Below are 57162 nucleotides of genomic sequence, written 5' to 3'. Positions count from 1 at the left end.
CTGGGCGGCAGCTTCGTGCTCGAGTCTGCGCCCGGCCAGGGCACCGCCGTCGCGGTCACCTTCCCCACCGGGCCGGGGCCCGCATGATCCGGGTGCTGCTCGCCGACGACCACCCCGTCGTGCGCGCCGGCCTGCGCGCGCTGCTCGGCGCCGAGCCCGACCTGGTGGTCGAGTTGGAGGCCGGTACCGCTGACGAGGCCGTCGCACTGGCGGCGTCTGGCCGGGTCGACGTGGTGCTGATGGACCTGCAGTTCGGCGGGGCACTGCCTGGGCCGGATCTGCCCGGCGCCGACCCGCACAGTGCAAGCCCGTACGGCGTTCGCATGCAGGGCGCCGAAGCCACCCGCCGCGTGCGCTCGGTGCCAGGAGCCCCGCACGTGCTCATCCTCACCAACTACGACACGGATGCCGACATCCTCGGCGCCATCGAGGCCGGAGCCAGCGGCTACCTGCTCAAGGATGCGCCGCCCGCCGAACTCATCGCCGCCGTGCGGGCCGCAGCCGCCGGCCAGAGCGCGCTGGCCCCCGTGATCGTACGGAAGCTCGCCGATCGCTCCCGGATCCCGCAGGGCCGGCTCTCCCCCCGCGAGGTGGAGGTGCTCGGTCTCGTCGCGGCCGGTCGCTCCAATCGGCAGATCGGCCAGGACCTGTTCCTCAGCGAGGCGACCGTGAAGTCCCACCTGGTGCACATCTTCGGCAAGCTCGGCGTCAGTTCCCGCACCTCCGCCGTCGCCAGCGCCAGGGCCTCAGGCACCATCAGGGGGTCCTGACGTGCCGGAGCCGGTGCCCGCCGACGTACCGGAGCCGGTGCCGGTTCTGCTGGTGCACGGGATCCGCACCTCGGCCAGCATGTGGCGGCACCAGCGCGAGTGGCTGGCCGGGGCGGGCCACCCGGTGCTGGCCGTCGACCTGCCAGGGCACGGGTCCAGGCTCGGCGACGAATTCAGCGTGACAGGGGCCCTCGCCGCGATCGACGCCGGCGTCGACGCCCTGGGCGGCCGGGTGCTGCTCGTGGGACTGTCTCTGGGCGGGTATTACGCCATGGCCTACGCGGCCAGCCATCCGGCCCGGGTCATCGGCCTCGTCGCCGTCGGGTCGTCGTTCGAGCCCGGCGGTGCCGGGTTGGCGGCGTACCGTCTGCTCGCCCGGCTGATTCACCGTCTCCCTGACCGGGGGCTCGCGCTGCACACCTTCCTGGTCCGCCGCATGCTCCCGGCCGCCGGGGCGGCCGATGTCCTGGCCGGCGGGGTCGCGCTGGACGTCATGGAGGCGGGCCTGCGGTCGACGGGAACGCTCACTCCCCTGGCCGACCTGCGCGCTTACGACGGCCAGGTCTGGCTGGTCAACGGGGCCTGGGATCACTTCCGCCTGCACCAGGGCCGATTCCTTCGCGCCGCCCCGAACGCCACTCTGATCACCGTTCCTGGTGCCGGTCACCTGGTGAGCCTGCACCGGCCGCACGCTTTCGATACAGTGCTCAGGCGGGTACTCGCCCGGGTGAGCGCGGACTCCCGGCCAGGTCGGTCCGATTCGGTCACCGATCAGCGCCGATAACTGGTATCGTTGCCTGTTGGCTTGCGTGTTGGGTCCCACCCCACACGATTTTCGCCGCACGGTGCCCTCTATCGCCGGGCGGCCCATCCGAACAAGAACCTAACGAAAGCGTATAAACGTGGCAAACATCAAGTCGCAGATCAAGCGGATCCTCACCAACAAGAAGTCGCAGGAGCGCAACAAGGCGGTCAAGAGCGAGTTCAAGACCGCCATCCGGGCCACGCGCCTCGCCGTCACCGCCGGTGACAAGGACAAGGCTGTCGCCAGCCTCGCCGTTGCTTCCAAGAAGCTCGACAAGGCCGTCAGCAAGGGCGTTATCCACAAGAACCAGGCCGCGAACAAGAAGTCCGCGATCGCCAAGTCGGTCAACGCTCTCTAAAGCGCGAACCTCGGTTCTCCCGCAGGGTTCCACCCCGCGTCGCTTCACAGACACACCCCCGCCCACTGGGCGGGGGTTTTCTGCGTCCGGGGTGTGTCAGGGCGGGTCGCCCAGAGTCAGAGCGGGTCGTCCAGAGTCAGAGCGGGTCGCCCCACCCTTTCCGAACCACCTGGCCGACGCTAGGGTGTCGGCGTGACGAGCGAATACGAGCACCCGGATGCAGCGCCCGGTCTGGTCTTGCGACCGAGTGGGCGCAGGAGGGCCGCCGCCCTCGCCGGCGCCTTCGGGATTGCCGCAGCCGTGATCGCTGTCGGACTCTGGTTCGCTCCGTCCGTACGGGCCTATTCCGGCGTCGAACCCTGGGTCGTCATCGGGGTGCTCGCCTTCGTCTTCGTTCTCGGCGGGGCCGCCCTGCTCGCCGCCGCGACGGTGTCCGCCCCCGCCCCCACCGTCACGCACGGCACGCGCCCGCCCGAACCACAGGCCTTCCCGGACGGGTCGTTCCCCGACGGGTCGTTCCCTGATGGGTCGTTCCCTGCCGGCACCCTGCCGAACGAGGCGCCCTCGCGCGTCGCACCAGACCAGGGCCGGCCGGGCGGCACCGCACCAGAGGCCCCCACCGGGCGCCTGCTCACCCTGCTGGGCGCCCTGCTCGGCACCGTGGGACTCGCGGTGGGTGCGCTGTCTCTCGCCCTGGCCGTTCTCCTGCCGACGCCCACGGAGTCGATCATGGTGCAGTTCACCGACCTGGTGGGTCGGGTACAGCTGGAATACTGCCCGACACTGCCGGCGTCCTTCGCCGGGACCGCTTCGCACGACGACCTGGCCGGGGCCGCGACCATTCTGCCCGTGAAGGTCAGCGCGGAGACCTGTGGAAACTCTGACTACACCGACGGCGTCTGGATCTATCTGAACCGCACCGCCGTCACGGTCTCTGACCGCCCCTGACCAGCCCTCGTCTGGCCATCGATGTGGCCGGGCGGACAGGTCGCTATTCGCCGCGCTTGGCGATGACCGTCACGAGCCGCTCGAGCGCGAAGACCGGGTCACGGCCAGCGCCCTTCACGGCAGCATCCGTCTCGGCAAGCATCACGATGCACCGGGCCAGCCCGTCATCCGACCAGCCACGCAGGTCTCGCTGGGCGCGTTCGACCTGCCACGGGGCCAGGCTGTAGGTCGCGGCCAACTGGGCCGACCCACCGCGCGCTCCGAATAGCTTGGCCATGGTGCGGATCTTGCTCGCGAATGCGGCGACGATGGGGACGGGATCGGCGCCGGAGGCCAGCGCGTGCCGGAGGGTCACCAGGGCTTCTCCTAGCCGTCCGGCGATCGCGGAATCGGCGACCTTGAAGGCGTTGGTCTCCACCCGGCCGCCGTAGTAGCGGTCCACGGTGGTTTCGGTGACTTCGGCGCCGGTGTCGGCGATCAGCTGCTGGCAGGCGGCAGAGAGCTCCGCCAGATCGTCGGAGAATGCGGCGACGAGGGCCCGGAGAGCGCTCGGGGTGACACGCTTGCCGGCCGTGCGGAATTCGGCAGTGGCGAAGTCGTGCTTGTCGGCGTCCTTCTTCAGTTCCGCACAGACCACTTCGATGGCTCCACCGACACCGCTGCGAATGGTGTCCAGCAGCTTCTTGCCACGCACTCCCCCGCCGTGCCGCAGGATGACATAGGTATCGTCTGCGGGGTTCTGCAAGTACTCGATGGCCTCGGTGAGGAAGGTGTCGCTGCACTTCTCGACCGAGCTGACCCTGATCATCCTGGGCTCACCGAAGAGCGAAGGGCTCGCCAGGGTGAGCAGCTCGCCAGGTGCGTAACTGTCGGCCTGGATATCGCTGATCTCGAGGCTGGGATCTTCCAGTTTCAGAAAGTCCCGGAGAGTGCGGATTGCCCGGTCGGCAAGGAAATCCTCGGTGCCGGAGACGAGCACAACCGGAGCAGGTCGCACCTGGTGCCAGGCCAGCTGCGGGATCTTCGCCGTCGAGGCCTTCGCGGCCGGTTTACCGGTTCGACCCGATGCTGTTGTTCGTGCCGCCACGGGGCTCCCTTCGCTACCGCTCCAGCCTAACCGGCAGGGCCGACCCTCTCGGTCCAGACCCTCAACGAGCCGCCAGCCGGGGCGATCACGGCCAGACCATCCTGGTCGGTGCGGACCGTTGCCGTGCTCGCCGAGTCCAGCAGGTCAAGGACAGAACGGGTGGGGTGGCCGTAGCCGTTGTCCTCCCCCACGGAGACCAGTCCCACGCGGGCTCTGAGCTCGGCGTACAGAGCAGCACTCTGATCGCCCGATCCGTGGTGGGCGACCTTCACCACGTCGACCCGGCCGATCTCACCGGCCGCGAGCAGGGCGTTCTGCGCCTCCTCACCGAGATCACCGAGGAACACTGAGCTGATGCCGCGACCCTCGAACCGGATGGTGACGCTCCCGTCGTTGCCGGTCGTGAAGACGTCGGCGGCGCCGATCGGCCAGAGCACCTGCCACGCCAGCGCTCCCAGCGTGCCGTGCTGCCCGCGCGCGGCCTCCGTGACCCGCGCGCCTGACCGGGCCAGCAGGGAGCCCAGCCTGGCGTCAGCGCCGGTGTCCGGCGGGCCGACCAGGGCCGTGTCCACCCGACCGATCACGGCGTCCAGTCCCCCGACATGATCGAAGTCGTAGTGGGTGAGAACAAGCAGGTCGACCCGGTCGATGCCCAGTTCGGCCAGGCAGGCGGTCAGCAGGGTGGGGTCGGGCCCCGCGTCGATGAGCGCGACCTGGTCGCCGTCACGCACCACGACGGCGTCGCCCTGGCCGATGTCGCAGGCGGCGATCTGCCAGTCCGCGGGGAAGACGGTGGCCCTCCCCAGGCCGGTGCCGAGCGAGGCGCCCACCGTGCACCCGACCGCCAGGCAGAGCAGCGCCCCGCTACCGAGCCGGGCCACGGCCTGGCCTTGTCCCGGCCGTGGCGCCGCAAGCAGCACGACGACCGCGACCGTGCATCCCAGGGTGAGCAGTACGCCCAACCCACCGCCCAGCCAGGGCAGGCTGCTGGCCGGCAAACCTGCCGTGGTCTGGGCCACAGCGGCGATCCACGTCGCCGGCAGCCAGGCCAGCCAGACCAGCGGCGCCGCCAGGGCGGGCAGCCACGGCAACAGCAGGCAGGCGGCCAGTCCAACGATGGTGGCGACGGGAGCCGCGGCCGCCGCGAGCAGATTCGCGGGCACACCGTACGCCGGCAGGGTGGGGCTGAGCAGCACGAGAACCGGCTGGCACGCCAGTTGGGCGGCGACCGGGATGGCCAGTACCGCGGCAACCGGTGCGGGCACCCAGTGCCGGAGCCGGCGCGCCAGGGGTACCGTGAGCACGAGCAGGCCGAGGGTGGCCAGCACCGAGAGCGCAAAGCCGTAGTTGCGCGCGAGCCAGGGATCGCTCACCAGCAGGACCAGCACGGCCAGGGCCAGCGCGGGCAGGCCACGGCCCGGTCGCCCCACCGATCCGGCGATCAGTACGATCGTGGCCATGGTGGCGGCGCGGATCACGCTGGGTTCCGGCGTCACCAGAACCACGAATCCCGCCAGCACCACGAGCCCGCAGGCGACCCGCCACCGCCGGCTCAGGCCAGACGCCGAGGAGACTGCCAGAACCAGCGCGAGCACGATCGCACAGTTCGCGCCCGAGACCGCGGTGAGATGACTCAACGAGCTCGCTTTCATGGCGGATTCGAGGTCCTCGTCCACGGCGGCGGTGTCCCCGATCGCGAGGCCGGGGAGCAGGTCCGCTCCGGGGCCTGGCAGGTCGCCGGCGGCGGCGGCGAAACCGGCGCGCAGCCGGTTCGCCCAGTCCAGGAACCAGGGAGCGGGGCGAACCAGTTCGGGCTCGCCCCGACCGAAGAACAATGCCGAAGCGGCATCCCCGGGTTCGGTGGCCACAAGAGTGCCCGTCAGGCGTAGCTCATCGCCGATGGCCGGGGTCCGTTCGGCGGCTGCGATGAACATCACCACGGGCACCGATACCTCCTGCCCCTTCCCCCTGGCGGTGGCCGCCGCCTCCAGTCTCGTCAGGGTGACCCGGAAGCGCAGTTGGTCTGCACCACCGAAGCCAGCACCGCTTCGCACGACAGGTGACGAAGCGACCGTGACGTGTGCAGTGGCTCGAGCGCGCTCGTCGATGACCGCGCGCACCGTGTCGGGGAGCCGGTGCGGGCCCTGCACCGCGACGGTCGTGGCCACCAGGCCGGCCGCGGCGCAGCACACGGCCAGGGTCCCGAGCAACGGCCCGGTGCTGCGCGTCGTGCGAGCCGGTTGCAGGCGAGCACGCGCACGGGGTGACCCCGGCCGGCCGAGACGCCGGCCGCGGGAACCTGGCGACCGGATGTAGCCCCAACGGAGCGACCGGAGAATCAGGACGAGCGCGGCCGCCCAGAGCACAGCGGCAACGCCGCCCGCGATCGTCGGCACCGCCACCAGCAGTCCGGCGGAGATCCAGCAGGCCGCCGCGGGCCAGACCAGACGCAGGTCCAGCCCAGACGGGGCGGTGCCAGGCGGCGCACGGCGGGACCTGCCTCGCCGCCCGTCTGCGCGGCCTGCACGGCCTGCACCGCGACCGCCGCCCGCCCTGCCGCGTCCGAGATCAGACACTGATCAGGTCCTGGAGGGCGGCGAAGGTCTTGTCGCCGATCCCGGTGACGTTGCGGAGGTCCTCGATGCTGTCGAACCGGCCCTCGGCCGCGCGGTAGTCCAGGATCCGCTGCGCCATGACCGGTCCGATCCGCGGCAGCGTGTCGAGGTCGGCGACCGTCGCGGTATTCAGGTTCACCGTCGTGCCGGCCCCGGCTCCCTGCGGCGTTCCTGCGGCGCCGGGAGAACCGGTCGCAGCTCCAGCGGCTCCGGCAGGCGCACCGGGGGCCACCTCACCCTGGGCGGGGACGTAGAGCTGTTCACCGTCCGTGACCGGGCGGGCGAGGTTGACCCCCGCCTGATCGGCAGTGGGTAGCAGCCCGCCGGCCGCGGCAACGACATCGACAACTCTGGCGCCGGCGCTGACCTCGAAGAGCCCCGGATGCGCCACGGCACCCAGGACGTGCACAAAAACGGCGGAGTCCTCGGCACCGGTGGTGCCGCCGGGCGCCGCGTCACCCGCTTCAGAGAACAGCGCCGATTCGTTCCCGGCGACCGGATCTGGATCCGGTTCGGTGGCGCCGGACCCGCCCGCCTCACCCGACCCACCCACATCATCTGCGCCGGGGGTGGCGGGAACCTCGACACTGTGGCCGACCTGGGCGATGGCCGTCACGGCGACAGCCACCCCCAGGGCGGTGAGGAGCAGCACCACCGCCGCACCGACACCGAGGCGCAACCGCGTGCGAACGGTTCCGGCCGGCCCTGGCTGTGAGCCGCTGGAGGTCGTGCGGGAGGACGGGGCGAGGCTGCTGTACGGATCGAACACCATGCCGGCAGGCTAGGACGGGTTCGTGCCCATCTCGATGCCGAGACCGGAACCTGTGCACAACCGCAACCGGCCCCACCTGTGGAGGTGGGGCCGGTGACTCGCACGGCCGCGCGGAGCGGCCGTCCGGCTAGGCCGCGGGCTTGGTGACGATGCTCACCATGCGGGGGGCGCGCACGATGACCTTGACGATCTCGCGGTCACCGACGGAGCGGATCGCGGCCGCGGACGCCCGGGCGAGGCTCTCCAGGTCGTCGTTGCTGATCTTCGGTGACACCTCGAGACGGTCGCGCACCTTGCCGTCGACCTGCACGACCGCGGTCACCGACTCGGCGACGAGCAGGCTGCGGTCGGGCTTGCGCCACAGTGCCAGGGCGACGCACGGCTCGTAGCCGAGGCGTTCCCACATGTCCTCCGCCGTGTACGGAGAGAACAGGTTCAGCGCCATGGCGGTGACCTCTGCCGCCTCGCGTACTGCGGCATCGGACGGGCCGGCACCGGTGTCGATCACCTTGCGGGTGGCGTTGACGAGTTCCATCATCCGCGCCACGACGACGTTGAACTTGAACGACTCGATCAGCGACGGGGCGTCGGCGAGGAAGCGGTGGGTGACGCGGCGCAGCGCCACGTCTCCGGTCTTCCATTCCACGTCGGGCGCGCTGGTGACGTCGCGGGCGACCCGCCAGGCGCGGGCCAGGAATTTCGCCGACCCGACCGGGGACACGTCGGCCCAGTCGATGTCGTCTTCCGGCGGCCCGGCGAATGCCATGGTGAGGCGCACGGCGTCGACACCGTACTTGTCGACCTCCTCGGTGAAGTAGACGAGGTTGCCCTTGCTCTTGCTCATCTTGGCGCCGTCGAGGATGACCATGCCCTGGTTCAGCAGAGCGGTGAACGGTTCGGTGAAGGTGACGAAGCCCAGGTCGAAGAGCACCTTGGTGATGAATCGGGCATACAGCAGGTGCAGGATGGCGTGCTCGACACCGCCGACGTACTGGTCGACTGGTGCCCACTTGTCGGCTTCCTTGGGGTCGAAGGCCTTGGTGTCATCGGTGGGGTTCAGGAACCGCAGGAAGTACCAGGAACTGTCCACGAAGGTGTCCATGGTGTCGGCGTCACGCTTGGCCGGGGTGCCGTCGATGGGGTTGACCACGTTGACCCAGTCGGTGGCGCCGCCGAGTGGCGAGGTCCCCTTGGGCTTGAGGTCGAGGCCGTCGGTCGGCGGCAGCAGCACGGGCAGCTGGTCCTCCGGCACCGGGATCTCGGTGCCGTCCTCACCGTGGATGATCGGGATCGGGGTGCCCCAGTAGCGCTGCCGGGAGATCAGCCAGTCGCGCAGGCGGTAGTTCTTGGTGGCCCGCCCGGTTCCGTCGGCGACGAGCTGGTCGATCATCCGTTTGATGGCGTTGGCCTTGGTGAGGCCGTTGAGCGCGCCGGAGTTGATCAGGCGGCCCGCACCCGTGAGGGCGATGCCGGTGGCGACCGGGTCGATGGTATCCGAATCCAGTGCGGGCAGTTCCTCCGAGCCGTCCAGCATGCCGGGGGTGATCACCGGGATGACCCCGGTGACCGGGGCCAGGGTGTCGACGACGACACGCACAGGCAGGTCGAAACGCAGGGCGAAGTCGAGGTCACGCTGGTCGTGCGCCGGCACGGCCATGACCGCACCGTGGCCGTAGTCCGCCAGGACGTAGTCAGCCGCCCAGATGGGCAGGCGTTCACCGTTGGCGGGGTTGATGGCGTACCGCTCGAGGAAGACTCCGGTCTTCTCCCTGTCGGTGGCCTGGCGTTCGATCTCGGTGCTGTTCTGCACCTGCACCAGGTACGCCGCGAAGCGTTCCCGCACCTCAGGGGAGGCGTCGGCGACGAGCTCGGCGGCCAGGTCGGCGTCGGGGGCGACGACCATGAAGGTGGCGCCGAAGAGGGTGTCGGGGCGGGTGGTGAAGACGCTGACCGGCGCGTCACGGCCCTCGATGACGAAGTCGACGTCGGCGCCGATGGAGCGACCGATCCAGTTGCGCTGCATGTTGAGCACCTTGGCCGGCCAGGTGCCCTCGAGCTGGTTGAGGTCGTCGAGGAGGCGGTCGGCGTAGTCGGTGATCTTGAAGTACCACTGGGTGAGCTTCTTCTTCACGACAACGGCGCCGCTGCGCTCGCTGGTGCCGTCCGCGAGCACCTGCTCGTTGGCGAGAACGGTCTGGTCCACCGGGTCCCAGTTGACCCAGCTGTCCTTGCGGTAGGCCAGGCCCTTCTTGTACAGCTGCAGGAACAGCCACTGGTTCCACTTGTAGTACTCGGGGTCGCTGGTGTGCAGTTCGCGGGACCAGTCGAAGGAGGCCGCGTAGAGCTTCATGCTCTTCTTCTGCTGCGCGATGTTGTCGTAGGTCCAGCCGCGCGGGTCGATGCCGCGCTTGATGGCGGCGTTCTCGGCGGGCAGCCCGAACGAGTCCCAGCCGATGGGGTGCAGCACGTTGAAGCCCTGCTGCCGCCAGTAGCGGGCGACGATGTCGCCGAGCGCGTACACCTCGGCGTGGCCCATGTGCAGGTCGCCAGAGGGGTACGGGAACATGTCGAGCACGTACTTGCGCGGTCGGGTGTCGTCGGGGTCGCTGGTGCGGAACGGTTCGAGTTCCTCCCAGATCGGCGCCCATTTCGCCTGGATGGCGGCGAAGTCGTAGCCGTCTTCGTCTTCGGGACCGTTGGACATGGTGTCGTGCTCGTGTGCCACGGGGCTCTCATTCATTGTGGTGAGGTGGCGTCTCTGCACCCGGATCCAGCCCGGTGGCGACGCCCAAGGTCCTAGGTTACTAAACCCTGGCTGCCCGCCAGGTCCGGCGTCGCCCCGGTAGCCCGGGCCGCGGCGAGAACCGCCCCGATCAGAGCGTCCGCCTTGATCCGGGTCTCCTCGATTTCCTCCGCAGGCACGGACAGGGCGGTGATGCCGCCGCCGGTGCCGATCGACGCTCCGTCGGGTCCGAGCACGATGCTGCGGATGACCATGGCCAGGTCGAGCGCCCCGTCATCGCCCAAGTAACCGAACGCCCCGGCATAGACGCCGCGTTCACCGCCCTCGAGGGCGCGCAGGATGCCCATGGCGCTCGCCTTGGGCGCCCCGGTCATCGAGCCGGCCGGAAATGCGGCCTGGACGGCGTCGACAGCGGTGAGCCCAGGCGCCAGGCGTGCCTCGACGGTGCTGACCAGCTGGTGCACGTGCGGGTAGCTCTCGGTCTGGAGCAGGCCCGTGACGGCGACGGTGCCGAGCGCGGCGATGCGGCCGAGGTCGTTGCGCATCAGGTCGACGATCATCAGGTTCTCCGCGCGTTCCTTCTCGCTGGCGAGCAATTCGGCGCGGAGCATCCGGTCTCGGTCGGGGTCGCTGGAGCGTGGCCTGGTTCCCTTGATGGGCCGGGTGCGCACTCGGCCGGCCGGGCTGACCGCGAGAAACTCCTCCGGCGAGGCGCTGAGCAACGCATGCTCGCCGAACCGGAGGAGCCCGCCGTGGTGGGTGGCGCTGGTGGCGCGCAGGTGCCGGTAGACCTCGTCGGCGTCGAAGCGTCCGGAGATGGTGACCTCGTTGGTCAGACACAGCTGATACGCGTCGCCGGCCGCGATGCGTTCCTGGCAGAGCTCGATCAGGCGGGCGTAACGGTCGGCATCGTGCCGCCAGCGCACCTCGGCCCCGGTATGGACGAGCGTCGCGGAGACGTCCTGGCTCAGGACGGGAGCTGGTGCGGCGGTCGAGGTGGCGTGAAGCAGCCCCGCCAGCCGCCGAGAAGTATCGGCGATCCAGGTCTCCAGGTCGGCGACGCCGGCAGCGGGGTCGGCGCCAGGCTCCGGCGCATCCTGGCGGGCCAGGATGGTCACCGTTCGGGCGGAATGATCGAAGACGATGGCGCGGTCCACGCGCAGGAGCGCCGCATCGGGCGTTCCCGTGCGGAGCGAGGGAGCACCGGGTACCGCCCCGACGGGATCGGTTGGATCGGTGGTGGCACTGCTGCCGAACGTGCCTGCGCTGCCTGACGTGGCCGGCGCCACCGGCTGGGCGACGTCGTAGCCGAGCCAGCCGACCCAGCCCAGTCGGAAGCCGACGCTGTCGTCGCCGTCTGTCATCGGCGGGTGGACGAGCTCGGCGCGGAGCAGGTCGAAGACGCTCTGGCTGGTCGTGTGTGGCAGATCGTCCGGGTCGAGCGGTCGTGAGCGGGTCACCGTGCCCAGACCCGCGTCCGCGGTGATCACCGTCGAGTTCGTGTGCGCTCCAGCGAGGTAGCTCAGCCCCGTCGTCGCGTCGGCACCGGCGTCGAGCCAGACGGCGTAGCGTGATCCGGCATACAGTTCGGCGTACGCGGCGGCGGGGTCGACCCAGCCCGGGAGCGGGATTCGGCGCAGCGCCGGACGAGGGCGGTCCGGGACGCCGTGGTCCAGAAAGCTGGGAGTCGACGGCACGTGTCAAGCCTAGGGGCGCTATCGACTTCGGGATATCGCGCTGCGGCCTAGGCTGGCGACGTGAACGACGTACTCAACTGGATCCTGGACGCCGTTGGCTCCGTCGACCCCATCCTGCGCACGGTTCTCGCTGGTGTGGGGATGCTACTGGAAACGTCGGTCTTGATCGGGCTGATCGTTCCCGGCGATACCATTGTGATCGTCTCGAGCACGGTGCTCGAGGGGCCGGTGGAGTACGTCGCCCTGATCGTCGCGGTGATCCTGGGAGCGCTGGCCGGCGAAAGCATCGGCTTCTACCTGGGCCGCCGGTTCGGGCCCTGGATTCGACGCAGCTGGTTGGGCCGGCGCATCGGTGAGAAGCACTGGGACGGCGCCGAGCGCTACCTGGCCAGACGGGGTGGGATCGCCGTGTTCCTCTCCAGGTTCCTGCCCGTGCTGCACTCCGTCATCCCGCTCACCGTGGGTATGAGTGCCATGCGGTATCGCACCTTCCTGGCCTGGACAGTGCCGGCGTGTGTTCTCTGGACCGTGACCTACGTGTCGGTGGGAGCCGCGGCGGCCGAGGGCTACCGCAGTATCTCCGATCAATTGCACTTCGCCGGCTACCTCTTCGTCGGGGCGATCGCCGCGTTCGGATTGGTGGTCGTGCTCGTCAAGCGCTGGCTGAAACGCCGGGAAGCCCGATTCATGGAACGAGAGCTTCCTCCGGAGTAGGGTCGGCCTGCAGTCCGGATCCGGCCGTGAGCGTGTAGGTGCGGGTGATCAGCTCGGTCGGCACCGGGGTGTGCGAGATGAGCAGCACGGCGCGCCCCGCGTCTGCCGACGCCGACAGGATGTCACGCACGAGGGTGTCGCCGAGACCGGTGTCGACGTTCGCTGTCGGTTCATCCACGATGAGCACCGGGAAGTCAGCGAGCAGAGCCCTGGCCAGGGCGATGCGCTGGGCCTGGCCACCGGAGACGAGTGCGCCGCGCTCGCCCACCCGCGCGTCCAGGCCGCCGCGGCTGTTCATCCAGTCCGTCAGACCGACCCGGGCGAGAACGTTCAGCAGGTCGTCGTCGGTGGCCGTGTCCCTGGCGAAGAGCAGGTTCTGGCGCACGGTGTCGTCGAAGAGCCAGGGTCGCTGCTCGCACAGGCCGACAACCTGACGAACGTCCGACGGTGCCAGCTCCCTGGCTTCGACGCCATTGATGCGGTACGAGCCGGTGTAGTCCAGGAACCGGACGAGGGTCTGGGCGAGGGTGGTCTTGCCGGCCCCGCTGGCCCCGGCCAGGTGCACACGGTCACCGGCGGTGAGGCGCATGGTCACCCCGGACAGCGCGGCCCGGTCTGCCCCCGGCCAGCGCGCGCCCAACCCGGTCAGCTCGAGAACCGCGCCGGCCGCCGGCAGCACCGCGGACACGGGCGCCGACGTGTCGACCAGGGCGTTGCCGGTCGCCAGTTCGGTCGGGATCTCGGCGGGAATCTGCTCCGGCACCACGGACTGCACCCGCTCGGCGCTTGAACGCACCCGGCGCCAGGCGCTGATGGCCGGTGGGATCATGGCGAAAACCTCGAACACGGCCATCGGGATCAGAACCACCACGGCCAGGGCCGGTCCGGAGAACCCGCCGGAGCCCAATGCCGGGATCGCGGTGGTCAGAGCGAGCACCGTTGCGGCACCGGCGCAGAGCGAGATCACGGCGGCCTGTACTCCGGCACCGGTGGAGGTGCGCAGCGCGGCCAGACGTAGCTTCTCCTCCACAACCCTGAGGTTGTCCAGCCGGGACTCCAGCGCGCCGAAGGCCGTGAGCACGTCCAGGTTCTCGACCACCTCCAGTACCTCGTCGGCCAGGGCACCGCGAAGCGGTGCCAGGGCTCGTTCGGAGCGGGCCGACAGCAGACCGGTCAGTAGCGTGCCCACGACCGCGGCCACCACGAGGCACAGGGCGAGGGTGAGCCCGGCCGCCGGCAATACCAGCCAGACCCCGACCACGCTGAGGATCGCGACGATGCCGGAGGTGAGCAGGGGCTGAACGACGCGCAGAGGGAAGTCCTGCAGCTCGTCGACGTCCCGCACCAGCCGGGTCAGCAGGTCGCCCCTGCGGGTGCCGGAGAGACCGGCGGGGGCCAGGGGCACCAGGCGGGCGAAGATGCCCAGGCGCAGGGCGCCGAGCTGGCGGAAGGCCGCGTCGTGGCTGAGGAGCCTCTCCAGGTAGCGGAATGCCGCGCGGGACAGCGCGAAGGCGCGCACACCGACGACGGCCAGCCCCAGGAAGAGGATCGGTGGCATTTCCGCGGCCCTGGTGATGAGCCAGGCCGAGCAGGCCAGGAGGGCCACGGCGCTGGCAGCGCTCACCGTTCCCGCCACGAGGCCCGGCAGGCTGCGGCGGGCGGGCGGCTGGGCGAGCCCGAGTACCGATCGCACCATCGCCGACGGCAGCCAGCTGTCGCGGTGGGGGCGGCCGGACGCGCGGGGATCAGACATGGGCGACCTCGTTCAGGTGGACGACGTGGTCTGCGGCGGCGACGAAGGCCGGTCGGTGGCTGACCACGATGACGATCCTGCCCTGACCGGCCAGGGAGGCGAGGCCGTCGATGAGGGCGTTCTCCGCGTCGGTGTCGAGGGCCGAACTCGGCTCGTCGAGCACGAGGACCCGGCAGTCCAGGGCGAGGCAGCGGTAGATGGCGCGGGCGGCGGCGACACGCTGGGCCTGGCCGCCGGACAGCCCGGCACCGTTGACGCCGAGCCGAAGCGTGGGCTCCAGGTCTGCGGCGCCGGCCAGACGCAGGGCCGTGACCACCAGGGAATCATCGGTGACGCTGGAGCCCAGGGCGACATTGCCGGCGATGCTGCCGGAGAACAGGCCGGCGCGTTGTCCTGACCAGGCCAGCCAGTCCCGGCGGTCGTCGGTCGGCACGGTCACGCCGTCGAGGCGGATGGTGCCGTCGAACGGCACAAATGCTTGCAGGGCCCCGATCAGGGTGGACTTGCCCACGCCGCTCGGTCCACGCAGCACGCTGAGCCGCCCGGCGGTGAAGGTGGCGCTGAGCCGATCGATGACGGTGCTGTCGCCGCGGCGGATGGTCACGCCCTCGAAGCTGAGGGCGCCGCCGCCGGGCCGGTCGGCTCTGGGCAGGTCAACCGCGGGCTGGCCGACAACAGGCTGGCCGACAACGGGCAGTGCGGATGCCGTGCGGACTCCCCCGACCCGGTCGCCCGACGCATCCAGGCGGGACGGTTCGTCGGCATCGAGGATGGCGAACACTTCCTCGGCGGCGGCCAGCCCGTCGGCCGCCGCGTGGAAGTGCACGCCGACCTGGCGCACCGGCAGGAACGCCTCGGGGGCCAGGAGAAGAACGAACAGGCCGACGCCCAGAAGCAGCGAACCGTCCACGAGCCGCAGCCCGATCGACACCGCGATCAGGGCGACGGAGAGACTGCCGGCGAGTTCGAGCACGAACCCGCTGAGGAAGGACACCCGCAGCACCTTCATCGTGCGGCCCCGGTACTCCTCCGTCAGGCTGCCCAGACGCTCGGTCTGGCGCCGTTCCCTGCCGTAGATCTTCAGTGTCGCCAAGCCCCCGACCACGTCGAGGAATCCGGCTGACAGCCGCTGCAGCGCATCCCACTGCGCGCGCTGCACACCCTGGGTGGCCTGCCCGATCAGGATCATGAAGACCGGGATGAGCGGCAGCACGATGATCACCGTGATCCCGCTCGCCGGATCCTGCCAGAGCATCACCAGCACCAGGATCGGCGTGGCGATTGCCGTCAACAGAAGCTGAGGCAGGTAGCGGGAGAAGTAGTTGTCGAGCGCGTCCAGCCCGCTCGTCACCGTGGTCGCGATCCGGGCATCCTGCTGGCCCGCCAGCCAGTTCGGGCCGCGCTCGGCCAGCCGGTGCATCACCGCGGTGCGCAGCTGGCTCTTCACGGCGGCGGCGCCGCGGTGGGCGGCGACGTCGAGCATCCAGACCAGCACGGCGCGTACCACGACCACCCCGGCCAATGCGGCGACGGTTCCGCGCAGCGACTCGAGCGAGTCGCCCCGCACGGCCAGCGTGATGCTCTGGCTCAGGAACCAGGAGAACGCGACGACGGTGAGCGTCTGAGCCAGTCCAAGGACCGCACCGGCCACGAGGAACCAGCGCGCCGCGGAGGCGTGCTTGAGGAGCCGTGGATCGAGAGGACGCATGTACGTTTAGTGTACGGCGGCTCAGTGCGCCGCGGCTTCGATGTGCGTGCGGCCGATTCGCTTGCGGAACACCCAATACGTCCAGCCCTGGTAGCCCAGGATCACGGGAGCGGCGATCAACGCCGTCCAACTCATGACCTGCAGGGTGTACGGGGTGGATGAGGCGTTCTCGATGGTGAGGCTGTTGGCCACGTTGTTGCTGGCCGGCATCACGTCGGGGAACAGCGACGCGAACAGGGTCAGAACGGCGAAACCGATGGTCACGGCCATGAGGCCGAACGCCGTGCGCTCCCTGCCGGCCAGGTTCATCAGGTACGCGGCGATGAGGGCCACGGCAGCGACGGCGGCCAGGATGCCGGAGGCGAACGTGCCGTAGGCCAGGGTGGTCCAGACCAGGAACGAGGCCGCGACGACGATGGTGACCAGCCCAGACTTGATCGCCAGGGCGCGCGCCCGCACCCTGATCTCACCCTCGGTCTTGGCGGAGACGAAGATCACGCCGTGGGTGAAGAACAACAGCAGGGTGGTGAGCCCGGCCAGCAGAGCGTAGGGGTTCAGCAGGTCGAAGAAGCTGCCGATGTAGTTGAAGTCGGCGTCCAACGGCACACCGCGAACGACGTTGCCGAAGGCCACGCCCCAGAGCAGGGCCGGCACAGCCGAACCCACCACGATCATGGTGTCGAAGGACTTCTTCCACTTCAGTTCAGGGCGCTGGTGCCGGTATTCGAACGACACACCGCGGGCGATGAGGGCCAGCAGGATGAGCAGCAATGCCAGGTAGAAGCCGCTGAACATCGTGGCGTACCACTCCGGGAAGGCCGCGAAGAGCGAGGCCCCTGCCACGATGACCCAGGTCTCGTTGAGGTCCCAGACCGGGCCGATGGTGTTGATCAGGACGCGCCGGTCGGTGTCGTCCTTGCCCAGGAATGGCAGGGACATGCCGACACCGAAGTCGAAGCCGTCCAGGACGAAGTAGCCGATGAACATGACGGCGATGATCCAGAACCACAGGGTGTTGAGTTCCATGGGTGGGCTCCTAGTAGACCGTGGTCGTGTGCTTGATTTCGCCGGACACCGGGTCGGGCACCGTCGCGGGGTCTGGCCCCTTCTGAACGGCCTTGAGAATGAGGCGGAACTCGACCACCGCGAGGGCGCCGTAGAGCAGCGTGAAGGCGATCAGGGAGATCAGGATTTCCAGCCCGCTGACATTCGGTGAGACACCGTCTGCGGTCTTGAGCAGGCCGAAGACCAGCCAGGGTTGCCGGCCCATCTCGGTGAAGACCCAACCCACACTCATGGCCAGCAGCGACATCGGGAAGGACCAGATTGCGATCTTCCACATCCAGGCCTGGGGGCGACGGCCCTTGCGGGTGAACCAGAGGCCGGCGACGGCGACCATGATGTGCGCGATGCCCAGGCCGATCATCCAGCGGAACGACCAGTAGGTGACCCAGATGATGGGCGCGTAGTCGCCGGGTCCGTAGAGCTGCACGTACTGCTCCTGGAGGTTGTTGATGCCCTCCACTGTGCCGTCGAAGGTGTGCGTGGACAGGAACGACAGCAGATACGGGATACGAATGGAGAAGAGCTCGCTGACGCCGTCCGGTGTGCCGAGCGTGAAGATCGAGAAGGATGCGTTGGCGCCGGTCGCGGTGTGGTACATCGCCTCGGCCGCGGCCATCTTCATCGGCTGGGCCTCGACCATGGCCAGGCTGAGCTGGTCGCCCATCAGGGTGGTGAGGGCACCGGCGATGACCATCATCCAGAGGCCGAACTTGAGGGCGGGACGCATGGTCTCGAGGTTCTGGTTGCGGGCCAGGTGCCAGGCGGCCACCGAGATGATCAGGCCGGCGGAGACCATGAAGCAGGCGAAGATCGTGTGCGGGAACGCCGAGAGGGCGATCGGGTTGGTGAGCAGCTCGCCGATGCTGGTCAGTTCGGCCCTGCCCTTCTCCTCGTTGATCCGATAGGCCACCGGGTTCTGCATGAAGGCGTTGGCCGCGATGATGAAGTAGGCCGAGGCGATGCTGCCGACGGCGGTGAGCCAGATCGTGGCCAGGTGCAGCCTCTTGGGCAGCTTGTCCCAGCCGAAGATCCACAGGCCGATGAAGGTGGCTTCGAGGAAGAACGCCGTGATGCCCTCGAACGCCAGGGGCGCGCCGAAGACGTCCCCGACGAATCGGGAGTAATCCGACCAGTTCATACCGAACTGGAACTCCTGCACGATCCCGGTCACAACACCCATGGCGAAGTTGATCAGGAAGATCTTGCCGAAGAAGTGGGTGAGCTGCAGGTAGTGGGCCTTGTTGGTGCGGTACCAGGCGGTCTGGAAGATCGCCACCGTCGTGACGAGGCCGATCGTGAGGGGGACGAACAGGAAGTGGTAAATCGTCGTCAAACCGAACTGCCAGCGTGACAGGAGTAACGGATCTAGCCACTCGTTCATGTGTCCTCCGGGAGTGAGTTCTACGTGTCGTAGAAGACTACTATTCTACGCACGGTAGAAAAAGACGAATCGCTTGATAAAGTTTTCCGTATGGGAAGTTTGGGCGTTTTGGAGAGACTGTTGATGGACCTGCTCTGGTCCGCAGATCGTCCTCTGACCGCAAACGAACTCCGCGATGCCCTGGTAGACCCTCAATCGACGGCCGCAAAACCTCTCGCAACGACGACGGTCCTCACCGTCTTGTCCCGGCTGGAGAACAAGGGCTTCGTCACCAGGGACCGCGAGATCCGGCCGCACGGCTACAGCGCGGTCAGCTCAAGGGCCCAGCACACCGCAGAACTCATGCACGAGGTCCTGGGCACAACGAGCGACCGCACGGCCACACTGGCGCGCTTCATCGGCAACGTCAGCCCGCAGGAGGCCGAGACCCTGCGCGCACTCCTGGCCAGCATCGGCCCGTCCTCGGAATGACGACGGCGTCCACTCGCCGCGCGAGCCCTGTTCTGCGGGCGGAGTAGCGCCGTATGCTCAGCACCGCACTGGCCCTGATGATCCTGGCCGTCCTTCTGGCCTGGCCCATTCCCATCCTGCTCGCCGGCGCCGCCTGGCCACCGCGCGCGCCCGGGCTGGCCCTGGCGTTGTGGCAGTCGATCGCCCTGGCCGGTGGCGTCTCGATGATCGGTTCCCTGCTGGTCTTCGGTCTCATTCCGTTCGGCGCCACGCCGGTGGCCGCCGTGGCCGCCCTCACCGGTCACGTCGCCGCGGGCACGCTCCCGGCCGGAGCCACGCTGACCGGGGTGATGGCGCTCTGCCTGGCGCTGATCCTCACCGCGCACCTGCTTCTGAACCTCAGCGCGACGTTCATCCGGGCTGAACGTCAGCGCCGCCGCCACCACACCCTGATCGGGCTGCTCAGCGACCCGTTGCCGTTCGACACCGAGGGCACCAGGGTGATCGACCACGCCGCCCCGATCGCCTACTGCCTGCCGGGCGGCACCCGGTCGGCAACGGTGCTGTCCAGGGGGCTGCTGAGCCTGCTGGATGCCGACCAGCTGCGCGGCGTGGTGGCGCACGAGCGTGCGCACCTGCGCCAGCAGCATCACCTGGTGCTCCTGGCGTTCAAGTCCTGGCACAGTGCCCTGCGCTGGTTCCCGATCGCCAACCGGGCCGAGAACGCCGTTGCGCTCCTGGTCGAGATGATGGCGGACGACCAGGCCAGGCTCGAGATCGATGACCGGACCCTGGCCCAGGCGATCGCCCTGGTGGGCACGGCGCACCTGGACGAGGTCGCGGGCACCCAGTCCCCTGCGGCGGTGGCCGGCGGCCTGGACTACACGTCCTCTGCCGACCTGGTGGGCCCTCGGGTGAGTCGGCTGCTGGGCGACATCCCAGGGCTCGGACCGATCGGGCGCACCGCGGTGCTCTCGGCCACCGCCGTCCTATTCCTCCTCCCCCTCGCTCTGCTGGTCACGACGCGGTAGCCGCGTTCGACCAGGCGAACCGAGGCGCGGACACACGAATGGCCCCGTCTGCTGACGGGGCCATTCGGCCGAGCCGGAGAACCGACTCTGAAACCGCTGCGCAGGGAACCTAGATCAGGCCCTGCTCCGTGAGCCAGTCGGTCGCGATGGTGTCTGCGGCGGCCTGGTCGTTCACACTCTGCGCGTTCAGCGCCACGAGGGTGTCGGCGCCCAGGGCGGCGCTGACCTCGTTGAGGATCTCGGCGGCCGAGTCGTCGACCTTGTCGGAGACCACCGGCACGACGTTGTCTGGCAGGAACAGGCCGTCGGGGTCCTCGAGGGCGATGAGGTCGTTCGAGGCGATGTTGGGGTCAGCGGTGTAGATGTTCGCCAACTGGATCTTGTTGTCCACCAGCGCCTTGACCGTCAGCGGTCCGCCGCTGTCCTCGACCGGGGTGAAGCCGGCGATCTCGATGCCGTAGGTCTCCTTGAGCGCGGTCGGCCCGTACGGACGGGTTTCCAGTTCGGAGTTGCCACCGACGGTGATCGGTTCGGTCACCTCGGTGAGCGAGGCGATGTCGGTGAGGCCGTAGGTGTCGGCGAAGGCCTGGGTGACGGTCCAGGAGTTCTGATCGCTGGCCTCTGCCCGGTCCAACACGCTCAGTTCGGCGGGCAGGGCGGCCTCGAGGGCCGAGTAGACCTCGTCTGCGGTGCCACCGGGTGCGTCGGCATCCAGTGCCTGCAGCAGGCTGCCGGTGTACTCGGGGAAGACGTCGATGGAGCCAGACTCTATCTCGGGCAGGTAGGCCTCGCGCTGGCCGATCCGGAACTGGCGCTCGACCGTGAAGCCGCCGTTCTCCAGGGCCTGGGCGTAGATTTCCGCGATGATCTCGTTGGAGTAGTAGTCCTGGGATCCGACGACGAGAGTTTCGGATCCTTCCGCACTGGTTCCCTCGTCCAGCGGATCTCCGGACGCGCACCCTGCAAGGGCTACGACAGCCCCAACCGCGACCGCGCTGACAAGCGCGAGCCGGCCTCGTGTGTGTGTGAACATGCTGTTGTCCTTCCTCAGGTACCGATGATTCGGTAGATGTGTCACCGGGCGGCCGCGGGGCTGCCGGTGCGAGTCGTTGGGGTGCTGGCGAGACGTCCTGAGACGCCCCGCGGTACAACAAACCGCTGGATCAGCGCGAAGATTCCCTCCAGCGCCAAAGCCAGCAGGATCACGAGTATCGACCCGCCCAGCATCTCCGCATAGTCACGAGTCTTCAACCCTGAAAACAGGTAACGGCCCAGGCCGATGTCGGCCACATAGGCCGCGAGGGTCGCCGTGGCGACCACCTGGAGGGTGGCAGACCGCAGGCCGCCGATCAGCAGCGGCAGGCCAAGGGGAACCTCGACCTTGCGCACGATCTGCAGCTCGCTCATCCCCACCGCGCGGGCGGCGTCGACGGTGCGCCGGTCGATGGCTTCGAATCCGGTGTATGCACCGGCCAGGATGGGCGGGATCGCGAGCACGGTGAGCGCCACGTACGGGGCGACGACGCCGATGCCCACCCAGAGGGCGACGAGCGTGAGCAGGCCGAGCGTGGGGATGGCGCGGAGCCCGCCAGACGTCGTCACCGCGAGGCCGCGGCCCCGGCCGGTGTGGCCGATCAGGTAGCCCAGTGGGATCGCGATCACCGAGGCGATGACCACGGTGACCAGGGAGAAGACGAGGTGCTGTCCGATCCGGAGTGGAATCGCGTTCAGACCGACGTAGTTGGCGGGGTCGAGGATCCAGTCGATGGCGCTGGCGAACAGGTTCATGCGGCGCTCACCTCCACGGGCACACTCGGCTTGGCGGTCGTCACTCGTCGCGTCCAGGGCATCAGCATCCGGCCCGCGAGCACGAGTGCGCCGTCGAACAGGAGTGCCAGGGCCACGGTGGCGACGAGCCCGGCGACGATCTCGGCTTGGATGCCGCGCTGGAAGCCGTCGGTGAACAGTGAACCCAGGCTCTGCACCCCGATCACCGCGCCGACGGTGACCAGGCTCACGGTGCTCACCGCCACCACCCGCATGCCGGCCAGGAGCACCGGTCCGGCCAGCGGAAGCTCCACCTGCCAGAACCGCGACCAGGTGGAATACCCCATCGCTGAGGCGGACTGGCGCACGTCGGCATCCACCGAATCGAGGCCGTCGGACACGACCCGCACCATCAACGCGATGCCGTACAGGGTGAGGGCGATGATCACGTTCAGCGGGGAGAGCAGGCTGGTGCCGATCACGGCGGGGAGCACGAAGATCAGCGGCAGCGACGGGACGGCGTAGAGGAGACCGGCGCCGGTGAGGATGATGCCGCGGCTCACCCGGTAACGGCGGGCCAGCCAGCCGAGGGGAACCGCGATCACGAAGCAGAGCAGGATCGGCGGCAGGCTGAGCACCACGTGGTCAAGGGTTCGAGCCCAGATCAGGCCGAGGTTGGCCAGCACCCAGGTCATCGGGCGCTCTCTGGCCCGGCGGGGGCAGCCGGGCGGCGACTGGGGTCGAGGACGCCGGCGAGGCGCCCGTCGCTGTCGACCACGACGTCCTCGTCGCCGTGGCGCTCGAGGTGCAGGGCCCTGCGCCCCCGGTCCGCGCCCACGAAGCTGGCAACGAAGTCGTCTGCGGGGTTGGCCAGCAGCTCGGCCGGCGAGCCGACCTGGGCGATCAGGCCGCCCTCCCGCAGGATGACGATCTGATCGCCGAGGAGGAAGGCCTCCTCGATGTCGTGGGTGACGAAGACGACGGTCTTGTCGAGTTCGTCCTGCAGACGCACCAGCTCCTGCTGCAGCTCGGCACGCACGATCGGGTCGACGGCGCCGAACGGTTCGTCCATGAGCAGGATGTTCGGGTTCACGGCCAGTCCCCTGGCCACGCCCACGCGCTGCTGCTGGCCGCCGGAGAGCTGGCTGGGGTACCGGGTGGCCAGGCTGCGGTCCAGGCCCACGGTGTCCAGCAGGGCCAGCGCATCCTGCCTGGCCTGACGCTTGGGGGTGCCGCGCAGCAGCGGCACTGTCGCGACGTTGTCGACCACGGTGCGATGCGGCAGAAGCCCGGAGTTCTGCATGACGTAGCCGATGCCGCGGCGCAGTTTCACCGGCGGCAAGGTGGCGATGTCCTCGCCGTCGATCTCGATCGATCCGCTGGTGGGATCGACCATGCGATTGATCATGCGCAGCAGCGTGGTCTTGCCCGACCCCGATGAGCCCACCAGCACCGTGGTCTGGTGCGAGGGCAGCACGAGGCTGAAGTCCGCGACGGCGAGAGTGCCGTCGGGGAATCGTTTGCTCACGGAATGGAACTCGATCATGGCTGGCTCAATCCTCGAAGCGGGCGATACACCCACTCACCCCAGGGCGGCAAGTGCGGATGACCAGCCAATCACTGTTCGGAGCCAGAACCAAAGCGGATTGCCGCTCCGGGTGGAAAAAAATCAGCCCGCGTCAGGACCGTAGAACCCGGTGAGGTAGTCGTGCATGATGCGCCGGCACTCGGCGATGAAACGCTCGTCGCCCTGGCTGTTCCAGGTGAACGCCCGGGACAGCAGCGAATCTGCCATCTCCACCGCGACCTCCAGACGGAAGATCAGGTCGTCTCCGCCGGAGAGCCCGAATTCCTCTGACAGGACGGCGGCGATCTGGTTGGCGAAGAATCCAGAGTCCTGTTCGCCCGGCGTGCTGGTCTGGGCGCGTTCCCGGTCGGCGAAGTGCAGGATGCGGAATCCAGGCTCGGCGCGGTAGAGCTCGACGAAGGCGGTGATGCCGCAATCCACCGCTTCCCACCAGGACTCCGGCTTGGCGGCCTTGAGATTGTCGGCGACCCGCTGGCGGAAGCGCAGCACCGCTCGTTCGCGCAGGCCCTCCAGCACGGCGACCCGGTCGGGGTAGTACCGGTAGACGGTGCCGATGGATGCGCCCGCGCGTTCGGCGACCATGGCGGTGGTGATCCGGTCGAACCCGACCTCGTCAACGACCTCGGCAGCCGCATCGAGCAGCGCGCTCAAGCGCGCGGCGCTTCGCTGCTGAATGGGCTCGGTTCGAACCTGCCGTCCTTGTGCGAGCGAGTCTTCACCGAATAGGTCGATCAGAGCCACGTGTCCTCCTTGAACATACGTCACAATCCTACGGGCCCGCAGTCTCCGCCACGCGCAGGAACGCGCCCCCCAAACGGAGCGCGAAGGCCAGACCCGGGAGGGTCGCGACAGGCCGACCGGACGGCGGCGCGCGGGCGGGTACCGCCCGCGCGCATGAGAGACTGGGGTGTGTCTAAGTTCCCCGCCACGGCCGCAGCTCCGCTGAACCCTGCACGCATGATTCATCGCGCCGCCCGGATCGAGGACTGGCTGCACGACAAACGGGAGAAGTTCGCCCGCCGGCGCGGCCATCTGCCCGTCGTCATCCCATACACCGGCTACGGCACCCCCGAGCGGGTGCGCGTACTCTGCCGGGTTCTGCTGGCCAAGCCGGTGAAGGTGGGCGGGCGCACCAAACGGCGCGTCGCAGCACGTGAGGCCGGCATCCGTGGCTGGCGCAGTTTCACCAGCGTGCCCGTGAACGATGTCACCGTGACGATCGAGATCGGTGGCACCGCCCACCGCGTCCAGGCCGACCGCGGTGGTGTGGTCGACACCGTCATGCAGGTCAACCTAGAGCCTGGCTGGCACACCGCTCGCCTGCACACCGAGGCGTCCGCGTCGGTGGAGGCGCCCGTGTTCGTTGTCGCGCCCGATGTTCGGCGCGGCATCATCTCCGATGTCGACGACACCGTCATGGTCACCACGCTCCCCCGGCCGATGCTCGCGGCCTGGAACACCTTCGTTCTGGACGAGCATGCCCGCGTGCCCACGCCCGGCATGGCCGTGCTACTCGACCGGCTCGCCGACGCCACACCGGGGTCGCCGGTGATCTACCTGTCCACGGGGGCCTGGAATGTGGCACCGACGCTCAGTCGGTTCCTGTCGCGCAACCTGTACCCGGCCGGCGCTCTCCTGCTCACCGACTGGGGCCCCACCCACGATCGTCTGTTCCGGAGCGGCCGCGAGCACAAGCACGACAACCTGCGCCGTCTTGCCCAGGAGTTCCCGGAGATGAAGTGGATCCTGATCGGGGACGACGGCCAGCACGATGAGGCCATTTACAGCGACTTCCAACAGGAGTTCCCGGATTCTGTCGCGGCCGTCGCCATCCGCCGGCTCTCGCCCAGCGAGGCTGTTCTGGCCGGACGCCGGCCGAAGGACGCGGCGGACACCAAACGCGATTCCCTCTGGGTGTACGGCCCTGACGGTGCGAGTCTCGCCGAACAGTTGGCGGATCTGGGTCTGATCGTTGACCCCGGTCTGCCCGGCAGCGTCGACCCGGCCTGATCGCGCCCGACCGGGTCCGGGTCCGACCGGGTCCGCGCCGCGTCAGCGGCGCGCGAGGAGCGTGTCGAGTCCGCGGTTGATCTGCCGCGCCCAGAGCGGGCCGCGATAGAGGAACCCGGTGTAGCCCTGCACCAGCGTGGCCCCTGCGGCAAGACGCTCGGCGACCTGCTCGGCGGTTTCGACGCCGCCGACGGAGATGACGCACAGCTCGGCCGGCACGCTCTGGCGAATGAGGCGCAGCACGGCCAGCGAACGGACGTTCAGCGGGGCGCCGGAGAGACCGCCGGCCCCGGCCGCGGCGACAACGGCGGGGTCGGTGGCGAGGCCGTCGCGACTGATGGTCGTGTTCGTGGCGATGATGCCGTCCAGGCCGAGCTCCACCACCAGCCCCGCGATCCGGGTGACCTCGTCGTCGGAGAGGTCGGGGGCGATCTTGACCAGCAGCGGCGTGGCTCCCGCGGTGTCCTTGACGGCACGAAGCAGCGGCGCGAGCTGGTCGAGTTCCTGCAGTCCGCGCAGGCCGGGCGTATTGGGAGAACTCACGTTCACCACGAGGTAGTCGGCGATCGGGGCGAGGGCCGCGGCACTCACCAGGTAATCGGCCGTGGCATCCTCGACGGCAGTGACCCGGCTCTTGCCGATGTTGATGCCGAGGACCGGGCGCCCGCGGGTGGCGCGCACCCGGGTCAGCCGCTCGACGGCCGCGAGAGCGCCGGAGTTGTTGAAGCCCATCCGGTTGATCACCGCACGGTCAGGGATCAGGCGGAACAGGCGTGGCTTCGGGTTTCCCGGCTGTGCGACGGCGGTGAGAGTGCCCACCTCGACGTGCCCGAAGCCCAGGCGGCCCAGACCGATGACGGCGTGTCCGTCCTTATCGAATCCGGCGGCCACACCGAACGGGGAATCGAAGTGCAGCCCGAGGGCATCAACACCGATCGCTGTGCGTGGTCTGGTGAACCTGTGCAGGGCGGGACCCAGGCCGAGCCGAGGCAGCCACCGGATGACCTCGAAGGCCAGGTGGTGGGCCTGCTCGGGATCGATCCGGGTGAGGACGAGCTTGAAAAGGGTGGGGTACACGCGTGCCTACAGATCGGGGTCCACGTCGGCATCCGCTGCTGCGGCGTGCTCGGTGCGGAGCTGGGAGATAGCACTCTCGAAGTCCTCGAGGGAATCGAAAGCCTGGTACACGCTGGCGAAGCGCAGGTACGCCACCTCATCGAGGTCACGGAGGGGCGCGAGGATGGCCAGGCCGATGTCGTTGGCCTCGATCTGTGACGCGCCGGTCTGCCGGATGGTCTCCTCGACCTTCTGCGCCAGCATGGCCAGATCGGAGTCGGTGACCGGGCGGCCCTGGCAGGCCTTGCGCACGCCGGACACGATCTTCTCGCGGCTGAACGGTTCTACGACCCCGCTGCGCTTGATGATGTTCAGGCTGGCGGTCTCCGTGGTGCTGAACCGGCGACCGCATTCGGGACACTGCCGGCGGCGACGGATCGACAGCCCGTCGTCGCTGGTGCGGGAGTCGATGACACGGGAGTCGGGGTGACGGCAGAACGGGCAGTACATAGTGCTGTGAGCCTACCGTTCCACGGTGGTGGCAAAGCGTGCGCTCACCGCGTCACCGTGCGCGGGCAGCGCCTCGGCGTCTGAGAGCGACAGGATGTGGTCGGCCACGTCGGCCAGACCCCCTCGGCTGTAGCGCACCACCTGCTGGGGGCGGAGGAACGTGTAGGCGCCGAGCGCGGCGGAGAAGCGGGCCTGTCCGCCGGTGGGCAGCACGTGGTTGGACCCGGCGGCGTAGTCGCCGAGGCTCACCGGCGAGTACGGGCCCAGGAAGATGGCGCCGGCGTTGTCGATCAGCGCGAGTACGGCGTCGACGTCGTCGGTCTGGATCTCGAGGTGCTCAGGGCCGAAGGCGTTGCTGAACGCGGCGGCCTGGGCGAGGTCGTCGACGAGCACGATCGCCGACTGGCTGCCGCCGAGCGAGGCGGCGACCCGTTCCGAGTGGGTGGTCGTGGTGACCAGGGTGTCCAGGAGCGCCTCGACGGCCGCGGCGAGCTCGGCGGAGTCCGTGACGAGTACCGCGGCGGCGAGTTCATCGTGTTCGGCCTGGCTCACCAGGTCGGCGGCGACGAAGGCGGGGTCGGCAGCGGCATCCGCGATCACCAGGATGTCGGTGGGGCCCGCCTCGGAGTCGATCCCGGTGACACCGCGCACGAGCCGCTTGGCCGCGGCCACATAGACGTTGCCAGGGCCGGTGACGAGTTGCACGGGGTCGAGGCCGAGGCCCGGTACGCCGTAGGCGAAGGCGCCCACGGCGCCTGCACCGCCCATGGCGTAGATCTCGTCGACACCGAGCAGGCCGGCCACGGCGAGGATGGTGGGGTGCACCCGGCCGCCGAAGTGGCTCTGCGGCGGCGAGGCGAGGGCGATCGAGGTGACGCCGGCCACCTGGGCGGGAACCACGTTCATCACCACACTGGACGGGTAGACGGCCTTTCCGCCCGGAACGTAGAGGCCGACGCGCTGCACGGGGCGCCAGCGCTGCACGATCTCGGCGCCGTCGGCGATGGTCGTGGTGACCAGCGGCGGTACCTGGGCGGCGCTGGCCAGGCGCACCCGACGGATGGTTTCCTCGATCGCCGTGCGCACGCTGGGGTCGAGGGCGGCTAGGGCTTCCTCGACGTGGGCCGCCGGAACCCGCACGTGCCCTGGGCGCACCCGGTCGAGGCGCTCGGCCTGGTCGAGCAGGGCCAGTTCGCCGCGTGCGCGCACGTCGTCGATCAGCTCGGCCGCGACGTCGCTGGCGACGGTAACGCTGGTGAGCGCCCGGGGCACTGAGGCCAAAAGATCGGCCGGAGCAGGCCGCGTTCCTCGAAGGTCAATCGTCTGGATCATGTCGCTCCAGCTTATCCAAGAACCGCACCGGCCACGGGAATAGGCTGGTGGGTGAAACGATTGGCTCCACTATGACCGAACGCACCACCGGGCAGGCCGGGATCCCCCAGGCCACCACACTCGACACCGATCCGCACGCTCCGGCCGACCTGGCTGCTTTCAAGAATGCGTTCCGTCGGCACGCGGCGGGCGTGTCCGTCGTGACAGCGCTGGACGCCCAGGGAACGCCGGTGGGTTTCACCGCCACCTCCCTCGCCTCGATGTCGGCGGTGCCTCCCCTGGCCACGTTCAACATGGCGAAGTCGGCCAGTTCCTGGCCCGCCGTGAACGAAACCGAGAGGGTGGTCATCCACCTGCTCGGTCTGCGCAATCGGGCCTTGGCTGAGCGGCTCGCCGGCCCGAACACCCAGCGCTTCATCGGCGACCACTGGCGGGTGGGACCTCACGGCCTGCCCGTACTCAACGACGTGACGTCGTGGATGGTCGGGCGCATCGTGGAACGGGTCAGCGTGCACAACTCGGCTGTCGTCGTGGTGCAGATCGAGGGCGGCGGTCTCGGTGCCGACGACGAGGCTCTCATCTACCACGAGCGCAGGTACCGGGCGCTGGGCGACACGCTCTAACCGGTCCCTCCGCGCGCTCGACGCGCCGTTACCGCCTTTCCATGCCGGGTGAGCCGGCGGCAGCCCGGGCGGCGGCCTTCCGAAGCTGGCGTTCCGCTTCGGTGGCGGCGGCTTCTGCCGGTGTCGGGGCGGTCCCGCCCAGGTGGGCCGGCTGCCACCAGCGGCCGGCACCGGCCACCGGGTAGCGCTTCTGCAGGCCGTCCACGAGCGTCTGCAGGGTGCCGTGCAGGGCCAGCGTGACGGCCTGCGGGTCGTCGTCCGCCTCGACCCGGATCGGGGTTCCCACCGCGAACGTCACCGGAGTGCCATAGGCCTCCCGCACCGACGGCTTGTGGTTCTTGGTGAGCAGCCGGTGTCCACCCCAGACGGCGATCGGCACAATGGGCACGTTCGCCTCCTGGGCCATCCGGGCCGCGCCGGTCTTCAGGTCGCGCACCGTGAAGGATGCGTTCACGCCGCCCTCCGGAAACACCCCGACGAGTTCGCCGGCGCTGAGTGCTCGAACGGCATCGGCGTAGGCCTGGGCGCCAGCGGTCATGTCCACATTGATGTGCCGCATTCCGCGCAGCAGAAAGCCGACGAGGGGCTTGTCGAACGCCCCCTTCTTCGCCATGAAACGGATGTGGCGCTTGTTCTTCCGCCACGTCATCCACTCGACGAGGGCGAAGTCCGCGTAACCGAAGTGAGTGATCGCGAGGACCGCTCCCCCGGCATCCGGCAGGTTCGCCAGACCCGTCACGGACGGCCGAAGACGGAACAGGCCGAAGACGGTTCGGCCGGCCGTGATGGCCGTGCTGTAGATCGGTTCCCTGGTGCGCGTTCTCATGGCTCTAGCGTATGGCCCCAGGCTGTCAACCGGCTGGCCACATGCGGGCAGCACGGTGCTGTTTTTTCACCGGTCGCGGGCCAAGTCGGCGCGCACCCGGTCGGATCGTCGCGCTATCGTGTGCGCATCCACGCGAGCTGGTTCAAGGAGGGACATGGCTGCGGCGCTGACGACGGCCTGGGGCGATTTCGCCGTGGCCATGGCCGGTGCGGCTGCGGCCCTGGCCGGGCTCGTGATGGTCGCCATCTCGGTGAACATCAAGGAGATTCTGGCGTATCGCGGCCTCACGGCGCGCGCCGCGTCCGCGATCGGATCTCTCGTGCTGGTGGTGGTGATGGCGGCCCTCATCCTTGTGCCCGGCCAGTCCGCACCCCTTCTCGGCGCCGAGGTGTTGGTGGCCGTCGTGCCGGTCATCGTGCTGCACGTCCTCTCACTGCACCGTCGGACGCATCAAAGTGACAGCGCCGGGCATTCCCTCGCTCTCTACGTGCCGCTCGCCACGCTGCAGCTGGCGCCCGTTGTGGTGGGCGCTCTGCTCCTGCTGCTCACCGGGGACGGCACCGGCCTGTACTGGCTGGCCGCCGGGATGGTGGTCACCGTGGTCGGTTCCATGCTCGACGCCTGGGTCTTGATGGTCGAAATCCTGCGCTGAGTTCTCTCTGCGGCCCGACTCAGAACTTGATTTTCCCTGGGTGCGTTCTGGGTCTGGCCGGGCGGGCCTCAGTGTCGGTGGTAGCTGAGATGATCTCAGTATGAGTAGCCCAGACCAGGCACCACCGCCAGTTCCGGACGATGACGACTACTCTCCGGAACCCGCCCCACCCGGATCCACCCCCGCCCCCGACCACCCGCCAGGGCCCGATCGAGCCGATCCCGACTGGGTGCGCACGGAGCTGGTGCGGCGCACCGAGCTGATCGCGGCCGAGCACCGCGCCATCGCCCAAGCCCAGGCCCGACAGGCCGAACGGCTGGCGGAACTGCAGCTCTGGAGCGAGGAGCCGCAGGTGGCGTCGCGGCTGCAGGGCAGCCCGGAGAGCGTCCGGTTGGCCGACCGGGACGCCGCCACGCTCACCGAGGACCAGGCGCGCGCAATTGCGTTCGGGCGGTGGGAGGACCGGGAGGTGGCGAGGCGCACGATCGTGAGTGAGACGGCGTGCCTGTTGAACCTGCACGAACGCACCGTCGAGCGGCTGCTGGACGAGTCGCTCTGGTTGTACTCCACCACGGCCACGTTCGAAGCCCTCTCGGCCGGGGAGATCAGTTACCCGCATGCCAAGGCGTTGATCGATCAGCTGCGCACCCTGCCCGAGGAGGACCAGGCCGCGTTCGAAGAGGCGGTGTTGCCGCACGCGAAGACGTTGCCGGTGGGCCGGTTCAGCAACCGGGCGCACCGGTTGCGGGAGAAGCAGCACCCGGAATCGATCGTGATTCGCACCAAGAATGCCCTCGCCGAGCGGCACACCCGGTGGGAACCGGCCGCCGACGGGATGGGCTGGTTGCACTGGTACGGCACCGCCCACGACACCAAATCCGCCTTCGACCGCATCGACACCACTGCCAAGGCTCTGCAGCAGCACGGCGACACCGGCGCGGGAACGGGCGCGGGCGCGGGCTCGGGCTCGGCACCGGGGTCGGCGGCAGAGCGGGCCGAAGCCGAACAGCAGCGCAGGCGTGGTCTCGCTCAGCTTCGGGCGGACATCACCCGGGCCCTGCTGCTCGACGGTGTCACGCCGGACGGTCTTGGCGCGGGCATCCGCGGCACGGTGATGATCACGGTGCCGGTGCTGACCCTGCTGGGCCAGAGCGATGAACCCGCCACCCTCGAGGGGTACGGGCCGATCTCCCCCGAGACCGCCCGGGACATCGCCGCCGGCGCGCCCAGCTTCACCCGGCTGCTCACCCACCCTGAAACCGGGGTCGTGCTCTCACTGGGCAAAACCCAGTACAAGAACACCAAGGCCATGAAGAAATGGCTACGCATGCGCGACGAAACCTGCCGGTTCCCCGGCTGCAACCGCCCCGCGGTGAAATCAGATGTGGATCACACCGACGACTGGGCGAACGGCGGCAGCACCGACTGCGACAACCTCGCCCACCTCTGCGAAGCCCACCACCGGCTCAAACACCTCTCCCAGTGGCAGGTCGTTCAGGAACCGGGCGGTGTTTTGCACTGGACCTCACCGGGCAAGCGCAGCTACCGCACCGACCCGGCCAATCCGGTCGCACCACCCAGACCCCGGCCACCGGTGGTGACACCCAAGAAACGCAGACGACCCGCCGCGGCGAGCTACCTGATGCCCGAACACCAACCCACGCGTCGCCCGTCACCACCGGTACCCGAGAACCCGCCGTTCTGACCGGCAACTGACGCGGCGGTGATCAGGTGAGGCAGGGTGATCAGGTGAGGCAGTAGGGACCGAGCAGGCTTTTCAGTTCGCCGAAGAGGTCTGCAGTGACGGTCACCCGGCTCGGCAGTTCGAAGACGCGCGCGGTGTCGCCCTTGATGAGCTTCAGCCGCACCTCGGAGGTTCCGCCGTGCCGTTTGAGCACCTCGCCCAGTTGTGTGACGGTGTCGGTCGTGGCCCGAGCTTCGAACAACGTGATCGACAGCGTGCCGTGGTCGGATGCCTGACCGAGCTCCGGCGCGAAGATGCTGTACGCGTGCAGGTTCATACCGTCGTCGCGCATGCTCACCCGGCCGCGCACCACGACAACGGAGTCGCTGACGAGGTCGAGGGAGAACTCCTGGTACGCCTTGCCCATGAACATGACGTCGATCTCACCGCCGAAGTCCTCGACCGAGATGATGCCGTACTGGTTTCCCGATTTCTTGGCGATGCGGTGTTGAACGTTGGTGATCAGGCCGGCAACCGTGACGGTATCGGCGTCCTGGGTGTGCTCCGAACTGATCAGGTCGGTGATCGTGGTGCTGGCGTGCTTGGCCAGGGGAATTTCCAGACCGGCCAACGGATGGTCGGAGACATAGAGGCCGAGCATGTCCCGCTCCAGAGCCAGCTTCTCCTTCTTGCTCCACTCCGGCCGGTCCGGCACCTGCTCCGTTTCCTGCGGGTCGTCGAACAGGCTGTCGAAGTCGAATCCGACCATGCCGTGCGATTCGTCGCGTTTGATCTTGACGGCCGAATCGACCGCACCCTCATGGATCTCGAACATGGCCCGACGGGTGGCACCCAGCGAATCGAACGCTCCCGACTTGATCAACGACTCGACGGTGCGCTTGTTGGTGACCTGCAGCGGCACCTTGCGGAGGAAGTCGTGGAACGACTCGAAGTCGCCCTTCTCGGTGCGGGCGGCTCGGATCGACTCGACCACGTTGAAGCCGACGTTGCGCACGGCGCCCAGGCCGAAGCGGATGTCGGTGCCCACGGCGGCGAAGAACCCGATCGACTCGTTCACATCCGGCGGCAGCACCTGGATGCCCATGCGCCGGCATTCGTTCAGGTACAGGGCGAGCTTGTCGCGGGCATCGCCGACGCTGGTCAGCAGCGCGGCCATGTACTCGGCCGGGTAGTGCGCCTTGAGGTACGCCGTCCAGTACGACAGCACGCCGTAGGCGGCCGAGTGGGCCTTGTTGAAGGCGTAGTCGGAGAACGGTAGAAGGATGTTCCACACGGTGGTAACAGCTTCCATCGAGTATCCGCGGGCCACCATTCCGCCGGAGAAGCCCTCGAACTGCTTGTCCAGTTCGGACTTCTTCTTCTTGCCCATCGCGCGCCGCAGCAGGTCGGCCTCACCGAGGGTGAACCCGGCCAGCTTCTGGGCGATCGACATCACCTGCTCCTGGTACACGATCAGACCGTAGGTGCCACCGATGATGTCCTTCAGGGGCTCCTCGAGCTCCTTGTGGATCGGGACGATCTCCTGCTGGCCGGTCTTGCGCAGGGCGTAGTTGGTGTGCGAGTTCGCGCCCATGGGGCCGGGCCGGTACAGCGCGATGACGGCCGAGATGTCTTCGAAGTTGTCGGGCTTCATGCTGCGCAGCAGCGCGCGCATGGGGCCGCCGTCGAGCTGGAACACGCCGAGGGTGTCGCCGCGGGCGAGCAGCTCGTAGGCCAGCGGGTCGTCCAGGCCCAGATCCTCGAGCACCGGTCGGTGTCCACGGTTCGCCTCGATGTTGTCAAGGGTGTCATCGATGATGGTGAGGTTGCGCAGCCCCAGGAAGTCCATCTTGATCAGGCCGAGGCTCTCGCAGGCCGGGTAGTCGAATTGGGTGACGATCTGACCGTCGGCCTCGCGGCGCATGATCGGGATGATGTCGATCAAAGGGTCGGACGACATGATCACGCCGGCCGCGTGCACGCCCCACTGCCGTTTGAGGTTCTCGATGCCGAGCGCGGTGTCGAAGACCGTGCGGGCCTCGGCATCCGTCTCGATGACCGCGCGGAAGTCGCCGGCCTCACGGTAGCGGGGGTGATCCTTGTCGAACATGCCGGTGAGGGGCATGTCCTTGCCCATGATGGGCTGCGGCATGGCCTTGGTGAGCTTGTCGCCCATACCGAACGGGAAGCCGAGTACCCGGCTGGAGTCCTTGAGCGCCTGCTTGGCCTTGATGGTGCCGTAGGTGACGATCTGGGCGACGCGCTCGGAGCCGTACTTCTCGGTGACGTAGTGGATGACCTCGCCGCGGCGACGATCATCGAAGTCGACGTCGAAGTCGGGCATGGAGACGCGGTCGGGGTTGAGGAACCGCTCGAAGATCAGGCCGTGCACCAGGGGGTCCAGGTCGGTGATTCCCATGGCGTACGCGACCATCGAACCGGCACCGGAACCGCGACCGGGTCCGACCCGGATGCCGTTGTCCTTGGACCAGTTGATGAAGTCGGCGACGACCAGGAAGTAGCCGGGGAAGCCCATCTGGGTGATGACACCGACCTCGTAGTCGGCCTGCTTGCGCACGGCGTCGGAGATGCCGTTCGGGTACCGGCGGATCAGGCCCAGCTCGGTCTCCTTGATGAACCAGCTCTCTTCGTTCTCTCCCTCCGGGGTAGGGAACCGGGGCATGTAGTTGGCCGAGGTGTTGAACTTGACGTCGCAGCGCTCGGCGATGAGCAGTGTGTTGTCGCAGGCCTCGGGGTTGTCACGGAACAGGTGCCGCATCTCGGCGGCGGTCTTGAGGTAGAACTCATTCGAGTCGAACTTGAACCGGTTAGGGTCATCCAGGGTGGAGGCGGACTGCACGCAGAGCAGCGCGGCGTGCGCCGTGGCATCGTGGGCGTGGGTGTAGTGCAGGTCGTTGGTCGCCACCAGCGGCAGATCGAGTTCCTTGGCCAGCTTCAGAAGGTCGGTCATGGTGCGGCGCTCGATGTCGATGCCGTGGTCCATGATCTCGCAGAAGAAGTTGTCTTTGCCGAAGATGTCCCGCAACTCCCCCGCGGCCTGCCTCGCCTCGTCGTACTGACCGAGCCGGAGCCGGGTCTGCACCTCACCACCGACACATCCGGTCGTACCGATCAGACCCTTGGAGTAGGTGCTGAGCAGCTCGCGGTCCATTCGCGGCTTGAAGTAGTAGCCCTCGAGCGAGGCCAGCGACGACAACCGGAACAGGTTGTGCATGCCCTCGGTGTTCTCGGAGAGCAGCGTCATGTGCGTGTACGCACCGCTACCGCCGACGTCGTCGCGGTTCTGAGCGTTGGTTCCCCACTTGACCCGGGTCTTGTCCCTGCGGTCGGTGCCCGGCGTGATGTACGCCTCGGTGCCGATGATGGGCTTGATGCCCGCATCGGTCGCGGTCTTCCAGAAGTCGAACGCTCCGAAGACGTTGCCGTGGTCGGTCACCGCGATCGCGGGCATCTTCTGCTCTGCGGCGGCCGCGATCAGCGGTTTGACCCGCGCGGCACCGTCGAGCATGGAGTACTCGCTGTGCACGTGAAGGTGGACGAACGAATCATTCTGCGGCGACACGACTGCTCCAGCTGCTCTGGGGTGTTGGATTGAAGAAGATACTAATCGCCGCGGAGGATCCGCAGCGCGTTGGCCAGGTCGTCCGGGTATTCGGCGTTGAAGGTCACCCACTCGCCAGAGGACGGGTGCTCGAACGACAGCTGCTTGGCCACCAGCCACTGCCGGGTGAGGCCCAACCTGGCGGTGATCTTCGCCTCTGCACCGTACATGGCGTCGCCGACACACGGATGCCGCTGGGCGGCCATGTGAACCCGGATCTGGTGGGTGCGACCGGTTTCGAGGTGCACCTCGAGCAGGGACGCGGAGGGGAACGCCTCCAGGGTCTCGTAGTGGGTGATGGAATCCTTGCCGCCGGCGATGACGGCGAATTTCCAGTCCGACCGCGGGTGGCGACCGATGGGCGCGTCGATGGTTCCACTGGAGGGGTCCGGGTGGCCCTGCACGATGGCGTGGTAGATCTTGTCGACCTCGCGGTCGTGGAAGGCCCGCTTGAGGTGGGTGTACGCGTGCTCGGACTTGGCGACGACCATCAGGCCGCTCGTCCCCACGTCGAGGCGGTGCACGATCCCGGCGCGTTCGGACACCCCGGTCGTGGCGATACGGTACCCGGCGGCCGCGAGGGCACCCAGCACCGTGGGTCCCGTCCAGCCCACGCTCGGGTGCGCGGCGACCCCAGAGGGCTTGTTGACGACCACGATGTCGTCGTCGTCGTGCACGATGGTGAGGTCGGGAACGGCGATCGGAACGATCACCAGGTCCATCTTGGGCTGCCAGCTGACATCGAGCCAGGCACCGGCACGGAGCTTGTCCGACTTGCCGACGGTGACCCCGTCCTGGGTGACCCCGTCGGCCTCGGCGATCTCGGCCGCGAAGCTGCGGGAGAAACCGAACAGCTTGGCGATGCCCGCGTCGACGCGGACACCGTCCAGGCCGTCGGGCAGGGGAAGGGATCGGTTTTCCATGATGCCGTTCAGTTGGGGGTGGAGTCAGTGAGGGGTGGAGAGAGTGGGCTCTGGATGGTTCCGGCCGCGACCGGCTCTGCGTCGGCTTCCGGGGGTGTCGCCTGCGCGGATGCGCGCCGACCGTCGAGGCCGATGTCCAGCAGGGTGAGCACCATGAACAGTGCCATGCTCACCACGATGCAGACGTCGGCGATGTTGTAGATCGCCGGAAGCATCCACGGCGTGCTGATGAAGTCGACCACATGCCCGAGCCCGATGGACGGCTCGCGGAAGAGTCGGTCGGCGAGATTGCCGAGTACGCCGCCCAGCAAGAGGCCGAAGACGATGGCCCAGGACACCGAGCGGATGCGGCGGGCGAACCACAGGACGAACACGACGACACCGGCCGAGACGAGGGTGAACACCCAGGTGAGGCCGGTGGCGAATGAAAAAGCAGCGCCCGGGTTCCGAATGAAGTGCAGGTGCAGCACATCAGTCAGAACCCGAGCGATTTGGCCCTCTGTCATCGAGTTGACGACGAGAGCCTTGCTGATCTGGTCTAGCGCAAACCCGCCGATGGCCACGAGGGCCAGGACGACGAGGGCGCGGGAGTTGATCGTCGCGCTGGTACTACGCGCCAAAGCCCTGGAAGCTCGCCTTCGGCGAGTTTCCCGAGTCCTTGCCCGCGCCGGCACCGACAGGTGACGCGGAGTCGAGGTCGCGCAGCTGACCCTCGATGTAGCTCTTCAGCTTCTGGCGGTATTCACGCTCGAAGGTGCGCAGCTCTTCGATCTTGTTCTCGAGAACCGAACGCTCCTTCTCGAGGATGTTGATCTGGGCGCGCTGCTTGGCTTCGGATTCCGCGATGACGCGGGCGGCCGTGGCGTGACCCTCGGCGATCAGGGCATCGCGCTTCTCGGCGCCTTCCTTGACGTGCTCCTCGTGCAGGCGGCGGGCCAGCTGCAGCAGGTTGGTGGTGCCGGCGGTCTCGTCGATCGGCTCGGCGACAGGCGCTGCGGCGACGGGCGCTGCTGCAACGGGCTCAGGCACGACAGCGGCCACGGGCTCGGCGACGGGCTCGGGCGTGTTGACCGGCTCGGCAACCTTGGTCGGTGCCGCGCTGACCGGAGCGGAGGCAGGTACGCCTTCTCCGCCGGAGAGACGAGCCTTGAGCTCCTCGTTCTCCTGGGTCAGACGTCGCAGCTCGACAACGACCTCGTCGAGGAAGTCGTCAACCTCGTCCTGGTCATATCCCTCACGGAACTTGGTCGACTGAAACCGCTTGTTGACTACATCTTCCGGAGTTAGCGCCATGGCTTTCCACCTCAAAACTTGTTAAAAGAACAGTTGTTGCGAACACGTGCGTGCGACCAACAGGCTTACGGTGCGGTACCGGGCCGGTCGGTCGTCATCGATCCAGAATACATGCCGGGACACCGGCGAGGCTGCGGGTCAACGCAGAAACCCCGTAATCGACATTGCGATGATGGTGCAGAGCATCGTCAGCGTCCAGCCGAAGTCCAACGCGATCGGTCCGATCCGGAGGGGCGGAAAGATACGGCGGAAGAAATTGACCGGCGGGTCGGTGACGGTGTACACGAACTCGGTGAGCACGAGTACAAAACCCTGCGGCCGCCACGAGCGGTTGACTCCGCGGACGAGGTCGACGATGAAGCGCCCCCAGAGCACGAAGAAGTACAGCAGGAGAACGAGGTAGGCGATCGATCCGATCAGCGCGACAGGTGACACGCTGGGTTACGACTGGGCGAAGAAGGACGAGTCAGCGTCCCCTTCTTCGGCGGCGGCGTTGTCACCCGAGATAACGACATGCGACGGGGACAGCAGGAAGACCTTGGCCGTCACCCGCTCGATCTTGCCGTACAGGCCCTGCGAGAGGCCGCTGGCGAAGTCGATCAGCCGGCGGGCATCCGCGTCGCTCATCTGGGACAGGTTGATGATGACCGGGATGCCGTCACGGAACGACTCGGCGATGACCTGGGCGTCGCGGTACTGGCGGGGGTGGACGGTGAGGATCTCGTTCATTTCAGACACGACAACATTCTTGGGGGTGGAGGTCTTGTGCAACGGCGTGACCGGTGCTCGGCCCGAGGAGTGCGACCCGGTCACGGGCGCAGCAGCAGCGTGGGAGTTCGCGGCGTGCGCGGACTGGGTGGGGAGAGTGGAGACGGGAGCCTTGGCGGGTTCCTCATATTCCAGCTCTTCGTCTGCCAGACCCAGGTAGACCATGGTTTTCTTGAGCGGGTTGGACATCTCGACCTCCGTGTTGGTATTACGACGTTTTCAGATTAACCGGTGCCGGGCGATTCCCGGTGATTGCGGTGCCAATTCGCAGGTGTGTCGCACCCTCGGCAATGGCGGCCGCGTAGTCCTGGGACATCCCCATCGACAGATAGCGCGCCTCCGGCGCCATCGACCGCATCTGGGCACCGAGTTCGGCCACCAGGGCGAACGACCGCCGCGGTTCGGTGCCGAGCGGTGCCACGGCCATCAAGCCCAGCAGGTTGAGCGCGGGGGTACCGAGCACCTTCTCGACCAGTGGAGCGAGGTCGGGGATGGACACACCGCCCCTGGCCGGGTCGTCGGTGAGATTCACCTGCACGAAGCAGTCGACGGTCACGGATGCGTCGGCGGTCTCCGCGTTCGGCGGCGTGCCCAGCGCGGTCACCAGTGACTCCCGATCGACGGAGTGGATCACCGACGAGTACGCGCGCACCTGACGTGCCTTCTTGCCCTGAACCTGGCCGACAAAATGCCAGGTGGCGGGGCTCCCGGCCAGCTCGGCGGCCTTGACCTGCGCCTCCTGGTGCCGGCTCTCGCCGAAATCGCGTACACCAAGCTCGAGGAGCTCGTGCACCAACGACACCGGCTGGAACTTCGTCACGACGACCGTCGTGATGTCGGCCACGGGCCGACCGGCGGACCGTGCGGCGTCGGCAATGCCGTCGCGCACGGTCGCCAACCGGGAGGGTAGGTCTGGAATGGCCATTTACTTGAGGAAGTCGGGGATGTCCAGATCGTCTGAATCGTCCTCGAACGCCGGGTCGGCGACGGGGGTGCTCGCGGCGGAATCGACCGTGGACCAGACCGATGCGGAGGACTCTTCCACGGTGTACGCGGGCGCGTCGGAACCGGAGCCGATGGCAGAGCCGCCGGCAGCGGTGGCGCCGGCAGCGACGCCGGCGGCCACGAGGTCGGCACGCCGAACCTCGACGGCCTTCGCACCCGGCTCGCCGCCGTCGAAGCCCGCGGCGATGACGGTGACCCGCACCTCGTCGCCGAGGGTGTCGTCGATCACGGCACCGAAGATGATGTTGGCCTCGGGGTGCACGGCTTCCTGCACCAGTCTGGCGGCGTCGTTGATCTCGAAGATACCGAGGTTGGAGCCACCCTGAATGGACAGCAGCACACCGTGGGCACCATCGATGGACGCCTCGAGCAGCGGCGAGGCAACGGCGAGCTCGGCGGCCTTGATGGCCCGGTCTGCGCCTCGCGACGAGCCGATACCCATCAGGGCCGAACCTGCGCCCTGCATGACCGACTTGACGTCGGCGAAGTCGAGGTTGATCAGGCCGGGGGTGGTGATCAGGTCGGTGATTCCCTGCACACCGGCGAGGAGCACCTGGTCTGCCGTGGCAAAGGCCTCGAGCATGCTGATGCCGCGGTCGCTGATTTCCAGCAGGCGGTCGTTCGGAACGACGATGAGGGTGTCGACCTCGTTCTTGAGCGAAGCCACGCCGGTCTCGGCCTGAGCCTGACGACGCTTGCCCTCGAAGCCGAACGGCTTGGTGACGACACCGATCGTCAGGGCGCCGATGGACTTGGCGATCCTGGCGACGACGGGAGCGCCACCGGTGCCGGTACCGCCACCCTCACCGGCCGTGACGAAGACCATGTCGGCCCCGGCCAGCGCCTCTTCGATTTCCTCAGCGTGGTCCTCGGCGGCGCGACGGCCGACCTCGGGGTCCGCTCCGGCGCCGAGACCCCTGGTGAGGTCGCGGCCGACGTCGAGCTTGACGTCTGCATCGCTCATCAGGAGTGCCTGGGCATCCGTATTGATGGCGATGAACTCGACCCCACGGAGGCCGAGCTCGATCATGCGGTTGACGGCGTTGACGCCGCCTCCGCCGATTCCAACAACCTTGATGACTGCTAGGTAGTTCTGATTAGTTGACACGTCCGGCCTCCGGTGGAACTCTAAACCTCTACTCGAAGCTTAAAGTTATGCTGAGTATGCAATTCCTAAATTCGAAGTTAGGTGCCACACCGACTGCCTTGGGGAGGCGCGCCCGCGTGTCGCGAATATCCGAGTGGATCTCGACGACGAGCGGTCGCTTCGGGTCGGATCAGCGCACCACGGCACTGTCCGGTGAGGACACGTCGTATTCGGTGACGCTGCCCACCGGGTGGCTCACGAGCAGGGCGGAGAGCACGATCGCCTTGTAGTCGGCGCGTTCGGAGTTGCCCCAGACCACCCGCGCTCCCCCGACCAGCGTCAACGTGACGTCGTCCTTGGTCGCGGCCGTCACGGTATCGAGCTGACTGCGGATGCCCTCCGGCAGCGCCGCGATCACGGCGACGGCAGCGGGGAACCCGGCTCCGCCGGCGCCGTTGGCCGCGTCGATGAGCGGTCCCTCTGCCCGGTCGACCCCGCTGGTGATGACCACGCCCGCGGCGTCGACCAGATCGAATCCGGCGGCGGACGCGATGGTGCCCACCGGTTCCCGTTCCACGATTCGCACTACCAGGGTGTCGGGTGGACGGCTCTCGGTCACGTAGCTCCGGATGAGGCTGAACTCGCTCAGTTCCCCCTTCACCTCGGCGAAATCGAGCAACGGCAGGGGGGTTCCGACCTGGCCGTCCAGTGCCTGCACGATGTCTTCGGCGGGGATGCGGCTCGTGCCGGTGACCTCGATGGTGCGCAACGCCATCAGGGGCGAGAAGACGCCAACGAGTACGAACGCCACCAGGGCGACCGTGGTGCCGGCGGCGACGAGCCAGAGATTGCGGCGACGCCTGGACCGGGTGGTGAAACGGCGCACCTCGCTGCGTTCGTACTGTTTGCGTGCTCGGCGGGCCGCGCGGAGGCGGGCGCGCGCCTCGCGGGCGGTGAGCGGCGCATCGGGGGTCGCGGCGCGGGACCGGCGGGTGGTCAGGCGTCCAATCAGCCCGGGGGTCGCCGCGGGTGTCCCCGGTTCGCCGACGTCGGTTGCGGGCAGTGCCCTGCCAGGCGCGACCGAAGCGGGTGCGGTCGGGACGGATGCGTTCGTGTCGCCGCCGCCGCCCGGCGCGGCCGGCGCGGCCGGTGCGGGCCGGTCGTCTGAGCTCGAGAGAACGACCGTGATCGGTTCCGTCGTGGCGTCAGGCTCCGAGGACCGCTGCGCCTGACGCCCGGTCGGCTTGGCCGTGCGGCCCGTCGAGGCGGACCTGGACTGCACCCCGGCTACCGGTGCCGACGCATCCGGTGCCGTGCCCTGCACCCGTCGCTCTGCCGCGGTGGGAGTGGCCCGGTCTGGTTGCCGCGGCGTGGCCGGCCGCGGCGACTGGGGTATGCCAGCGGGGCGCTTCATGCCCGTGGGTCCGGCGCGAGGGTCATCCGCGGTCCCCGGTCACGGGCGTGGGCTCGGCAATGCCGGGTCGAGTGGCGTCGGCGCCCTCGGTCGTGCCCAGCGAATCCAGCAGCTGGGGCACGATCCGGTAGACGTCACCGCAACCGAGGGTGACGACGAAGTCGCCCTCTCTGGCGATGCTGCCCAGGTAGTCGGCCGCATCCTGCCATTCGGGAATGAAGGCCACGTGGGAGGGGTCGGTGAACCGCTCGGACACCAGTGCGCCGGTGACACCGGGCTCCGGGTCCTCCCTGGCGCCGTAGACCGCGAGAACGATGGTCTGGTCGGCATGCGTCTCGAGCGCGTCGGCGAATTCCTGGGCGAAGAGCCGGGTGCGGCTGTACAGGTGCGGCTGGTGCACGGCAATGATCCGCCCCGTTCCCACCACGGTGCGCGCGGCGGAGAGCGCTGCGGCGACCTCGGTGGGGTGGTGCGCGTAGTCGTCGTAGACGCTGACGCCGCGGACGGTCCCGTGCAGTTCGAAGCGACGCTGGGTTCCGCCGAACGCCGACACGGCCTCCAGCGAGCTGGCTGGATCGAAGCCGAGGCCGACCAGAACCGCGAACGCGCCGGCGGCGTTGATCGCATTGTGCCGGCCGGGCACACGCAGGGTCGCGGAGTAGTCGACGCCCTCCCACCTGACGGTGAAGGCGACGGGCCCCGACGTGCCGATGGAATGCACTCGAACCATGGCGTCGTCGGCCTCGCCGAAGGTGATGATGCGAGGTCCGTTCAGCCGGCCGGTGACCCGCACCGCGCCGGGGTCGTCAGAGGAGACCACGACCAGCTCGGTGGCGTTCTGGGCGAACTCGACGAAGGCGGCTTCGAAGGCCTCGAGCGAGCCGTAGTGGTCGAGGTGGTCGGGGTCCACGTTCGTGATCAGGGCGACGCTGGTGTCGTAGAGCAGGAACGATCCGTCGGATTCGTCGGCCTCGACCACGAAGAGGTCGTCGGAGCCGCTGCCGGCGCTCACGCCGAGGGACTCGATCACGCCGCCGTTGACGAAGTTGGGGTCCTGGCCGAGCCCCAGCAGGCCGGTGACGATCATGCCGGTGGATGTGGTCTTGCCGTGTGCCCCCGCGACCGACACCAGGCGGTGTGACCGCACCAGCCAGGCGAGGGCCTGTGCCCGGTGCAACACGGGCAGGCCGCGTTCGGTGGCGAGTACGTACTCGGGGTTGTCCTGCCACAGCGCACCGGTCACGACGAGGCTGTCGGCGTCGCCCACATTCTTGGCGTCGTGCCCGATGGCGATCGTGGCACCGAGGGCGCGCAGGGTCTCGACGTTCTCGGACTCGCGGGAATCGGAGCCGGTCACGGTGTGCCCTGCGGCCAGGAAGAGACGGGCGATACCGCTCATGCCCGAGCCGCCGATGCCCACGAAATGCACGGTGCCGAGGTCTTCGGGAACGATGAGGGTGAGGTCTGGCTTGATCACGTGACGGTCTTTCTGGCTGGCGGTGCGCGGGTGGTGCGACGTTTTCGGTTCTGTGTCAACGGTACGCGGTCAACGTTACGCGGCGGCAGAGGCGGCGGCGAACGGGCCGGGTCACTGCCCCGTCGGCGGCAACGGGGCTAGCGTCTCACCCTGGGCGGATGCGCGGCCTGGTCGATGAGTTCGATCATGCGGGTCGTGCCGTCTAGCATCCCGACCGATCGGGCGGCCTCCCCCATGACGTGGATCCGGGCGGGATCGGCCAGCACCGGGAGCAACACCGAATCGACCCAGGCCGGCACGAACTCGGCGTCGTCCACGAGGATTCCGCCGCCGGCGCGCACGACGTCGGCCGCGTTGAAGCGCTGTTCGCCGTTGCCGACCGGGTACGGCACATACACGGCCGGGATGCCCAGGGCACAGAGTTCACTGACGGTCGCCGCACCCGCGCGGGACACGGCCGCGTCGGCGACGGAGAGCGCCAGGTCCATCCGGTCGCAGTACGCCACCATCTGGTAGCCGGGCACCGCGGGGTCGGTGACCTCGGCGGCGGTACCGGTGATGTGCAGGACCTGCCAGCCGGACGCGGTGAGCGTCGCCGCCGAGTCCACCACGGTGCGATTGATCCGCCGGGCGCCGAGGGACCCGCCGGTGACGAGCAGCGTGGGCAGGGCCGGGTCGAGGCCGAAGAACTCCTGCGCCTCGGCCTTGGTGGCCGCGCGGTCCAGCTGCACGATCTCGTGACGCAACGGCATGCCGACCACACGAGAGTGCGGGAGCGGGGTGCCAGCGAAGGCCACGCCGACATTGTGGGACATCCGGGCGCCCAGCCGATTGGCCAGGCCGGGCTTCGCGTTGGCCTCGTGGATCGCGATGGGAACGCCCGCCCGACGTGCGGCCAGATAGGCGGGGCTGGCGACGTAGCCACCGAAGCCGACCACGACATCGACCTGGCGTTCGCGCAGCATGGTCGCGACATCGTTGATCGCCCGGTTCATCCGCGGCAGGAACGAGAGGGCCGCCCGGTTGGGTCGGCGCGGGAACGGCAGCCTGGGCACGAACAGCAATTCGTAGCCGCGGGCGGGAACGAGGCGGGCCTCGAGACCTTCCTGGGTGCCGAGCACCAGGATGGTGGCGTCGGGGTCCCGCAGCTTCAGGGCATCGGCGACGGCGAGAAGTGGGTTGACGTGGCCGGCGGTTCCGCCGCCCGCCAAGAGATACGTCGTCATCGGGTGGATCCTCGTTTCGGTGCAGCGGCCTCTGGTGTGACGCGCGGGCTGGTGCTGCGCTGGGTGGTGCTGCGCTCTCGTGTGCTGCGCTGGGCTGCGCTGCGCTCTGCTGCTGCTGCCGGCCCCTCGTGCTGCTGATCGTGGTCGTGACGCGCGAACGAGAGCACGACTCCGATCGCGGCCAGGGTGGTGAGCAGGGCGGTACCACCGGCGGAGATGAGCGGAAGGGGCACACCGAGAACCGGGAGCACACCGAGAACGACGCCGATGTTGACGAGGGCCTGACCGATGATCCAGACCATCACCGCCGACGTCGTCACCTTGATCTGCAGGGTCGAGGCGCCACGCAGGATCCGGATGAACGCGAACGCGAGCAGGACGAACATCAGCAGCACGACGATGGCGCCGATCAGTCCGAGTTCCTCGCCGATGATCGCGAAAATGTAGTCGTTGTCCGCGGCGGGCAGCCAGGACCACTTGGCCTTGGAATTGCCCAGCCCCACTCCGAACACGCCGCCGTTGGCCAGCGCCCAGGTGCCGTGCAAGGGTTGCCAGCAGGCCGCAGAGATCTCGCCGGTGAGAGTGTCGCAGGAATCCACGGCGAAGCTCAGCAGCCGGGTGCGGCGGTTCTCGCTGGAGATGGCGAGCAGCCCGCCCAGCACCGCGCCGATGATCAGCGGCGGGGCGATCATCCGCAGCCGCACGCCGGCGAAGAACATGGCGCCGAACAGAATCCCCGCCATGATGATGACGGTTCCGAGGTCGCCGCCGATCATGACGAGCATCACGGCCCCGCCGCCGACACCGAACACGGGGATGTAGACGTGCCGCCAGTCGTGGAGCTTGTCCGTCTTCTGGCCCAGGACCACTCCCAGCCAGACCACCAGGGCGACCTTGATGGCTTCGGAGGGTTGGAACTGCACTCCGGCGATGTCCAGCCAGTTCGTGTTTCCGGCCACGGTGACACCAAGCGGCGTGAAGACCACGAGGCACTGGGAGAAACAGGCCACGAGAAGGGCGGGCCAGGCGATGCGCTTCCAGAAGGTGAGCGGCATCCGGCTGATCACGAGCATCAACGGGATGCCGATCATGGCGAAAATGCCCTGGCGGAACAGCCCGCCGAAGAAGCCGGCGTTCTCCAGGTAGGAATCAACCGAGGACGAGGACAACACCATGACCAGGCCGAACACCACGAGGAACAGTGTCGTCCCGAGCAGGAGGAGGTAGTTGGTGGACTCCGCCCGGAAGACCTTGCCGAGGTTGACCCGGCTGAGCGCGACCCTGGCGGTGCTCGGGGTCGAATCGGTGCGACCGGGCTCAGACACCCGGAGTCGAGGACGAGTCGTCATCCGACCCACCTCCCAAATAATCGTGCACGGCCGCCGCGAACTTCGCACCGCGTTCCGCATAACTCGCGAACTGGTCCATCGACGCCGCAGCGGGCGCCAGCAGAACCACGTCACCGGCCTCGGCCAGGGCCGCGGCCAGGCTGACCGCGGTCGGCATGACCTCACCAGTGTCATCTGAGTCGATCTCGAACACGCGCAGGGCCGGGGCGTGTCGCCGGAATGAGGCGAGGACTTCGTTGCGCTCCACACCGATCACCACGGCGCCACGGAGCCGTCCGACGTGCTTGGCGACGAGGGCGTCGATGTCCACGCCCTTGAGCAGGCCGCCGACGAGCCAGACGACGGAATCGTATGCCGCCAGGGAGGCGTCCGCCGCGTGCGGGTTGGTGGCCTTGGAGTCGTCGACCCAGCTGACGCCGGCGCTGGTGGCGACGACCTCGATGCGGTGGGCGTCCAGGTGGAAGGTCTCCAGCGCGGTACGGATGGCACCGGGTGCGACGTCGAAGGAGCGGGCCAGGGCCGCAGCGGCCAGGACGTTCGCCACGATGTGCGGTGCGGCCAGGCCCGCCGTCGCGAGGTCGGCCACGGTGCACAGCTCGATCGCGGTGTCGAAGCGGTCCTCCAGGAAGGCCCGGTCGCAGAGGATGCCGTCCACGATGCCGAGGTCGCTCGGGCCCGGCACGCCGAGCCCGAACCCGATCGCCCGTGCGCCGTCCTGCACCTCGGCGTCTTCGACCATGCGCATGGTGGCGAGGTCGGCCTTGTTGTACACGCAGGCGACGGCGGTGTTGTCGTAGACCTTGGCCTTGGCCGCGCGGTATGCCGCGGCAGAACCGTGCCAGTCGAGGTGGTCGTCGGCGATGTTGAGGCAGACGCTCGACCACGGTGCGAGCTGACCGGGACCGCTCTGCGGCAGGTGGTGCAGCTGGTAGCTGGACAGCTCCACCACGAGCACGTCCCAGCCCTGGGGGTCGCGAATGGCGTCCAGCACCGGAACGCCGATGTTTCCGCACGGCGCCACCCGGTGTCCGGCGGCGGCCAGCATGGTGGCCGTAAGCTGCACCGTCGTGGTCTTGCCATTGGTGCCGGTCACGAGGATCCACGGCGCGGGGGCGCCGACCTTGTCGCGCAGTCGCCAGGCCAGCTCGATGTCCCCCCACACCGGGATACCCAGGGACGCCGCCCAGGTGAGCAGGACGTGGTCGGGGTGGAATCCCGGGGAGACGATGATCAGCTCGGGGCGGTGGGCGATGAGTTCGTCCGGTGCGGTCTTCAGATCTGCGCTGCCCAGGTCGGCGGTGACCAGGGGGACGCCGAGCACCTCGAGCAGTCTGGCGCGGTCGTCGGGGTCGCGACCGGCGACGACGAGCACGTCTGAACCGAGTTCGGCGAGGGTGTCCGCCGCGGCGAAGCCGGTCATGCCCAGTCCCAGCACGGCCACCCGCAGGCCACGCCAGTCGGAGTGCCAGCTGGTCAGCCGGTCCAGCGGACCGGATGCTGTGGTGTCGGCGGGCTCGTCGTAGGAGTGCGCGCCCACTAGCGGGTCAACCATTCGAGGTAGAAGGAACCAACGCCGGCGGCGACCAGCAGGCCGCCGATGATCCAGAACCTCACCACGACGGTCACCTCGGCCCAGCCCTTGAGCTCGAAGTGGTGATGGATGGGGCTCATCAGGAAGATGCGCTTGCCGCGAGTGACCTTGAAGTAGGCCCGCTGCACGATGACCGATCCGGCCTCGATCACGAACAGGCCGCCGATGAGGACGAGCAGCAGCTCCGTGCGGCTGAGGATGGCCAGAGCGGCCAGGGCGCCGCCGAGGCCGAGCGACCCGGTGTCGCCGAGGAAGATCTTGGCCGGCGAGGTGTTCCACCAGAGGAACCCGATCAGCCCGCCGACGATGGCCGCCGCGACGATGGCCAGATCGAAGGAGTCCGGTCCCGGATAACACTTGTAGAGGTCGACCGCTGCCGCTCCCCCGGTGTTGCAGGACTGGTTGGACTGCCAGAAGCCGATGATGATGTAGGAGCCGATCGCGAAGACCAGTGACCCGGTTGCCAGGCCGTCGAGGCCGTCCGTCACGTTCACGCCGTTGGATGCCGCGGCGACGATGAGGCAGATCCAGATGATGAACGCCGCAATACCGATGAAGGTTCCCAGCTTCATGAAGTCCAGCGGGAGGTCACGGATGAACGAGATGTGCGTCGACGCCGGAGTCTGGCCGTTCTTGTCCGGGAACTGCAGCGCCATCCAACCGAAGGCGCCGGCGACGACGACCTGTCCGGCGATCTTCTGCCAGCCGCCGAGGCCGAGGCTGCGTTGGTTGCGGGTCTTGAGGTAGTCGTCGAGGAATCCGACCAGACCCAGGCCGACCATCATGAACAGCACGAGCAGTGGTGACACGGTCAGCGGTCGCTGCTCCAGCCACATCGCGAGGAAGTAGCTGACCAGGACGCCGACGATGATGATGATGCCGCCCATGGTGGCGGTGCCGCGCTTGGCGTGGTGGCTCTTGGGTCCGTCGTCCCGAATGAACTGGCCCCAGCCGAGCTTGTGGAACAGCCTGATGAACAGGGGGGTGAGCAGGAGCGTGAAGACGAGGGACATCGCTCCGGCGAGCAGGAGGGCTCTCACGAGTACAACTTTCCCAGTCGGTCACCGAGGAATCGGAGTCCGGCTGAATTTGATGATTTGACGAGCACTGTGTCGCCGGGTTTGACGGTGTCGAGCAGCAACTCGAAGGCAGCGTCCGAGTCCTCGACATAGGCCGATTCCCCGTCCCACGAGCCTTCGTTGATGGTGCTGATGTGCATGCGCCGGGCCGCGGGCCCGACGACGACGAGTTGGGAGATGTTGAGCCGAACGGCGAGCAGGCCGATCCGGTCGTGCTCGTCACCGGCCAGCTCGCCCAGCTCGCTCATCTCGCCGAGAACGGCGATGCTGCGGCCGGAGGGCTTCCGGACCTGGGCGAGGGTCTTGAGGGCGGCGGTCATGGAGTCCGGGCTCGCGTTGTAGGCGTCGTTGATCACGGTGATGTCATCGCGTCCGCCCATCACCTCCATGCGCCAGCGCTCGGCGATGGAGACGGACTCGAGGCCGGCGACGATGTCGTCGATCGGCACGCCGAGCTCGGTCGCGGCCGCCGCGGCGGCGAGGGCGTTCATCACGTGGTGCTCGCCGAGAACCCGGAAGGAGACCGGTCGGCTGTCGCCGGTGGGCAGGTGCAGGGTGAAGGTCGTACCGGTGCGGCTGCCGAGGATGTCCGCAGCGCGAACCATGGCCAGGTCGCTCTCGCCGAACCAGAGCACTCTGGCGGCCGTGACGTCGGCCATGCCGGCGACCCTGTCGTCGTCGGCGTTGAGAATGGCGACATCCTCCGGCAGCAGGTCTGTGACCATCTCGGACTTGGTGCGCACGGTGGCGTCGATGCCGCCGAAGCCGCCGGCGTGGGCGAGCCCGACCTTGAGGACGATGCCGATGTCCGGCCTGGCCATGCGGACGAGCCTGGCGATCTCGCCCTCGGCGCTTGCGCCCATCTCGGCCACGAGGAACCGGGTCTCGGTCGTGACCCCGAGCATGGTCAGGGGCGCACCGACCTCGTTGTTGAACGAGGCCTTGGCCGCGATGGTCGGGCCGACGCGTTCGAGAATGGCACGGAGCAGGTTCTTCGTCGTGGTCTTGCCGTTGGACCCGGTGACACCCACGATCTTGAGTCGGCCGGCGGCGCGCACGGTACGGACCACGGCTGTGGCGAGATCGCCGAGGGCGGTGACGGCATCCGGCACGACGACCTGCGCGACGGGGATGTCGAGAAGACGCTCGACGAGCAGCACAGCAGCACCGTTGGCGACCGCGGCGGGAGCGAACAGGTGACCGTCGGTCTCTTCACCGGGCTTGGCGACGAAGATGTCGCCGTCGGCGACCTCCCTGGAGTCGGTGTGCACGGTCCCGTCGACGAGCGAGTCGGCGCTCAGGGCACCCTCGATGGTGGCGAGGTGCAGTTCACCGTGAGTCGCCGCGGCGATCTCGGTCAGGCTGAGGGCGATCATCTACAGCCACCCGGCTTCCTGTAGAGCGGCGCGCGCGTCTTCACGCGCGGAGTAGGGAATCTTCACTCCGGCAACTTCCTGATAGGTCTCGTGGCCTGGCCCGGCATAGAGCACGACATCCCCGGCCCCGGCGAGGGCCAGGGCGCGCCGGAACGCAGCCGCTGGGTTCGGTACTTCGTAGAGTTCTCCGCCTGGCGCCGCGATTTTCGCCGCCGCCATCAGGGTGGCCCTGATCAGCGCGGGGTCTTCGAAGCGGGGGTGGAAATCGGTGATGACCACGGCGTCCGCGCCTCTGGCCGCGATGGCGCCCATATCGGCCCGTTTGGTCTTGTCCCGGTCGCCGTCGGCGCCGAACACCATGATGATGCGGCCGGTGGTGGACGCGCGGATCGCCGCGAGGGTGTTGAGGAACGCGTCCGGGCTGTGCCCGTAGTCGATGTAGACCAGCGGTCCGCGCTCCCCCGAGATCAGCTCCGCCCGTCCGGGCACGTAGGCGGTGATGCCGCCGTCACGCGTGAGCACCTGGTCGATGGCGTCGAGGTCGATGCCCGATTCGACCAGCATCACGATGGCCAGAGCGGCGTTCGCGGCCATGAACCAGCCGATCAGGGGAACCCGGGTCTGCAGTCGCCGGCCGGCCGGCCCCTCGAGCAGGAATTCGGTGTACCGCGCGTCGGAGTCCAGGACGGTCATCCGCCAGTCGGCGCCGGTGCGTGCCGCGTCGTCGGTGGACGCGCCGCAAGGCTGATTCGTCAGGGTGGTGACCGGGATGATCGATTCGGCGGCGACTCGTCTGCCCCACGCGGAATCGACCGTGACCACTCCACGCCGCGCCCGGCCGGGCTGGAACAGGTTCAGCTTGGAGACGTAGTAGTTCTCCATCGAACCGTAGTCGTCGAGGTGATCGTGCGAGAGGTTCGTGAATGCGGCCACATCGAAGACCAGCCCGTCCACCCGATGGCGGCTGATCGCCTGGGCAGACACCTCGACACCGACGGCGCCGACATCGGCCTCCCGCATCCGGGCAAGCAGGGCGTGCAGCTCGGTCGCCTCGGGGGTGGTGAGAGTGCTGGTCACCGACACGGCGCCGATGCGGCGTTCGGCGGTAGAGGTGAGACCGGCGGTGACGCCCAGCTGGGTGAGGATGGCGAAGAGCAGGTAGACGACGCTGGTTTTACCGTTGGTACCGGTGACGGCGAACAGGGTCGCCGGGTTCTCGGCGGAAAGGTGCACCCACCCGGCCACGGCACCGAGGGCGGCCCGGACATCGTCCGTCACGATCAGCGGCAGACCGCAGTCGGCGGCCAGGACCGCGCCGGCCTCGTCGGTGAGCACGGCAACAGCCCCCGCGTCCCTGGCTGCAGCGGCGTAGGCGGCACCGTGGCCGAAGGTGCCCGGAACACCCACGAACAGGTCGCCGGGCAGCACGGAGCGGGAACTCAGGCTGACGCCGGTGAGTTGCAGGTCGCCGGCGTCGCCCCGCAGATCAAGCTTCAAGTCGTCGACCAGCCCCGACAACGACCGCGGGACGGGGTGCTGAGGACGAAGAGCCGAGGGTGCCAAATCGGTCACGGGGCTCACTTTCTTACCAGGAACCGGAGAGATCAGGCGCGGCGGCGCCCGAGGGAACTGCCCGGTACTTTTTCAGCACCTGACTCATGACCTCTTGGAAGACCGGAGCGGACGCTGCTGACGAATTCATGTTAACAGGATCGGCCAGACTCACCGAAACGACGTACTGCGGATCGTCGGCGGGAGCGAAGCCGGAGACCGACACGAGGTAGCCCTTGGTGTATCCGCCCTCACCGTCCGGCATCTGCGCCGTACCGGTCTTGGCGGCCACCCGGTAACCGGGGATCTCCCAGGTGTTGGCCAGCCAACCGTCCTGGTAGACCATTTCCAACATGTCCGCCGTGTCGCGGGCGGCGGAGGCCGACACGACCTGGGTGCCCTCGGTCGAGGGGACCTCGGTGAGAGTGCCGTCGGCGGCACGGCAGCCGGACACGAGTTGTACGGGCATCCGAACGCCGCCGTTGGCGATGGTCTGGTAGATGCTCGAGACCTGCAGCGCGGTGGTGGTCAGACCCTGCCCGAACATCGTGGCGTACGCGGTCTGGTTGTCCCACTCGTCGGCGGGGTGCAGGGTGCCGGACTCTTCGGCGGGGAAGCCGCTCTCGGTCACGCTGCCGACGCCGAACTTGGTCATGTAGTCGTAGCGCTGCTGGTCGCTGAGCAGCTCGCCGAACTTGGACATGCCGGTGTTCGAGGAGTCGATCAGCACCCCGGTGAGGGTGAGGCGCAGGTCGCCGTGGCCGGAGCTGTCGTTGACGTCCGCCCCGTTCGCCGGCAGGTACCGGTACGGTGCGATCACCTCGGAGTTGGGGGTCGCCAGGCCGGCATCCAGGACGGATGCGGCGGTGAGGGCCTTGAACGTCGACCCGGGTTCATAGGGGGCGACGAAGGCACGGGAACCGCGGTCTTCCGGCTCGGTGAGGCTCACGTCGTTGGGGTCCACGGTGGGATAGTCGGCCACAGCCACGAGCTTGCCGGTCTTGACCTCCTGCACGATGACGTTGCCCCAGGCCGCTCCGGTGCTCTGCGCCTGCTGGGCGAGGGCCTGCTGGACGAAGAACTGCAGGTCGGAGTCGAGGGTCGTGACGACATCGTTGCCGTCGACGGCGGCGTCGGTGGTGACGGTGCTCTCCGGGAGGCGGACGCCGTCGGCGCCGCGCTCGTAGGTTTCGGTGCCGTTGTCGCTCGCGAGGCAGGCGTCCTGACCGATTTCGAGTCCGGCCTGGGCCTTGCCCTCTGCCGAGACGAAGCCGACCAGGTTTCCCGCCACGGCACCGTTGGGGTAGACCCGGCTGGGGTTCCTGGCGAAGGTGAGCCACGGGATCTCGAGGTCGTAGATGGCGCGGAAGGCGTCGACGTCGACCTGTTTGGAGACGTAGGCGAAGTCGGACTCCGGGTTGTCGGCCAGGGCGTCGGCGATGATGGCCTCGATGGCCGCACCGGTCTGCCCGGTGATGGCACCGATCTCCGCGGCGGCGTCCGCTACCGTGACGGTGATGTCCTCGCCGTCCACTTCGCGGGTGAATTCCTTGGCGTTCTTGGGCGAGAGCTGCACGTCGTACCGCATCACCGTGCCGGCCAGGACGACACCGTTGGCGTCCAGGATCTCGCCGCGCGCGCCGTAGACGGTGTTCTCGACCGACCGGTTGCCCAACGAATCGGCGCTCAGCGCGTCGGCGCGCACCACCTGGATATCGACCAGGCGGACCACGAAGAGGCCGATGATGGCAACGAGTACCGCGACCGTCGCCGCCACCCTGCGCTTACTGGACATGCTTGTTTTCGCCACCTGGTAGACCTCCTGTAGGGGACTGTACCGGCGTTTATCTGGTCGTCGGCGAAGGCAGGCCGTTGGTGACCGGAACCGCAGCGGCCGATGCCGTGCTGGTCGTCGCAGCGGCGGCGGCGGCGGCCGCGACCGCGGCCGCGGACTCGGTGGCCACGGGTGCCTCGGCCAGGAGCGAGTTGGGAACCAGGCTGGCCGCACCGGCCTGGCCGCCGGCGGCCGAGGCAGGCGCCCCGAGGACGGCACCATCGGAGAGCCGAAGGTAGGCGGGGGTGGAGTTGCTGACCATGCCGAGGGCCTCAGCGTTGGCAGCCAGGCTCTGCGGCGAGGAGACCCTGATCAGGTCCTCACTCACGCTGTCGGCCGTGCGCCCCAGTTCGACCTGACTCGCCCGCAGGGCCGAGATCTCGTATGCACCCTGCGAGATGCCCACGCTCAGCAGCAGCTGCGCGACGACGATGGCCCCCACGCAGGCCACCGCGGAGAGCGCGTAGACGATTCGCGGCCGCGCGTGCGTGCTCGGCGCGACGATCTCGATGTGGCGGCGCGCATCGGCATCAGCGCGCTCGGCGATGTCCGGACGCAGCTCGTGGGCACTCAGCACCCGGGCCAGGTTGTCGCTCATTCGGCTCTCCTCAGTCGTTGCGCGGCACGCAGGCGAACCGACGTTGCACGGGGGTTGATTGCTTTTTCATCGTCGGATGCCAGCTCGGCACCACGGATGAGCAGGGTGAACAGCGGCTTGTGTTCCGGCAGTTCCACGGGCAGTCCCGCGGGGGCGCTGGAGGTCGAGGCGGCGGCGAACATCCGCTTGACGATGCGGTCCTCGAGCGACTGGTAGGCCATCGAGACGATCCGGCCGTCGACGGCGACGGCCTCCATCGCGGCGGGGATGGCGCGTTCGAGGACGGCCAGTTCCTGGTTGACCTCGATACGCAGCGCCTGGAACACCCGCTTGGCGGGGTGTCCCATCCGCTGCACGGCAACCGGGGTGACCTTGGTGATGACCTCGACGAGCTGCGCGGAGCGCAGGAAGGGGGTCGTCGTCCTGGCGTCCACAATCGCCTTGGCGTAGCGGCCGGCCAGTTTCTCTTCGCCGTACTCCTGGAAGATGCGGCGCAGGTCGGCTTCGCTGTAGTCCGCCAGGATCCGCTCGGCCGTGAGCGGTGAGGTGCTGTCCATCCTCATGTCCAGCGGGGCGTCTTTGGAGTAGGAGAAGCCGCGCTCGACCTGGTCGAGCTGCATGCTGGACACGCCCAGGTCGAAGAGGATTCCCTGCACCTCGCTGATGCCCAGACCGGCCAGGGCGTCCAGGATGCCGTCGTACACGGTGTGCACGAGGTGGATGCGGTCACCGAACGGCTTGAGGCGTTCCTCGGCGACGGCCAGCGCATCGAGGTCGCGGTCCAGGCCCACCAGGGTCAGACCGGGGAAGCGGGTCAGCATGGCTTCGGCGTGGCCGCCCATGCCGAGCGTGGCGTCGACCAGGACCGCGCCGGGCTTGTCGATCGCCGGGCCGAGGAGCTCGATGCAGCGCTCGAGCAGCACCGGAACGTGGATCTCGTTCAGCTGGGGCCGGTCGGCCGGGGTTGCGGGGGTGTCGTTGTTCATCTCGTCGTTCGGGTTGTCATTCGTGGTGTTGTTCATAGCTACCGGGGCGGGTCCTGCTGCCTGATCCCCATCCGTTCTGCCTGGCACCGGGGAAGTGTGTCAGGAGTAAACGGCTGGGAGTCACGCACCAGGAATCAGAAGAGTCCCGGAATCACCTCCTCCGTGATGTTGGCGAACGAACCTTCCTGCTCTGCGAGGTACGCCTCCCAGACCTCGGTGTCCCAGATCTCGACCCGCGTGCCGACACCGATGACGGTGAGGTCGCGACCGAGGCCGGCGTAGGCCCGGAGGTTGGCCGGGATGGTGACCCGGTTCTGCTTGTCCGGGGTTTCGGCGCTGGCACCGGAGAGGAAGACGCGGAAGAAGTCGCGGCCCTCCTTGCTGGTGATCGGCGCCTGGCGGATCTTCTCGTGCACGTCGTCGAAATCACGGGAGGTGAAGACGTACAGGCACCGTTCCTGGCCGCGGGTCATCACGATGCCGGTCGAGAGTTCCTCGCGGAACTTGGCCGGCAGGATGACGCGTCCTTTTTCGTCGAGCTTGGGGGCATAGGTCCCGAGGAACATTCGTCACCCCTCTCTTCCGGCCAAGGTCAGGTGTTGCTCCACTTTACTCCACTCTCACCCACCGTGTCTGGCAAACACGGCGAATTACGGTGTTTTGGTCTATTTATTCCCTGAATAACCGCGGATTCACAGGGTGGAGGAAAATCCCACGTTTCGGGGGCTTCCACGACGCTTGAGGGCGCAAAAAAGAGCCGTCCTGCCGGACGGCCCTGGGAGGCGTAGCGAAGTGGGGAAAAAGGGAGGGCGTTAACGCAGAAAGCCCGCCGGCCCGATCAGAGGATCAGGAGGGCGGGCGTTCGAAGCGTGGTTACTGCTGGCCGTCCTGGCGACGGTCCCAGCGGTCGTTGAGCTTGTCCATGAAGCCCTGCTGGCTGCGAGCCTGAGCAGGCCGACGAGCCTGGCCGGGTGACGGGGTTGCCGTCGCCTTGACCCCACGGCCTGGCGTCAGGGCGAGCAGTACTCCACCGAACATGATGATGAATCCGATGACGCCCAGCCACAGCTGCTGGATGGCCACCCCCGCGACAAGAGTTGCAATCCCGACGACGCCGGCGAGTACCCCGAGGACTATGGAGCGGTAGTTGGGGCGGAGCCTGGTGCCTCCCACGCTCGCCACGAATTCGGCATCGTTGTGATAGAGGCTGCGCTCCATCTCTTCGAGGAGTCGCTGCTCTTGTTCTGAAAGCGGCATCTCATTCCTCCAATTGGGGATCGAGCGGATTAGACCCTAATTCTAGTCCCGCCGAGATGGCTAGGCTAGGCAAGTGGCACAAAGCACCCGACTGGTCGATCTGGTTCATTCTCGCATCGACGAATTCATCAATACGCGTGAATCAATTGTGACGACCATCAGCCCTGACCTCGCTGTGCTGGTTGACTTCTCACGGCAGTTTCTCAGCGGCGGCAAGCGATTCCGGGCCCAGTTCGCCCACCTCGGTTGGCAGAGCGTTTCCGCGCAGACGATTGGTCTCGACGGCCTCGTCTCGGCCGCGGCCGCGCTGGAGGTCTTCCATGCCGCCGCCCTGGTCCACGACGACATCATCGACAACTCCGACACCCGCAGAGGCGCCCCCTCCGCGCACCGCAGATTCGAGCACCTGCACGGCGCAGAGGGGTGGGCGGGGAGTCCGGTCGACTTCGGCCGCGCCTCCGCGATCCTCCTCGGCGACCTGCTCCTGGGCTGGAGCGACGAGCTGCTCGATGAGGGCCTCGACGACGCCACCGACCGGTCGAGCGCCCGGCGCGCACGGGCCGAGTTCAATCACATGCGCACGGAGGTCACGGCCGGCCAGTACCTCGACATCCTGGAGGAGCGCGCCTGGGTCACCCAGGCGGAGTCCGAACTGTTTGATCGAGCCGTGCGTGTGATCGTGTTCAAGTCGGCGAAGTACAGCGTTCAAGCCCCGCTGGTCATCGGTGCCGCCCTGGCCGGTGCGGACGACGATCACCTCAACGACCTGCGCGCGTTCGGA

The 57162-nt window shown here is 68.2% G+C and carries 52 protein-coding genes (2 of these 52 only partly in view); 13 read left to right on the top strand and 39 right to left on the bottom strand.

Features of this window, described 5'->3' with window-relative positions; genetic code table 11:
• From K2F54_RS02685 to K2F54_RS02665, 5 genes are all read left to right on the top strand, one after another.
• Positions 1 to 87, top strand: the final stretch of a protein-coding gene (locus tag K2F54_RS02685; protein WP_220604289.1) for a sensor histidine kinase. 1179 nt of this gene lie to the left of the window's left edge; the window shows 87 of its 1266 coding nt (coding positions 1180-1266); the start codon falls outside the window, past its left edge; its stop codon occupies positions 85 to 87.
• On the top strand, positions 84 to 770 hold the full coding sequence (locus K2F54_RS02680) for a response regulator transcription factor (protein WP_220604288.1): 687 nt from the start codon (positions 84 to 86) through the stop codon (positions 768 to 770). The genes K2F54_RS02685 and K2F54_RS02680 overlap by 4 nt, the downstream gene beginning before the upstream one ends.
• 1 nt (position 771) lies before the next feature.
• On the top strand, positions 772 to 1554 hold the full coding sequence (locus tag K2F54_RS02675) for an alpha/beta fold hydrolase (protein WP_308287480.1): 783 nt from the start codon (positions 772 to 774) through the stop codon (positions 1552 to 1554).
• A 118-nt stretch (positions 1555 to 1672) separates the two neighbouring features.
• Positions 1673 to 1933, top strand: a complete 261-nt coding sequence (rpsT, locus tag K2F54_RS02670; RefSeq protein WP_220604287.1) for a 30S ribosomal protein S20 — start codon at positions 1673 to 1675, stop codon at positions 1931 to 1933.
• 192 nt (positions 1934 to 2125) lie between these two features.
• Positions 2126 to 2881, top strand: coding sequence for a hypothetical protein (locus K2F54_RS02665; protein ID WP_220604286.1), 756 nt, complete (start codon positions 2126 to 2128; stop codon positions 2879 to 2881).
• A gap of 43 nt (positions 2882 to 2924) precedes the next feature.
• Here the strand turns inward: K2F54_RS02665 and holA are convergent, their stop codons facing one another.
• The 5 genes from holA to K2F54_RS02640 all read right to left on the bottom strand — a co-directional run bounded on the left by holA (position 2925) and on the right by K2F54_RS02640 (position 11795).
• Positions 2925 to 3968: a DNA polymerase III subunit delta gene (holA, locus tag K2F54_RS02660; protein ID WP_220604285.1), complete on the bottom strand. Its 1044-nt coding sequence runs from the start codon at positions 3966 to 3968 to the stop codon at positions 2925 to 2927.
• A 26-nt stretch (positions 3969 to 3994) separates the two neighbouring features.
• Positions 3995 to 6544 (bottom strand): ComEC/Rec2 family competence protein, encoded by a 2550-nt coding sequence (locus K2F54_RS02655; protein WP_220604284.1) that lies wholly within the window; start codon positions 6542 to 6544, stop codon positions 3995 to 3997.
• Positions 6537 to 7355 carry a ComEA family DNA-binding protein gene (locus K2F54_RS02650; RefSeq protein ID WP_220604283.1) on the bottom strand — a complete coding sequence of 273 codons (819 nt, stop codon included), beginning with the start codon at positions 7353 to 7355 and terminating at the stop codon, positions 6537 to 6539. Before K2F54_RS02650 ends, K2F54_RS02655 begins: the two co-directional genes overlap by 8 nt.
• A 127-nt stretch (positions 7356 to 7482) precedes the next feature.
• Entirely contained in the window at positions 7483 to 10059 is a 2577-nt protein-coding gene (leuS, locus tag K2F54_RS02645) for a leucine--tRNA ligase (protein WP_220604428.1), read from the bottom strand.
• Between the two features lie 92 nt (positions 10060 to 10151).
• Positions 10152 to 11795: an anthranilate synthase component I family protein gene (locus K2F54_RS02640; protein WP_308287479.1), complete on the bottom strand. Its 1644-nt coding sequence runs from the start codon at positions 11793 to 11795 to the stop codon at positions 10152 to 10154.
• Positions 11796 to 11855: 60 nt separating this feature from the next.
• On the opposite strand from K2F54_RS02640, the gene K2F54_RS02635 reads away from it, so the two are divergent.
• Entirely contained in the window at positions 11856 to 12509 is a 654-nt protein-coding gene (locus tag K2F54_RS02635) for a DedA family protein (RefSeq protein WP_220604282.1), read from the top strand.
• Here K2F54_RS02635 and cydC read toward each other — a convergent pair.
• The 4 genes from cydC to K2F54_RS02615 are packed head-to-tail and all read right to left on the bottom strand — an operon-like array spanning position 12481 to position 18416.
• Positions 12481 to 14262, bottom strand: coding sequence for a thiol reductant ABC exporter subunit CydC (gene cydC / locus K2F54_RS02630; RefSeq protein WP_255576617.1), 1782 nt, complete (start codon positions 14260 to 14262; stop codon positions 12481 to 12483). The genes K2F54_RS02635 and cydC overlap by 29 nt on opposite strands.
• On the bottom strand, positions 14255 to 15970 hold the full coding sequence (gene cydD / locus K2F54_RS02625; protein ID WP_220604281.1) for a thiol reductant ABC exporter subunit CydD: 1716 nt from the start codon (positions 15968 to 15970) through the stop codon (positions 14255 to 14257). The genes cydC and cydD overlap by 8 nt, the downstream gene beginning before the upstream one ends.
• 21 nt (positions 15971 to 15991) lie before the next feature.
• Complete coding sequence (gene cydB / locus K2F54_RS02620) at positions 15992 to 16996, bottom strand: cytochrome d ubiquinol oxidase subunit II (protein ID WP_220604280.1); 1005 nt, start codon at positions 16994 to 16996, stop codon at positions 15992 to 15994.
• Between the two features lie 10 nt (positions 16997 to 17006).
• Entirely contained in the window at positions 17007 to 18416 is a 1410-nt protein-coding gene (locus K2F54_RS02615) for a cytochrome ubiquinol oxidase subunit I (protein WP_220604279.1), read from the bottom strand.
• A gap of 90 nt (positions 18417 to 18506) precedes the next feature.
• Here K2F54_RS02615 and K2F54_RS02610 point away from each other — a divergent pair, with 90 nt between their 5' ends.
• Both K2F54_RS02610 and K2F54_RS02605 read left to right on the top strand, forming a co-directional pair.
• Entirely contained in the window at positions 18507 to 18887 is a 381-nt protein-coding gene (locus K2F54_RS02610; RefSeq protein WP_220604278.1) for a BlaI/MecI/CopY family transcriptional regulator, read from the top strand.
• A gap of 53 nt (positions 18888 to 18940) precedes the next feature.
• Positions 18941 to 19897, top strand: a complete 957-nt coding sequence (locus K2F54_RS02605) for a M56 family metallopeptidase (RefSeq protein ID WP_220604277.1) — start codon at positions 18941 to 18943, stop codon at positions 19895 to 19897.
• Positions 19898 to 20006: 109 nt separating this feature from the next.
• Here K2F54_RS02605 and K2F54_RS02600 read toward each other — a convergent pair whose 3' ends face one another.
• From K2F54_RS02600 to K2F54_RS02580, 5 genes are all read right to left on the bottom strand, one after another.
• Positions 20007 to 20930 carry an ABC transporter substrate-binding protein gene (locus K2F54_RS02600; RefSeq protein ID WP_220604276.1) on the bottom strand — a complete coding sequence of 308 codons (924 nt, stop codon included), beginning with the start codon at positions 20928 to 20930 and terminating at the stop codon, positions 20007 to 20009.
• Positions 20931 to 20971: 41 nt separating this feature from the next.
• The gene (locus K2F54_RS02595; RefSeq protein ID WP_220604275.1) at positions 20972 to 21685 is read right to left on the bottom strand and encodes an ABC transporter permease; all 714 of its coding nucleotides are present in this window, start codon (positions 21683 to 21685) and stop codon (positions 20972 to 20974) included.
• Positions 21682 to 22359: an ABC transporter permease gene (locus K2F54_RS02590; RefSeq protein WP_220604274.1), complete on the bottom strand. Its 678-nt coding sequence runs from the start codon at positions 22357 to 22359 to the stop codon at positions 21682 to 21684. Before K2F54_RS02590 ends, K2F54_RS02595 begins: the two co-directional genes overlap by 4 nt.
• Positions 22356 to 23210, bottom strand: a complete 855-nt coding sequence (locus K2F54_RS02585; protein ID WP_220604273.1) for an ABC transporter ATP-binding protein — start codon at positions 23208 to 23210, stop codon at positions 22356 to 22358. The genes K2F54_RS02590 and K2F54_RS02585 overlap by 4 nt, the downstream gene beginning before the upstream one ends.
• A 123-nt stretch (positions 23211 to 23333) precedes the next feature.
• Complete coding sequence (locus tag K2F54_RS02580) at positions 23334 to 23993, bottom strand: TetR family transcriptional regulator (RefSeq protein ID WP_308287478.1); 660 nt, start codon at positions 23991 to 23993, stop codon at positions 23334 to 23336.
• A 216-nt stretch (positions 23994 to 24209) separates the two neighbouring features.
• Here K2F54_RS02580 and K2F54_RS02575 point away from each other — a divergent pair, with 216 nt between their 5' ends.
• A complete protein-coding gene (locus K2F54_RS02575; RefSeq protein ID WP_220604272.1) occupies positions 24210 to 25262 on the top strand; it encodes an App1 family protein phosphatidate phosphatase in 1053 nt (350 codons plus the stop codon).
• Positions 25263 to 25304: 42 nt separating this feature from the next.
• Here K2F54_RS02575 and K2F54_RS02570 read toward each other — a convergent pair whose 3' ends face one another.
• Genes K2F54_RS02570 through hisD form a run of 3 tightly spaced genes read right to left on the bottom strand, consistent with a single transcriptional unit; the run spans position 25305 to position 28160 of the window.
• On the bottom strand, positions 25305 to 26339 hold the full coding sequence (locus K2F54_RS02570) for a quinone-dependent dihydroorotate dehydrogenase (protein ID WP_220604271.1): 1035 nt from the start codon (positions 26337 to 26339) through the stop codon (positions 25305 to 25307).
• A 6-nt stretch (positions 26340 to 26345) separates the two neighbouring features.
• Entirely contained in the window at positions 26346 to 26828 is a 483-nt protein-coding gene (gene nrdR, locus K2F54_RS02565) for a transcriptional regulator NrdR (RefSeq protein ID WP_220604270.1), read from the bottom strand.
• A gap of 12 nt (positions 26829 to 26840) precedes the next feature.
• Positions 26841 to 28160 carry a histidinol dehydrogenase gene (gene hisD / locus K2F54_RS02560; RefSeq protein ID WP_220604269.1) on the bottom strand — a complete coding sequence of 440 codons (1320 nt, stop codon included), beginning with the start codon at positions 28158 to 28160 and terminating at the stop codon, positions 26841 to 26843.
• 71 nt (positions 28161 to 28231) lie between these two features.
• Between hisD and K2F54_RS02555 the strand changes: the two genes are divergently transcribed.
• Complete coding sequence (locus tag K2F54_RS02555) at positions 28232 to 28783, top strand: flavin reductase family protein (protein WP_220604268.1); 552 nt, start codon at positions 28232 to 28234, stop codon at positions 28781 to 28783.
• A 28-nt stretch (positions 28784 to 28811) separates the two neighbouring features.
• On the opposite strand, the gene K2F54_RS02550 is transcribed toward K2F54_RS02555, so the two are convergent.
• Entirely contained in the window at positions 28812 to 29609 is a 798-nt protein-coding gene (locus tag K2F54_RS02550) for a lysophospholipid acyltransferase family protein (RefSeq protein WP_220604267.1), read from the bottom strand.
• Between the two features lie 154 nt (positions 29610 to 29763).
• Here K2F54_RS02550 and K2F54_RS02545 point away from each other — a divergent pair, with 154 nt between their 5' ends.
• Together K2F54_RS02545 and K2F54_RS02540 are read left to right on the top strand one after the other, a co-directional pair.
• Positions 29764 to 30261 (top strand): hypothetical protein, encoded by a 498-nt coding sequence (locus K2F54_RS02545; protein WP_220604266.1) that lies wholly within the window; start codon positions 29764 to 29766, stop codon positions 30259 to 30261.
• A gap of 100 nt (positions 30262 to 30361) precedes the next feature.
• Positions 30362 to 31966 (top strand): HNH endonuclease signature motif containing protein, encoded by a 1605-nt coding sequence (locus tag K2F54_RS02540; RefSeq protein WP_220604265.1) that lies wholly within the window; start codon positions 30362 to 30364, stop codon positions 31964 to 31966.
• A 40-nt stretch (positions 31967 to 32006) separates the two neighbouring features.
• On the opposite strand, the gene dnaE is transcribed toward K2F54_RS02540, so the two are convergent.
• From dnaE to K2F54_RS02435, 21 genes are all read right to left on the bottom strand, one after another.
• A complete protein-coding gene (gene dnaE / locus K2F54_RS02535) occupies positions 32007 to 35474 on the bottom strand; it encodes a DNA polymerase III subunit alpha (RefSeq protein WP_220604424.1) in 3468 nt (1155 codons plus the stop codon).
• 95 nt (positions 35475 to 35569) lie between these two features.
• A complete protein-coding gene (locus K2F54_RS02530) occupies positions 35570 to 36490 on the bottom strand; it encodes an RluA family pseudouridine synthase (RefSeq protein ID WP_220604264.1) in 921 nt (306 codons plus the stop codon).
• A gap of 8 nt (positions 36491 to 36498) precedes the next feature.
• Positions 36499 to 37110 carry a signal peptidase II gene (gene lspA / locus K2F54_RS02525; RefSeq protein WP_255576616.1) on the bottom strand — a complete coding sequence of 204 codons (612 nt, stop codon included), beginning with the start codon at positions 37108 to 37110 and terminating at the stop codon, positions 36499 to 36501.
• On the bottom strand, positions 37100 to 37783 hold the full coding sequence (locus K2F54_RS02520; RefSeq protein ID WP_220604263.1) for a DivIVA domain-containing protein: 684 nt from the start codon (positions 37781 to 37783) through the stop codon (positions 37100 to 37102). Before K2F54_RS02520 ends, lspA begins: the two co-directional genes overlap by 11 nt.
• 138 nt (positions 37784 to 37921) lie before the next feature.
• The gene (locus tag K2F54_RS02515) at positions 37922 to 38218 is read right to left on the bottom strand and encodes a YggT family protein (protein WP_220604262.1); all 297 of its coding nucleotides are present in this window, start codon (positions 38216 to 38218) and stop codon (positions 37922 to 37924) included.
• A 6-nt stretch (positions 38219 to 38224) separates the two neighbouring features.
• Positions 38225 to 38740 carry a cell division protein SepF gene (locus K2F54_RS02510; RefSeq protein ID WP_220604261.1) on the bottom strand — a complete coding sequence of 172 codons (516 nt, stop codon included), beginning with the start codon at positions 38738 to 38740 and terminating at the stop codon, positions 38225 to 38227.
• A 19-nt stretch (positions 38741 to 38759) separates the two neighbouring features.
• The gene (locus K2F54_RS02505) at positions 38760 to 39476 is read right to left on the bottom strand and encodes a YggS family pyridoxal phosphate-dependent enzyme (protein WP_220604260.1); all 717 of its coding nucleotides are present in this window, start codon (positions 39474 to 39476) and stop codon (positions 38760 to 38762) included.
• Positions 39477 to 40664, bottom strand: coding sequence for a cell division protein FtsZ (gene ftsZ / locus K2F54_RS02500; protein WP_220604259.1), 1188 nt, complete (start codon positions 40662 to 40664; stop codon positions 39477 to 39479).
• 169 nt (positions 40665 to 40833) lie between these two features.
• Positions 40834 to 42057, bottom strand: a complete 1224-nt coding sequence (locus K2F54_RS02495; protein ID WP_220604258.1) for a cell division protein FtsQ/DivIB — start codon at positions 42055 to 42057, stop codon at positions 40834 to 40836.
• 22 nt (positions 42058 to 42079) lie between these two features.
• Positions 42080 to 43534, bottom strand: a complete 1455-nt coding sequence (murC, locus tag K2F54_RS02490) for a UDP-N-acetylmuramate--L-alanine ligase (protein ID WP_220604257.1) — start codon at positions 43532 to 43534, stop codon at positions 42080 to 42082.
• Positions 43535 to 43671: 137 nt separating this feature from the next.
• The gene (murG, locus tag K2F54_RS02485; RefSeq protein WP_220604256.1) at positions 43672 to 44760 is read right to left on the bottom strand and encodes an undecaprenyldiphospho-muramoylpentapeptide beta-N-acetylglucosaminyltransferase; all 1089 of its coding nucleotides are present in this window, start codon (positions 44758 to 44760) and stop codon (positions 43672 to 43674) included.
• On the bottom strand, positions 44757 to 46109 hold the full coding sequence (gene ftsW / locus K2F54_RS02480) for a putative lipid II flippase FtsW (protein WP_220604255.1): 1353 nt from the start codon (positions 46107 to 46109) through the stop codon (positions 44757 to 44759). The genes murG and ftsW overlap by 4 nt, the downstream gene beginning before the upstream one ends.
• Positions 46078 to 47661 (bottom strand): UDP-N-acetylmuramoyl-L-alanine--D-glutamate ligase, encoded by a 1584-nt coding sequence (gene murD / locus K2F54_RS02475; protein ID WP_220604254.1) that lies wholly within the window; start codon positions 47659 to 47661, stop codon positions 46078 to 46080. Before murD ends, ftsW begins: the two co-directional genes overlap by 32 nt.
• A complete protein-coding gene (gene mraY / locus K2F54_RS02470; RefSeq protein ID WP_220604253.1) occupies positions 47646 to 48740 on the bottom strand; it encodes a phospho-N-acetylmuramoyl-pentapeptide-transferase in 1095 nt (364 codons plus the stop codon). Before mraY ends, murD begins: the two co-directional genes overlap by 16 nt.
• Positions 48737 to 50155, bottom strand: coding sequence for a UDP-N-acetylmuramoyl-tripeptide--D-alanyl-D-alanine ligase (locus tag K2F54_RS02465; RefSeq protein WP_220604252.1), 1419 nt, complete (start codon positions 50153 to 50155; stop codon positions 48737 to 48739). Before K2F54_RS02465 ends, mraY begins: the two co-directional genes overlap by 4 nt.
• Positions 50156 to 51727 carry a Mur ligase family protein gene (locus tag K2F54_RS02460; protein ID WP_220604251.1) on the bottom strand — a complete coding sequence of 524 codons (1572 nt, stop codon included), beginning with the start codon at positions 51725 to 51727 and terminating at the stop codon, positions 50156 to 50158. It lies immediately after the preceding gene.
• A gap of 13 nt (positions 51728 to 51740) precedes the next feature.
• A complete protein-coding gene (locus K2F54_RS02455) occupies positions 51741 to 53501 on the bottom strand; it encodes a peptidoglycan D,D-transpeptidase FtsI family protein (RefSeq protein WP_220604250.1) in 1761 nt (586 codons plus the stop codon).
• A 49-nt stretch (positions 53502 to 53550) separates the two neighbouring features.
• Positions 53551 to 54138 (bottom strand): cell division protein FtsL, encoded by a 588-nt coding sequence (ftsL, locus tag K2F54_RS02450; RefSeq protein WP_220604249.1) that lies wholly within the window; start codon positions 54136 to 54138, stop codon positions 53551 to 53553.
• Complete coding sequence (gene rsmH, locus K2F54_RS02445) at positions 54135 to 55124, bottom strand: 16S rRNA (cytosine(1402)-N(4))-methyltransferase RsmH (protein WP_220604422.1); 990 nt, start codon at positions 55122 to 55124, stop codon at positions 54135 to 54137. The genes ftsL and rsmH overlap by 4 nt, the downstream gene beginning before the upstream one ends.
• 134 nt (positions 55125 to 55258) lie before the next feature.
• Positions 55259 to 55690, bottom strand: a complete 432-nt coding sequence (mraZ, locus tag K2F54_RS02440) for a division/cell wall cluster transcriptional repressor MraZ (protein ID WP_220604248.1) — start codon at positions 55688 to 55690, stop codon at positions 55259 to 55261.
• A gap of 307 nt (positions 55691 to 55997) precedes the next feature.
• Positions 55998 to 56381, bottom strand: coding sequence for an SCO2097 family morphological protein (locus K2F54_RS02435; RefSeq protein WP_220604247.1), 384 nt, complete (start codon positions 56379 to 56381; stop codon positions 55998 to 56000).
• Positions 56382 to 56454: 73 nt separating this feature from the next.
• Between K2F54_RS02435 and K2F54_RS02430 the strand changes: the two genes are divergently transcribed.
• On the top strand, positions 56455 to 57162 hold the 5' portion of the coding sequence (locus tag K2F54_RS02430) for a polyprenyl synthetase family protein (protein WP_220604246.1). 378 nt of this gene lie beyond the right edge of the window; the window shows 708 of its 1086 coding nt (coding positions 1-708); its start codon is at positions 56455 to 56457; the stop codon falls past the right edge of the window.

Origin of the sequence: Cryobacterium inferilacus, from assembly GCF_019599185.1 — a bacterium.
Taxonomy (GTDB): Bacteria; Actinomycetota; Actinomycetes; order Actinomycetales; family Microbacteriaceae; genus Cryobacterium; species Cryobacterium inferilacus.
This window is presented reverse-complemented; position numbering and strand designations above follow the sequence as displayed.

Excerpts from the sequence above, each read along its gene's own strand:
- K2F54_RS02680 (WP_220604288.1), top strand. The coding sequence starts at position 84 with ATGATCCGGGTGCTGCTCGCCGACGACCACCCCGTCGTGCGCGCCGGC.
- K2F54_RS02650 (WP_220604283.1), bottom strand. The coding sequence starts at position 7,355 with ATGGTGTTCGATCCGTACAGCAGCCTCGCCCCGTCCTCCCGCACGACC.
- leuS (WP_220604428.1), bottom strand. The coding sequence starts at position 10,059 with ATGTCCAACGGTCCCGAAGACGAAGACGGCTACGACTTCGCCGCCATC.
- cydC (WP_255576617.1), bottom strand. The coding sequence starts at position 14,262 with ATGTCTGATCCCCGCGCGTCCGGCCGCCCCCACCGCGACAGCTGGCTG.
- cydD (WP_220604281.1), bottom strand. The coding sequence starts at position 15,970 with ATGCGTCCTCTCGATCCACGGCTCCTCAAGCACGCCTCCGCGGCGCGC.
- cydB (WP_220604280.1), bottom strand. The coding sequence starts at position 16,996 with ATGGAACTCAACACCCTGTGGTTCTGGATCATCGCCGTCATGTTCATC.
- K2F54_RS02615 (WP_220604279.1), bottom strand. The coding sequence starts at position 18,416 with ATGAACGAGTGGCTAGATCCGTTACTCCTGTCACGCTGGCAGTTCGGT.
- K2F54_RS02610 (WP_220604278.1), top strand. The coding sequence starts at position 18,507 with ATGGGAAGTTTGGGCGTTTTGGAGAGACTGTTGATGGACCTGCTCTGG.
- K2F54_RS02605 (WP_220604277.1), top strand. The coding sequence starts at position 18,941 with ATGCTCAGCACCGCACTGGCCCTGATGATCCTGGCCGTCCTTCTGGCC.
- K2F54_RS02600 (WP_220604276.1), bottom strand. The coding sequence starts at position 20,930 with ATGTTCACACACACACGAGGCCGGCTCGCGCTTGTCAGCGCGGTCGCG.
- K2F54_RS02595 (WP_220604275.1), bottom strand. The coding sequence starts at position 21,685 with ATGAACCTGTTCGCCAGCGCCATCGACTGGATCCTCGACCCCGCCAAC.
- K2F54_RS02590 (WP_220604274.1), bottom strand. The coding sequence starts at position 22,359 with ATGACCTGGGTGCTGGCCAACCTCGGCCTGATCTGGGCTCGAACCCTT.
- K2F54_RS02585 (WP_220604273.1), bottom strand. The coding sequence starts at position 23,210 with ATGATCGAGTTCCATTCCGTGAGCAAACGATTCCCCGACGGCACTCTC.
- K2F54_RS02575 (WP_220604272.1), top strand. The coding sequence starts at position 24,210 with ATGATTCATCGCGCCGCCCGGATCGAGGACTGGCTGCACGACAAACGG.
- nrdR (WP_220604270.1), bottom strand. The coding sequence starts at position 26,828 with ATGTACTGCCCGTTCTGCCGTCACCCCGACTCCCGTGTCATCGACTCC.
- hisD (WP_220604269.1), bottom strand. The coding sequence starts at position 28,160 with ATGATCCAGACGATTGACCTTCGAGGAACGCGGCCTGCTCCGGCCGAT.
- K2F54_RS02555 (WP_220604268.1), top strand. The coding sequence starts at position 28,232 with ATGACCGAACGCACCACCGGGCAGGCCGGGATCCCCCAGGCCACCACA.
- K2F54_RS02550 (WP_220604267.1), bottom strand. The coding sequence starts at position 29,609 with ATGAGAACGCGCACCAGGGAACCGATCTACAGCACGGCCATCACGGCC.
- K2F54_RS02545 (WP_220604266.1), top strand. The coding sequence starts at position 29,764 with ATGGCTGCGGCGCTGACGACGGCCTGGGGCGATTTCGCCGTGGCCATG.
- K2F54_RS02540 (WP_220604265.1), top strand. The coding sequence starts at position 30,362 with ATGAGTAGCCCAGACCAGGCACCACCGCCAGTTCCGGACGATGACGAC.
- dnaE (WP_220604424.1), bottom strand. The coding sequence starts at position 35,474 with ATGCTCGACGGTGCCGCGCGGGTCAAACCGCTGATCGCGGCCGCCGCA.
- K2F54_RS02530 (WP_220604264.1), bottom strand. The coding sequence starts at position 36,490 with ATGGAAAACCGATCCCTTCCCCTGCCCGACGGCCTGGACGGTGTCCGC.
- K2F54_RS02520 (WP_220604263.1), bottom strand. The coding sequence starts at position 37,783 with ATGGCGCTAACTCCGGAAGATGTAGTCAACAAGCGGTTTCAGTCGACC.
- K2F54_RS02510 (WP_220604261.1), bottom strand. The coding sequence starts at position 38,740 with ATGTCCAACCCGCTCAAGAAAACCATGGTCTACCTGGGTCTGGCAGAC.
- K2F54_RS02505 (WP_220604260.1), bottom strand. The coding sequence starts at position 39,476 with ATGGCCATTCCAGACCTACCCTCCCGGTTGGCGACCGTGCGCGACGGC.
- K2F54_RS02495 (WP_220604258.1), bottom strand. The coding sequence starts at position 42,057 with ATGAAGCGCCCCGCTGGCATACCCCAGTCGCCGCGGCCGGCCACGCCG.
- murG (WP_220604256.1), bottom strand. The coding sequence starts at position 44,760 with ATGACGACGTATCTCTTGGCGGGCGGCGGAACCGCCGGCCACGTCAAC.
- ftsW (WP_220604255.1), bottom strand. The coding sequence starts at position 46,109 with ATGACGACTCGTCCTCGACTCCGGGTGTCTGAGCCCGGTCGCACCGAT.
- murD (WP_220604254.1), bottom strand. The coding sequence starts at position 47,661 with ATGGTTGACCCGCTAGTGGGCGCGCACTCCTACGACGAGCCCGCCGAC.
- K2F54_RS02465 (WP_220604252.1), bottom strand. The coding sequence starts at position 50,155 with ATGATCGCCCTCAGCCTGACCGAGATCGCCGCGGCGACTCACGGTGAA.
- K2F54_RS02455 (WP_220604250.1), bottom strand. The coding sequence starts at position 53,501 with ATGTCCAGTAAGCGCAGGGTGGCGGCGACGGTCGCGGTACTCGTTGCC.
- ftsL (WP_220604249.1), bottom strand. The coding sequence starts at position 54,138 with ATGAGCGACAACCTGGCCCGGGTGCTGAGTGCCCACGAGCTGCGTCCG.
- rsmH (WP_220604422.1), bottom strand. The coding sequence starts at position 55,124 with ATGAACAACGACACCCCCGCAACCCCGGCCGACCGGCCCCAGCTGAAC.
- mraZ (WP_220604248.1), bottom strand. The coding sequence starts at position 55,690 with ATGTTCCTCGGGACCTATGCCCCCAAGCTCGACGAAAAAGGACGCGTC.
- K2F54_RS02435 (WP_220604247.1), bottom strand. The coding sequence starts at position 56,381 with ATGCCGCTTTCAGAACAAGAGCAGCGACTCCTCGAAGAGATGGAGCGC.